Source organism: Arthrobacter sp. OAP107 (genome assembly GCF_040546765.1).
In the GTDB taxonomy this organism is placed as follows: domain Bacteria; phylum Actinomycetota; class Actinomycetes; order Actinomycetales; family Micrococcaceae; genus Arthrobacter.
This window is the reverse complement of record NZ_JBEPOK010000001.1, coordinates 2,560,800-2,614,368: the sequence shown is the minus strand read 5'-3', so window position 1 is coordinate 2,614,368 and position 53,569 is coordinate 2,560,800. Positions and strand designations below refer to the sequence as shown.

The 53,569-nt window shown below is 62.8% G+C and carries 67 protein-coding genes and 3 pseudogenes (1 of these 70 running past the window's edge); 37 read left to right on the top strand and 33 right to left on the bottom strand.

Annotated elements, in window-relative coordinates; genetic code table 11:
• Window positions 1-97: 97 nt before the first annotated feature.
• The gene (locus tag ABIE00_RS12290) at window positions 98-736 is read right to left on the bottom strand and encodes a TetR/AcrR family transcriptional regulator (protein ID WP_354260582.1); all 639 of its coding nucleotides are present in this window, start codon (window positions 734-736) and stop codon (window positions 98-100) included.
• A gap of 112 nt (window positions 737-848) precedes the next feature.
• Here ABIE00_RS12290 and ABIE00_RS12285 point away from each other — a divergent pair, with 112 nt between their 5' ends.
• The 5 genes from ABIE00_RS12285 (at window position 849) to ABIE00_RS12265 (ending at window position 4,320) form a co-directional block, all read left to right on the top strand.
• Entirely contained in the window at window positions 849-1,382 is a 534-nt protein-coding gene (locus tag ABIE00_RS12285; protein WP_354260580.1) for a carboxymuconolactone decarboxylase family protein, read from the top strand.
• A 1-nt stretch (window position 1,383) separates the two neighbouring features.
• The gene (locus tag ABIE00_RS12280) at window positions 1,384-2,208 is read left to right on the top strand and encodes an isocitrate lyase/PEP mutase family protein (RefSeq protein WP_354260578.1); all 825 of its coding nucleotides are present in this window, start codon (window positions 1,384-1,386) and stop codon (window positions 2,206-2,208) included.
• Window positions 2,209-2,287: 79 nt separating this feature from the next.
• Window positions 2,288-2,935 carry a nitroreductase family protein gene (locus ABIE00_RS12275; protein ID WP_354260576.1) on the top strand — a complete coding sequence of 216 codons (648 nt, stop codon included), beginning with the start codon at window positions 2,288-2,290 and terminating at the stop codon, window positions 2,933-2,935.
• 61 nt (window positions 2,936-2,996) lie between these two features.
• Entirely contained in the window at window positions 2,997-3,377 is a 381-nt protein-coding gene (locus ABIE00_RS12270) for an MmcQ/YjbR family DNA-binding protein (RefSeq protein WP_354260574.1), read from the top strand.
• Between the two features lie 31 nt (window positions 3,378-3,408).
• The gene (locus ABIE00_RS12265) at window positions 3,409-4,320 is read left to right on the top strand and encodes a zinc-binding dehydrogenase (RefSeq protein ID WP_354260572.1); all 912 of its coding nucleotides are present in this window, start codon (window positions 3,409-3,411) and stop codon (window positions 4,318-4,320) included.
• Window positions 4,321-4,832: 512 nt separating this feature from the next.
• Here ABIE00_RS12265 and ABIE00_RS25960 read toward each other — a convergent pair.
• Both ABIE00_RS25960 and ABIE00_RS12260 read right to left on the bottom strand, forming a co-directional pair.
• Window positions 4,833-5,066 (bottom strand): DUF7793 family protein, encoded by a 234-nt coding sequence (locus ABIE00_RS25960; RefSeq protein WP_502914214.1) that lies wholly within the window; start codon window positions 5,064-5,066, stop codon window positions 4,833-4,835.
• Window positions 5,067-5,575: 509 nt separating this feature from the next.
• On the bottom strand, window positions 5,576-6,037 hold the full coding sequence (locus ABIE00_RS12260) for a DUF5709 domain-containing protein (RefSeq protein WP_354260570.1): 462 nt from the start codon (window positions 6,035-6,037) through the stop codon (window positions 5,576-5,578).
• A gap of 153 nt (window positions 6,038-6,190) precedes the next feature.
• On the opposite strand from ABIE00_RS12260, the gene ABIE00_RS12255 reads away from it, so the two are divergent.
• The 3 genes from ABIE00_RS12255 to ABIE00_RS12245 all read left to right on the top strand — a co-directional run bounded on the left by ABIE00_RS12255 (window position 6,191) and on the right by ABIE00_RS12245 (window position 7,665).
• Window positions 6,191-6,715, top strand: a complete 525-nt coding sequence (locus ABIE00_RS12255) for an SDR family NAD(P)-dependent oxidoreductase (protein ID WP_354260568.1) — start codon at window positions 6,191-6,193, stop codon at window positions 6,713-6,715.
• Window positions 6,712-6,840 carry a hypothetical protein gene (locus tag ABIE00_RS12250; protein ID WP_354260566.1) on the top strand — a complete coding sequence of 43 codons (129 nt, stop codon included), beginning with the start codon at window positions 6,712-6,714 and terminating at the stop codon, window positions 6,838-6,840. Before ABIE00_RS12255 ends, ABIE00_RS12250 begins: the two co-directional genes overlap by 4 nt.
• Window positions 6,841-7,272: 432 nt before the next feature.
• A complete protein-coding gene (locus tag ABIE00_RS12245; protein ID WP_354260564.1) occupies window positions 7,273-7,665 on the top strand; it encodes a GNAT family N-acetyltransferase in 393 nt (130 codons plus the stop codon).
• Between the two features lie 250 nt (window positions 7,666-7,915).
• On the opposite strand, the gene ABIE00_RS12240 is transcribed toward ABIE00_RS12245, so the two are convergent.
• From ABIE00_RS12240 to ABIE00_RS12205, 8 genes are all read right to left on the bottom strand, one after another.
• On the bottom strand, window positions 7,916-8,650 hold the full coding sequence (locus ABIE00_RS12240; protein ID WP_354260562.1) for an RraA family protein: 735 nt from the start codon (window positions 8,648-8,650) through the stop codon (window positions 7,916-7,918).
• Window positions 8,651-8,663: 13 nt separating this feature from the next.
• Window positions 8,664-8,951, bottom strand: a complete 288-nt coding sequence (locus tag ABIE00_RS12235) for a DUF6510 family protein (protein ID WP_354260560.1) — start codon at window positions 8,949-8,951, stop codon at window positions 8,664-8,666.
• Window positions 8,951-9,676 (bottom strand): ferredoxin reductase, encoded by a 726-nt coding sequence (locus ABIE00_RS12230; RefSeq protein WP_354260558.1) that lies wholly within the window; start codon window positions 9,674-9,676, stop codon window positions 8,951-8,953. The genes ABIE00_RS12235 and ABIE00_RS12230 overlap by 1 nt, the downstream gene beginning before the upstream one ends.
• Entirely contained in the window at window positions 9,673-10,257 is a 585-nt protein-coding gene (locus ABIE00_RS12225) for a sulfite oxidase-like oxidoreductase (protein ID WP_354260557.1), read from the bottom strand. Before ABIE00_RS12225 ends, ABIE00_RS12230 begins: the two co-directional genes overlap by 4 nt.
• A gap of 56 nt (window positions 10,258-10,313) precedes the next feature.
• Window positions 10,314-10,826: a peptide-methionine (S)-S-oxide reductase MsrA gene (gene msrA / locus ABIE00_RS12220; RefSeq protein WP_354260555.1), complete on the bottom strand. Its 513-nt coding sequence runs from the start codon at window positions 10,824-10,826 to the stop codon at window positions 10,314-10,316.
• Entirely contained in the window at window positions 10,823-11,248 is a 426-nt protein-coding gene (gene msrB / locus ABIE00_RS12215; RefSeq protein WP_354260553.1) for a peptide-methionine (R)-S-oxide reductase MsrB, read from the bottom strand. Before msrB ends, msrA begins: the two co-directional genes overlap by 4 nt.
• A gap of 123 nt (window positions 11,249-11,371) precedes the next feature.
• Complete coding sequence (locus ABIE00_RS12210; protein ID WP_354260551.1) at window positions 11,372-11,725, bottom strand: hypothetical protein; 354 nt, start codon at window positions 11,723-11,725, stop codon at window positions 11,372-11,374.
• Window positions 11,726-11,838: 113 nt separating this feature from the next.
• Window positions 11,839-12,759 carry a ferritin-like domain-containing protein gene (locus ABIE00_RS12205; protein ID WP_354260549.1) on the bottom strand — a complete coding sequence of 307 codons (921 nt, stop codon included), beginning with the start codon at window positions 12,757-12,759 and terminating at the stop codon, window positions 11,839-11,841.
• A 453-nt stretch (window positions 12,760-13,212) separates the two neighbouring features.
• Here ABIE00_RS12205 and ABIE00_RS12200 point away from each other — a divergent pair, with 453 nt between their 5' ends.
• Entirely contained in the window at window positions 13,213-13,875 is a 663-nt protein-coding gene (locus ABIE00_RS12200; RefSeq protein ID WP_354260547.1) for an RNA polymerase sigma factor, read from the top strand.
• 287 nt (window positions 13,876-14,162) lie between these two features.
• Here the strand turns inward: ABIE00_RS12200 and ABIE00_RS12195 are convergent, their stop codons facing one another.
• The 3 genes from ABIE00_RS12195 to ABIE00_RS12185 all read right to left on the bottom strand — a co-directional run bounded on the left by ABIE00_RS12195 (window position 14,163) and on the right by ABIE00_RS12185 (window position 16,370).
• Complete coding sequence (locus tag ABIE00_RS12195) at window positions 14,163-14,789, bottom strand: TetR/AcrR family transcriptional regulator (RefSeq protein WP_354260545.1); 627 nt, start codon at window positions 14,787-14,789, stop codon at window positions 14,163-14,165.
• 719 nt (window positions 14,790-15,508) lie between these two features.
• Window positions 15,509-15,889 carry a thioredoxin gene (gene trxA / locus ABIE00_RS12190; protein ID WP_354260543.1) on the bottom strand — a complete coding sequence of 127 codons (381 nt, stop codon included), beginning with the start codon at window positions 15,887-15,889 and terminating at the stop codon, window positions 15,509-15,511.
• Window positions 15,890-15,959: 70 nt separating this feature from the next.
• Window positions 15,960-16,370, bottom strand: coding sequence for a GNAT family N-acetyltransferase (locus ABIE00_RS12185; RefSeq protein ID WP_354260541.1), 411 nt, complete (start codon window positions 16,368-16,370; stop codon window positions 15,960-15,962).
• A 592-nt stretch (window positions 16,371-16,962) separates the two neighbouring features.
• On the opposite strand from ABIE00_RS12185, the gene ABIE00_RS12180 reads away from it, so the two are divergent.
• The 14 genes and pseudogenes from ABIE00_RS12180 (at window position 16,963) to ABIE00_RS12115 (ending at window position 26,282) form a co-directional block, all read left to right on the top strand.
• Window positions 16,963-17,421 carry a GNAT family N-acetyltransferase gene (locus ABIE00_RS12180; RefSeq protein WP_354260539.1) on the top strand — a complete coding sequence of 153 codons (459 nt, stop codon included), beginning with the start codon at window positions 16,963-16,965 and terminating at the stop codon, window positions 17,419-17,421.
• Between the two features lie 37 nt (window positions 17,422-17,458).
• Window positions 17,459-17,935 (top strand): GNAT family N-acetyltransferase, encoded by a 477-nt coding sequence (locus tag ABIE00_RS12175; protein ID WP_354260537.1) that lies wholly within the window; start codon window positions 17,459-17,461, stop codon window positions 17,933-17,935.
• Window positions 17,936-18,221: 286 nt separating this feature from the next.
• Window positions 18,222-18,407 (top strand): hypothetical protein, encoded by a 186-nt coding sequence (locus ABIE00_RS12170; RefSeq protein WP_354260535.1) that lies wholly within the window; start codon window positions 18,222-18,224, stop codon window positions 18,405-18,407.
• Between the two features lie 187 nt (window positions 18,408-18,594).
• A complete protein-coding gene (locus tag ABIE00_RS12165) occupies window positions 18,595-18,813 on the top strand; it encodes a hypothetical protein (protein WP_354260533.1) in 219 nt (72 codons plus the stop codon).
• A 120-nt stretch (window positions 18,814-18,933) separates the two neighbouring features.
• Window positions 18,934-19,851, top strand: coding sequence for an NADP-dependent oxidoreductase (locus tag ABIE00_RS12160; RefSeq protein WP_354260531.1), 918 nt, complete (start codon window positions 18,934-18,936; stop codon window positions 19,849-19,851).
• Window positions 19,852-20,163: 312 nt separating this feature from the next.
• Window positions 20,164-20,535, top strand: a complete 372-nt coding sequence (locus ABIE00_RS12155; protein ID WP_354263349.1) for a nuclear transport factor 2 family protein — start codon at window positions 20,164-20,166, stop codon at window positions 20,533-20,535.
• A pseudogene (locus ABIE00_RS12150) lies at window positions 20,523-21,377 on the top strand (MFS transporter); the annotation flags it as partial. The gene ABIE00_RS12155 and the pseudogene ABIE00_RS12150, both read left to right, overlap by 13 nt.
• Before the next feature lie 28 nt (window positions 21,378-21,405).
• A complete protein-coding gene (locus ABIE00_RS12145) occupies window positions 21,406-21,891 on the top strand; it encodes an MFS transporter (protein ID WP_354263524.1) in 486 nt (161 codons plus the stop codon).
• A gap of 341 nt (window positions 21,892-22,232) precedes the next feature.
• Window positions 22,233-23,036 (top strand): purine-cytosine permease family protein, encoded by an 804-nt coding sequence (locus ABIE00_RS12140; RefSeq protein ID WP_354260529.1) that lies wholly within the window; start codon window positions 22,233-22,235, stop codon window positions 23,034-23,036.
• A 33-nt stretch (window positions 23,037-23,069) separates the two neighbouring features.
• A complete protein-coding gene (locus ABIE00_RS12135) occupies window positions 23,070-23,504 on the top strand; it encodes a purine-cytosine permease family protein (protein WP_354260527.1) in 435 nt (144 codons plus the stop codon).
• Between the two features lie 8 nt (window positions 23,505-23,512).
• The gene (locus ABIE00_RS12130) at window positions 23,513-24,292 is read left to right on the top strand and encodes a C69 family dipeptidase (protein ID WP_354260525.1); all 780 of its coding nucleotides are present in this window, start codon (window positions 23,513-23,515) and stop codon (window positions 24,290-24,292) included.
• Window positions 24,293-24,801: 509 nt separating this feature from the next.
• Complete coding sequence (locus tag ABIE00_RS12125) at window positions 24,802-24,987, top strand: hypothetical protein (RefSeq protein WP_354260523.1); 186 nt, start codon at window positions 24,802-24,804, stop codon at window positions 24,985-24,987.
• Between the two features lie 94 nt (window positions 24,988-25,081).
• Window positions 25,082-25,279, top strand: coding sequence for a hypothetical protein (locus ABIE00_RS12120; RefSeq protein WP_354260521.1), 198 nt, complete (start codon window positions 25,082-25,084; stop codon window positions 25,277-25,279).
• Between the two features lie 451 nt (window positions 25,280-25,730).
• Complete coding sequence (locus tag ABIE00_RS12115; RefSeq protein ID WP_354260520.1) at window positions 25,731-26,282, top strand: TetR/AcrR family transcriptional regulator; 552 nt, start codon at window positions 25,731-25,733, stop codon at window positions 26,280-26,282.
• A gap of 226 nt (window positions 26,283-26,508) precedes the next feature.
• Here the strand turns inward: ABIE00_RS12115 and ABIE00_RS12110 are convergent, their stop codons facing one another.
• Window positions 26,509-26,685 (bottom strand): hypothetical protein, encoded by a 177-nt coding sequence (locus ABIE00_RS12110; protein ID WP_354260518.1) that lies wholly within the window; start codon window positions 26,683-26,685, stop codon window positions 26,509-26,511.
• Between the two features lie 1,226 nt (window positions 26,686-27,911).
• Here ABIE00_RS12110 and ABIE00_RS12105 point away from each other — a divergent pair.
• Complete coding sequence (locus ABIE00_RS12105) at window positions 27,912-28,307, top strand: DUF6221 family protein (RefSeq protein WP_354260516.1); 396 nt, start codon at window positions 27,912-27,914, stop codon at window positions 28,305-28,307.
• Between the two features lie 736 nt (window positions 28,308-29,043).
• On the opposite strand, the gene ABIE00_RS12100 is transcribed toward ABIE00_RS12105, so the two are convergent.
• From ABIE00_RS12100 to ABIE00_RS12090, 3 genes are all read right to left on the bottom strand, one after another.
• Window positions 29,044-29,463: an Hsp20/alpha crystallin family protein gene (locus ABIE00_RS12100; RefSeq protein ID WP_354260514.1), complete on the bottom strand. Its 420-nt coding sequence runs from the start codon at window positions 29,461-29,463 to the stop codon at window positions 29,044-29,046.
• A 367-nt stretch (window positions 29,464-29,830) separates the two neighbouring features.
• Window positions 29,831-30,490 (bottom strand): alpha/beta hydrolase, encoded by a 660-nt coding sequence (locus ABIE00_RS12095; protein ID WP_354263347.1) that lies wholly within the window; start codon window positions 30,488-30,490, stop codon window positions 29,831-29,833.
• A gap of 145 nt (window positions 30,491-30,635) precedes the next feature.
• On the bottom strand, window positions 30,636-31,052 hold the full coding sequence (locus ABIE00_RS12090) for a CBS domain-containing protein (RefSeq protein ID WP_306922528.1): 417 nt from the start codon (window positions 31,050-31,052) through the stop codon (window positions 30,636-30,638).
• 195 nt (window positions 31,053-31,247) lie between these two features.
• Here ABIE00_RS12090 and ABIE00_RS12085 point away from each other — a divergent pair, with 195 nt between their 5' ends.
• Window positions 31,248-31,526, top strand: coding sequence for a hypothetical protein (locus tag ABIE00_RS12085; protein WP_354260512.1), 279 nt, complete (start codon window positions 31,248-31,250; stop codon window positions 31,524-31,526).
• 63 nt (window positions 31,527-31,589) lie between these two features.
• Here ABIE00_RS12085 and ABIE00_RS12080 read toward each other — a convergent pair whose 3' ends face one another.
• Window positions 31,590-31,880: a DUF4235 domain-containing protein gene (locus ABIE00_RS12080; RefSeq protein WP_354260510.1), complete on the bottom strand. Its 291-nt coding sequence runs from the start codon at window positions 31,878-31,880 to the stop codon at window positions 31,590-31,592.
• Window positions 31,881-32,095: 215 nt separating this feature from the next.
• Between ABIE00_RS12080 and ABIE00_RS12075 the strand changes: the two genes are divergently transcribed.
• The 5 genes and pseudogenes from ABIE00_RS12075 (at window position 32,096) to ABIE00_RS25955 (ending at window position 34,623) form a co-directional block, all read left to right on the top strand.
• Complete coding sequence (locus ABIE00_RS12075) at window positions 32,096-32,380, top strand: hypothetical protein (protein WP_354260508.1); 285 nt, start codon at window positions 32,096-32,098, stop codon at window positions 32,378-32,380.
• Window positions 32,381-32,419: 39 nt separating this feature from the next.
• Window positions 32,420-32,530: pseudogene (locus ABIE00_RS12070) on the top strand (DNA/RNA non-specific endonuclease); the annotation flags it as partial.
• 68 nt (window positions 32,531-32,598) lie between these two features.
• Complete coding sequence (locus ABIE00_RS12065; protein ID WP_354260506.1) at window positions 32,599-32,934, top strand: DNA/RNA non-specific endonuclease; 336 nt, start codon at window positions 32,599-32,601, stop codon at window positions 32,932-32,934.
• Between the two features lie 238 nt (window positions 32,935-33,172).
• Entirely contained in the window at window positions 33,173-34,054 is an 882-nt protein-coding gene (locus ABIE00_RS12060) for an NmrA/HSCARG family protein (RefSeq protein WP_354260504.1), read from the top strand.
• A 311-nt stretch (window positions 34,055-34,365) separates the two neighbouring features.
• On the top strand, window positions 34,366-34,623 hold the full coding sequence (locus tag ABIE00_RS25955) for a DUF7793 family protein (RefSeq protein WP_502914284.1): 258 nt from the start codon (window positions 34,366-34,368) through the stop codon (window positions 34,621-34,623).
• Window positions 34,624-34,931: 308 nt separating this feature from the next.
• Here ABIE00_RS25955 and ABIE00_RS12055 read toward each other — a convergent pair whose 3' ends face one another.
• Both ABIE00_RS12055 and ABIE00_RS12050 read right to left on the bottom strand, forming a co-directional pair.
• Window positions 34,932-35,204: a hypothetical protein gene (locus tag ABIE00_RS12055; protein WP_354260502.1), complete on the bottom strand. Its 273-nt coding sequence runs from the start codon at window positions 35,202-35,204 to the stop codon at window positions 34,932-34,934.
• Window positions 35,205-35,246: 42 nt separating this feature from the next.
• Entirely contained in the window at window positions 35,247-35,717 is a 471-nt protein-coding gene (locus ABIE00_RS12050; protein ID WP_354260500.1) for a hypothetical protein, read from the bottom strand.
• Window positions 35,718-35,979: 262 nt separating this feature from the next.
• On the opposite strand from ABIE00_RS12050, the gene ABIE00_RS12045 reads away from it, so the two are divergent.
• From ABIE00_RS12045 to ABIE00_RS12035, 3 genes are all read left to right on the top strand, one after another.
• Window positions 35,980-36,417 (top strand): DUF5956 family protein, encoded by a 438-nt coding sequence (locus ABIE00_RS12045; RefSeq protein WP_354260498.1) that lies wholly within the window; start codon window positions 35,980-35,982, stop codon window positions 36,415-36,417.
• 378 nt (window positions 36,418-36,795) lie between these two features.
• Entirely contained in the window at window positions 36,796-36,945 is a 150-nt protein-coding gene (locus tag ABIE00_RS12040; RefSeq protein WP_354260496.1) for a hypothetical protein, read from the top strand.
• A 386-nt stretch (window positions 36,946-37,331) separates the two neighbouring features.
• On the top strand, window positions 37,332-37,733 hold the full coding sequence (locus tag ABIE00_RS12035; RefSeq protein WP_354260495.1) for a hypothetical protein: 402 nt from the start codon (window positions 37,332-37,334) through the stop codon (window positions 37,731-37,733).
• Between the two features lie 314 nt (window positions 37,734-38,047).
• Here the strand turns inward: ABIE00_RS12035 and ABIE00_RS12030 are convergent, their stop codons facing one another.
• Window positions 38,048-38,659, bottom strand: coding sequence for a TetR/AcrR family transcriptional regulator (locus ABIE00_RS12030; protein WP_354260493.1), 612 nt, complete (start codon window positions 38,657-38,659; stop codon window positions 38,048-38,050).
• A gap of 105 nt (window positions 38,660-38,764) precedes the next feature.
• Here ABIE00_RS12030 and ABIE00_RS12025 point away from each other — a divergent pair, with 105 nt between their 5' ends.
• Entirely contained in the window at window positions 38,765-40,009 is a 1,245-nt protein-coding gene (locus ABIE00_RS12025) for an MFS transporter (RefSeq protein WP_354260491.1), read from the top strand.
• 435 nt (window positions 40,010-40,444) lie between these two features.
• Here ABIE00_RS12025 and ABIE00_RS12020 read toward each other — a convergent pair whose 3' ends face one another.
• Window positions 40,445-40,939 carry an FBP domain-containing protein gene (locus ABIE00_RS12020; RefSeq protein WP_354260489.1) on the bottom strand — a complete coding sequence of 165 codons (495 nt, stop codon included), beginning with the start codon at window positions 40,937-40,939 and terminating at the stop codon, window positions 40,445-40,447.
• Between the two features lie 552 nt (window positions 40,940-41,491).
• On the opposite strand from ABIE00_RS12020, the gene ABIE00_RS12015 reads away from it, so the two are divergent.
• Window positions 41,492-41,812: an IS1096 element passenger TnpR family protein gene (locus ABIE00_RS12015; protein WP_354260487.1), complete on the top strand. Its 321-nt coding sequence runs from the start codon at window positions 41,492-41,494 to the stop codon at window positions 41,810-41,812.
• Window positions 41,813-41,930: 118 nt separating this feature from the next.
• On the opposite strand, the gene istB is transcribed toward ABIE00_RS12015, so the two are convergent.
• The 3 genes from istB to ABIE00_RS12000 all read right to left on the bottom strand — a co-directional run bounded on the left by istB (window position 41,931) and on the right by ABIE00_RS12000 (window position 45,236).
• Window positions 41,931-42,716, bottom strand: coding sequence for an IS21-like element helper ATPase IstB (istB, locus tag ABIE00_RS12010; RefSeq protein ID WP_354255748.1), 786 nt, complete (start codon window positions 42,714-42,716; stop codon window positions 41,931-41,933).
• On the bottom strand, window positions 42,713-44,233 hold the full coding sequence (gene istA / locus ABIE00_RS12005) for an IS21 family transposase (RefSeq protein ID WP_354255751.1): 1,521 nt from the start codon (window positions 44,231-44,233) through the stop codon (window positions 42,713-42,715). The genes istB and istA overlap by 4 nt, the downstream gene beginning before the upstream one ends.
• A 634-nt stretch (window positions 44,234-44,867) precedes the next feature.
• Window positions 44,868-45,236: a winged helix-turn-helix transcriptional regulator gene (locus ABIE00_RS12000; RefSeq protein WP_354260485.1), complete on the bottom strand. Its 369-nt coding sequence runs from the start codon at window positions 45,234-45,236 to the stop codon at window positions 44,868-44,870.
• 107 nt (window positions 45,237-45,343) lie between these two features.
• Between ABIE00_RS12000 and ABIE00_RS11995 the strand changes: the two genes are divergently transcribed.
• Window positions 45,344-45,754: a RidA family protein gene (locus tag ABIE00_RS11995; protein ID WP_354260483.1), complete on the top strand. Its 411-nt coding sequence runs from the start codon at window positions 45,344-45,346 to the stop codon at window positions 45,752-45,754.
• Between the two features lie 47 nt (window positions 45,755-45,801).
• Window positions 45,802-46,146 (top strand): hypothetical protein, encoded by a 345-nt coding sequence (locus ABIE00_RS11990; protein WP_354263523.1) that lies wholly within the window; start codon window positions 45,802-45,804, stop codon window positions 46,144-46,146.
• Here ABIE00_RS11990 and ABIE00_RS11985 read toward each other — a convergent pair.
• The 7 genes and pseudogenes from ABIE00_RS11985 to ABIE00_RS11955 form a co-directional block, all read right to left on the bottom strand.
• Window positions 46,097-46,217, bottom strand: a pseudogene (locus tag ABIE00_RS11985) (recombinase family protein); the annotation flags it as partial. The gene ABIE00_RS11990 and the pseudogene ABIE00_RS11985 sit on opposite strands and share 50 nt — an antisense overlap.
• Before the next feature lie 164 nt (window positions 46,218-46,381).
• Complete coding sequence (locus ABIE00_RS11980) at window positions 46,382-47,806, bottom strand: glycoside hydrolase family 32 protein (protein WP_354260481.1); 1,425 nt, start codon at window positions 47,804-47,806, stop codon at window positions 46,382-46,384.
• A 215-nt stretch (window positions 47,807-48,021) separates the two neighbouring features.
• A complete protein-coding gene (locus tag ABIE00_RS11975) occupies window positions 48,022-49,131 on the bottom strand; it encodes an ABC transporter ATP-binding protein (protein WP_354260479.1) in 1,110 nt (369 codons plus the stop codon).
• The gene (locus ABIE00_RS11970) at window positions 49,128-50,081 is read right to left on the bottom strand and encodes an ABC transporter ATP-binding protein (RefSeq protein WP_354260477.1); all 954 of its coding nucleotides are present in this window, start codon (window positions 50,079-50,081) and stop codon (window positions 49,128-49,130) included. Before ABIE00_RS11970 ends, ABIE00_RS11975 begins: the two co-directional genes overlap by 4 nt.
• Entirely contained in the window at window positions 50,078-51,004 is a 927-nt protein-coding gene (locus ABIE00_RS11965) for an ABC transporter permease (RefSeq protein WP_354260475.1), read from the bottom strand. The genes ABIE00_RS11970 and ABIE00_RS11965 overlap by 4 nt, the downstream gene beginning before the upstream one ends.
• A gap of 32 nt (window positions 51,005-51,036) precedes the next feature.
• Window positions 51,037-52,014, bottom strand: a complete 978-nt coding sequence (locus tag ABIE00_RS11960) for an ABC transporter permease (RefSeq protein ID WP_354260473.1) — start codon at window positions 52,012-52,014, stop codon at window positions 51,037-51,039.
• Window positions 52,015-52,138: 124 nt separating this feature from the next.
• Window positions 52,139-53,569: the 3' portion of an ABC transporter substrate-binding protein gene (locus ABIE00_RS11955; RefSeq protein ID WP_354260471.1), read on the bottom strand. The gene runs 246 nt beyond the window's last position; 1,431 of the gene's 1,677 nt are visible here — the last part of the coding sequence; the start codon falls outside the window, past its right edge; it ends in the stop codon at window positions 52,139-52,141.

The window sequence follows — 53,569 nt, the reverse complement described above, 5'->3', positions numbered from 1 at the left end:
GGGGTGTAGTCATGCCTTTCGGGGAGTGGGATAGGAGTAGGAGACCTGTTTGTCGATCCCTCCGGTTGCCCCGTGCAAAAGCCGTCCGCCAGCCGCGTCAGGTGCCGTCCCGCGGCGTCGCAAACGTCCGAAGGTGGTCAACGGCGGCGTACAGCGAGTCTCGCATCGGTGCGATGTCACCCGCGATCTGAGCGAGGAGCGCGCCTCCCTGGTAGGCGGACATGAACATGTGGGCCAGCCGGGCGGGGTCGGCCGACGCGTGGATGCGGCCGAGCCGCTGCATCCGCTCGAGTCCTTCTCGAAAGATGTCTCGCCACTCCTCGAAAACGCGTGCGAGCTCGCCATGGACGTCGAGATCGGTTTTGACGATCTCGCTCGCGAGGGCACCGAGGCTGCAGCCGTCCTCGAACGGGCGCCCGGAGAGGATATAGAAATCCGCCCAGTCCTGAAAAGCGTCGATGGTGTCGAAACCCGCGAAGCGTTCGCTGCGGTGGAATTCGAGGACTTTGCTGGCCTGCCAGTCGATTACGCCGAGGACGAGGCTCTCCTTGTTCGGGAAGTAATGGGTGAGCTGTGAACCGCTGACGCCGGCGGCGCTGCGGAGCAGCTTGTTGTTCGTCGTATGGACGCCGTTCGTGTAGATCAGGTCGGCGGCGTGGAGCAAGATGCGTGTACGCGTGGACTGGCCCTTCTTGGTGAGTTTCTGCGGCCCCTCAGAGTTCATGCTGATCTCCATGCCGTAACCGTAGCAAATAATGGGCTTGACAACCCACTTTAGGTGGTATTCACTCCATTATGGACGAAATAGTCCAAAACCGATACCTGGAGGTTCCCACACAATGTCCCGATTGACCGTTCCTGCCCTCGAAGACGTGCCCGCCAGGGCGAGGAGCATCCTCGACGGAGTCCGTAAGCACTTCGGGTTTGCGCCGGGCATGTTCAACATGCTGGCGGCCAACCCCGCCGTGCTCGAGATCGTGATGTCCCTGCAAAGCAACGTCAGCCGCCTCCTCGACGCGAAGACCCGGCACACGATTGCGCTGGCCGTCTCACGGTCCAATGACTGCGACTACTGCCAGGCTCTGCACGCTTATACATCGTCGGAGCTCGGGGGCATGGCGGGTGATGACATCGAGCTCGCGCTCACTGGTAGCTCCACCGATCCCCGCCGCGCCGCCGTGGCTCGTTTCGTGCAGCAGGTGATCGAGAAGCGCGGACAAGTCGCTGATGCCGACCTCGCAGCCATACGTGGCGCCGCATACAGCGACGCGGAGATCCTCGCGATCGTCACCACCGCGGTAGTGTCACTTCTCACCAACTACCTCAACAACGTCAACCAGACAGTCATAGACATCCCCGCCATCACGACGAAGACCGCCTGACATGTCCGGTTCTGAGATTTACGAGAGGTTCATGGCCCTGCACGCCCGAGAGGCTGGCCTCGTGATGCCGAACGCGTGGGATGGCCTCTCGGCGCAGCTCTTCGCCGATTCGGGCTTCGAGGCGATCGCCACGTCCTCCTTTGCCCTCGCAGCGTCGCTCGGCCGGTTGGACGGGCGACACCAGGTCAGCCGCGCCGAGCATCTCGAGCATGCAGGCTTGCTCGCTCGCCTGACGGGCCTGCCTGTCAACGGCGACTTCGAGGACGGCTATGGGGATACTCCCGAGGACGTTGCGGCCACGGTGAACGCTGCGGTCGAGAACGGGCTGGCAGGCATCGGGATCGAGGACACATCCGGCGATCCCGACCGGCCCATGCGCGACTTCGACGAGGCAGTCGCCCGGGTGCGCGCGGCGGCCACGGCGGCGAAGGGCCGCATCGTGGTCACCGGGCGCACGGACAATTTCCTGCAGGGGCTACCCGATCTGGACGACACGATCCGCCGCCTCACCGCCTTCGCCGAGGTCGGGGCCGACGTGGTCCACGCGCCATTTCCGCCCGACCTGGATTCGCTGGTCGCGATCGTTGCGGCGGTCGCACCAACTCCAGTCAACGTTCTTATCTCGCCGGCGGATGCGGTGCGGTCCGTCGCCGAGTTGCGCACGGCGGGTGTCAGCCGGATCAGCCTTGGCCCGGCTCTGTACGCTCACGCGATGGGCGCGCTTGACGATGCGGTCGGTGCGCTCCTGCGCGGCGACCTCGCGACCGCGGCGACAGGTATGGACTTCGAGCGGATGGGCACCCTGCTCAGCCGCCGCGTGACCTGATCCTAACCGGGTTGGCCTGACTCCGAATACCGATTCTGCATTCCGCCTCGATCACTCTCATCACGAAAGAAGACTACTCATGGATCTCGACAAGATCATGAACAAGCACCTGAGCCGCTACTTCGACGGCAGCAAGACCATCACGGAGGAGACGATTCAGAAGCTCCTGAAATTCCTGCGCTCGGCGCCCACGTCGACGAACATCCAGCCCAACCACTTCTATGTTCTGTCCACACGAGAGGGCAAGGAGAAGCTGGCCGCCAACCTCGGCGAACGTTTCGCCGACAACGCGGAGAAGATCCTCAACGCCTCGCACACGATCATCATGACCACGCGGGCGGACGTGCCCGAGCATCACCTCGAATCGGTGTTCGCGAAGGAGCGGGTTGACGGCCGGTTCCCGGACCTCGCCAAGCAGGAGCGATGGGAATACATGACCCGCGACTTCGTGAATCTGCGCAACTACACCTACAAGGACACGCACCACTGGATGGAGAAGCAGACCTATATGGTGATGGGTCTGACGATGATGGCAGCCGCTGAACTCGGCGTCGAAGCCATGCCACTTGAAGGCTTCGACCCGGTCACCGTCGACAAAGCCTTCAACATCCGTGAGACCGGACGCACCACGACCGTGCTACTGGCGCTTGGCTACCCCGACGAGGCGAAGCAGTACAAAACCCCGGTCTCCCGTTTCGAGCCCGAGCGTCTGTTCACCTTCGCCTGAACTGCCCCGCCCAGCCCATGACGAACCTATCGACGACACGGCAGCAGAGGAGCTAGGCATCATGGAGGGACAGGAGCTGCAGCGTATAGCGAACGAGTATGCGAGCGGGCTGCCGGAGGTGACGGTGGAGCACCGTGTCAGCCCGGAGTGGGAAACGTACAAGGTGGGCGGCAAGGTCTTCATGCTCATGACCGACATGCCGGGTCACCCGGTCCTGGTCGTCAAGGCCGACCCGGAAGAGGCTCTGTTGCTACGTGAGCAATACGCGGAGATCACGGCCGGCTACCACATGGACAAGAAGCACTGGATCACGGCAGCAGGCGGACCGGGCCTCGATAGTGACCTGGTGATGGAGCTCGTCACCCACTCGTACCAGCTCGTGGTCGACAAACTGCCGAGATCCGCGCGCCCCGTGAACCGGGCGCATAAAACGACAACATGAACTGACGTTCGTCAATGCAGAAGGAGAAAACATGAATGGACTTGGTGTTCGAGCCGCGAATAACGGACTCGAGATCCTCGATCTCCCTCACCCCCGTCAGCCGGAGGCGGGCGAGCTCATCCTGGACGTGGTCGCCGCAGGCATCGGCCCGTGGGATGCTCTACTCCATACAGGCGGATGGGACGTGAATCTCGTACCGCCGGCAGCGCTGGCCGTCGAAGCCGTGGGCCGTGTCGCCGAGACCGGCCCAGACGAGATAGAGTTCCGCACGGGCGACCTTGTGGTCGTACACGAGGCACCTCTTCCGGGCGGCAGCGGCACTTGGGCGGAACAGGTCCTTGTCAGGTCCGCGCACATCGGACTGCTGCCTGAGAACCTGGCTCCGGCGTTAGCGGCAGCATTGCCGGTTGCCGGGCTCACCGCCCAGCAGACTCTCGACGAGCTCCAGGTCGACGCCTCCACCCGCCTGCTCGTCGTCGGAGCTTCCGGCCCAACCGCTTCACTCGCGGTTCAACTGGCACATCTGCGGGGCGCTGAGGTCGTCGCCGGCGCGGGACCCGCTCACGCCGATCAGCTTCGCGCACTCGGCGCCGATGATGTCATCGATACCCACGTCGAAGGGTGGGCGGACAAGACCGCTCGCCGATTCGACTCCGTCCTTATCGCCGCAACGGGCACCGCTGAAGACGCGATGAGGCTTCTTGTCGACGGCGGCAGGCTCTGTTGCATCACGTCGGACGCCCCCCACTCAGTTCCCGGAATCACCACCTCGAACCTGTACGTGCAGCCTGACGGGCAGGCACTCGACGAGCTCGCTGCACTCGCTGCCGCGGGCGAGCTGAGACTCGAGGTCCAGGCGACGCCCGTCAAGGACGGCATCCCGATCGCGAATCGGGTCGCGGAAGGCCGCTCAGGCGGGATAAAGCACGTCCTCGAATTCTGAGGTTCATCCCCACCGCGAGCCCCCCATTCCCACTGATCGCACTGGTGTGCGTTGTCGAGGACGATCTGCTCAACCTCACTGGCCCTTCACCTCCATAGAACCATTTGCAATTACCCGGCGGAAGTGGGGCGGTCTGCCACCGGTCGCACGGGTCATGAGCATGCCGAGCATTTGACTTTGAAGTACGGACGTTGGCGCCGGATTAGTGGCGAGATAATCGTCGAAATAGTCCAAGAGCCTGATGAAATCCGCTTGGGGCCGGGGCGGCGATGTCACATGTTGTGATTGGCGGGCGCCCTAGAACAAGCCGGAGCTCCGCCCACAGGCTAAATCCTCCCGTATCAGGCGCCCTGACAACAGCTGGCGATGTAACTCAGCCTCAAAGCCTGATTCATCCACCGCGTATCCAACATCCGTGCCTCACCCATACCGATAGTTGCTTCTGTGACAGGTGCTAATGTCAGCGATCGGGGAAGCACGAACTCGTTCCACAGGTTCCTCCCACAGCCTAGTCATCGCAGGGGCAGTGGTCGTTCGGGAGGCTTGCGAAGCCATGTTATTGCTTCCTGGGAGGAAGTGAAGTACCTGCTGGGGAATGGCAACGGGACCACATGCAATACGAAAAGGGCAATAACGTAATCCACCGCGGATGACCCCACGAGGGCAGTCCGGGAAATCTGCGAGGCTGAAGGAAGGATTCGCCTCGCAGCTCGTGAGAAATTGACTCCTTGAATATGGATGAGCATCGAAGGCTCGCGCCCTGGCCCAGCGCCTCGATGGCAGCCAGTGCTGCTTGAGCTTCGTCCCCTCCTACTGTCGCGCCTTCTCTCCACCGCAGCCGCAGGAATCCGTCAGCTAGTTCCATAGTGCCCTTAGAGGCGATATCGAGACTGCGCATCTGGCCCTTCGTCCGCCCGCGCAACGGCGGGGTCAGCTGCCTTGTTACTGCCTCCCGAGGCGGGCTGCAAGGTGACACGCCCTCCGATGATCGTTATGGCAAAACCAGGGACCCCGACACGGATTCTGAACTGCTGTTCGAACTGCTCGAGTACGACCTTCTCGTGTTCTCATAGCGCCATTATTGGCGCCCCCGGCTTGGCGCGCATCTGGGGCGTATTCATAGGCCGGTATCCCGGACGGCGGGGCCGACCCGGTGTCTGCATCAACGGTCTTCCCGGTCCCACGCGCCGCCGTTGAATGGCTGCGGGCGGCGCCATGCATGCCGGGGGACAATTTCTCCTATTCGGCCCATTGTTCACGGCCAGCGCCGATCCTCTTGATCCAGGACGATGTGGACTGCTGCTTCCTCCGCTGATGCACCGGCACCGTCAATGCCGTTGTCGTCCGCCCAGTAATCCGTTGCCGGGTCGAAGCTCTCTGAGAAGGCCCACGTCAGTCGGCCAGCTCGGACTGAACCGACCTGATCGTCGATAACCTCGCCGTCTGTGTCCGTGGTGTCTCCAATACCGTCTCCGAGAACTTCTTCTGTCTCGTCGGGAATCTCTCGGGCAAGCCGGGCGGATAGAGGCTCTCGGGACCGCGCCTCGCGCAGTGTGAAGCCCCAGGAGAGGTCGGCAGGCCGCCAATCCAACGGGGAGTACCCGGTTTCGTCTATATCGTCGCCCAGTTCATCGGTGTCGAGGCTCTCGTCGGGCGGAAGCAAGCCGAAATTCTCGGCCTGATTCTCGAAATTGTCGCCACCATCGGTGTTGGTCATATTCGCTCGCCTCTCATCAAGTTCTTGACGAGTTAGCGGCGCCAAACCACTTCGTCTTACAAGGCTGGCGGCAGTTTCGCACACCTGGTCGGCGGGCACACTCATTTGAGGTTGTTGGTAAGACGGCGCGACAGATTGACACAGATGATGTAGGTGCAGGGTGAGGGGGTGCACACATTGCGTGAAAGGAACCGTCAAGTGACAGCTGGATTTGTTAGCAGGAACGCACCGATCACCGGCGCTGGCCGGGGCACCGGCGCAGCGATCGTACCGTCGTCACCTAAGGTCGGAGCCAGTGTGATTATTCTCGCCCGTACTGCCGACCGGCTCGACGAGATCGGCAACCCCATCAGGGCCTGTGCGCCGCGTGTTGAGGTTCGTGTGATGACTGCCGATCTGACCGATGACACAGAACACACCATCGCTGTCGGCGACATGCTGTCAGGCGGTCCGGCCGATGTTCTGATCAATAACGGTCCGCCGGTGCGTGGAACGATCTGGAAGAGGCCGTCAATGCGGTCCACAAGCCCGAAGACTCTGACCTCATATTTTGGTACGAGGTTCCCAACACCATCGCCAACGGCGGACCGCATGCGGGGGCGCGCCACGGCCGCCATTGGCGCCTGGGTTGAGAACTGCTCGCGCATGCGCTGCGAGCAGGTGGGCGGGACGGAATGAGCCACGAGGAGCGGCAGCAGGCCCGGTACTGCGACTACTACTGCTTTATGTCGCTGGCCGATTTTACCGCCTGGCAGCAAGGCAAAGGCACCGAGACGATCTCACAGAACGAACGCGGGCTGTGAGCAAGGCGGCCACTGTCGAATTCCTAGGTGCCAGCGCCACAGTCAACCCCAAACTGCTGCGGCAAGCATTTGGTATCAAGGTCATTGCTCCGTTTCGTCGAGCGTCGTGGGCCAACCCCGCTCGATGGTCGGCGGTAATGCCTACGCAGCCACGAAAAGCTGCTCTCGAAGTCCAAAGTCGCGATCTCGCGGCCGAACAGGATTGCAGGGTGGGCGTCCACAAGACCGCGCGGGATGAACCATCGTCGGGATCCGCAAGGCATAGATGCTGGGCCTGCGGCGGCTTCATCAGCAGGTACGGCTCTGGGGTCCGGTCACTCAGCAGGATCTGCCAACGCTCTGCTCGAGATCGTCGTCGAGTAGGTGAAGAAACGCTTGATCCGGCGTTCGGGCGCTCCTGAGGGCCGATAGGAGAAATGATTAGGAGGCAGCATGGCAGGAAAGGCTGAGGGCATGGTCAGATTGACCGGCATCGAACGGTGTGACGCTGAGGTGAACCGGCCCGCAATGATAACGCCCCATGCAGTAGACCTCATCATCACCGAAAACAGCGAGGGCTGTATATACGAGGCCGTGTCTGGGGGTGAGGCCGTCGCTGGAGTCGTTTACAGCAAAGCGGGTAACCATCTGACACTGCGGGCGACATCCGTTTTCCCCGGCAAGGGGATCGCCGCCTGGCTCCTCGGCAGCGTCCTTGACAGGCTGCGGATGCAGGGCGAGACCGTCGCTGCATCTTGTCCATTAGCGGCAGCATTCGTCAGCGCACATCCCGAGTATGCCGATGTTGTTGGTTCGACTGTCCCGGGTCATATCACCAAAGGGTAGGCGTGGGCGCGTCAGTGCACCCGACATCATGTCCGGGTAAGCGACCGTCGGAGGTGATGGACGCTTAGATGACCGTGCCATTGAGGTTCATGAGGACGGTTGACCTTCATGGACGAAATTTCGCGAGCACCATCAAGGACAACGGCATTGTCCTCGTCGATTTTGGCGCCCGTGTCAGGTGCCGGAGCGGCATCTGCTGCGCCCGAGCGTGAGCGCTAATGTTCTGATCTCCACGGGAACGGGGCACAGCTCAGGGTTCCTGCGCACCACTAATACGAATCTCACGGGGGTCTTCGCAGCGGATACTCGTCAAAGAGGCAGCGTCCTCCAGTTCAATCCTTGCGGCGAGCCGAAATGTTTCGTCAACTAGCGTGGATGGGATGATCACCGCGGCTGCTGCGTCCGCGTACACGAAGTCGCCGGGAAGTACAGTTACACCTCCAATAACAACGGGTACATTGGCAGCAACGGGCATCAGATCAGCCGTTCCTGCCTTCACGGTCTCGCCGCTGCAGTAGAAGACGGGATCGTATTGTTCAAGCTCCCCGAAATCCCGAAGCCGGCCGTCTGTGAGGAGCCCGGCAAGTTTCTGATTCTGCAATCGGAAAAACTTCGTCCCGCCACCCACCGAAGTACCGGGATGACCACCGCTGTCCATTACCAGCACAGTATCTTCAGGATGAGCAGGAACCGCCTCATAGAAGAACCGGGCGAAATTGTTCACCTGTGCGGTGAAAACATCCTGCCGAAAGGGGATAAACCGGATGGTCACAGCTGTTCCCTGCAATACGCGCCCTGGCGTGGGCGACACTAGGTCCAGGACATGTGCCCGATGGGCAGAAAGGCGGCCGAGCGCATCCGTCAGCGCTGCCGAGGATACTGCGACCTTTCGGCTATTGCTAAAGTTCCTCAATGCTGCCCCGACTTGACGTTGAGGTTGAGGCGAAGGGTTCCTCCTGCGAACCCGGTAAAGTTCTCGGCGCACATTGGATCTCCTCTTAATCTCCGGCTGAAATTCGGTCGTTTCTTGCCTCGTCGCCGACCCGTAGCCAGCGGAGTCCGCGCATGTTGAGGGATTTCTGCCCGGCGTGTTCGACGATGACGACGAGTACGTTGTCGCAGTAGCGGCAGCGGGCCACGAATCCCATTGGTTGGCCGTACACCATGGCTTGGCCCAGCGTAGCGATATCGGCACACGACTGACATTGACACTGTGTCGTGGTCGGGTCGAAAGCGAAAAGACCCATGCCCGGGCCCGCGAGAACGTTGCCGTCGAGGTGGTTCATCAGATTCCTCCGAATCGTTCCGTGCGGATGTTGTCGGCTGCGTGCCCAAGGCTAATGAGGGCGCGAGAGACTGTTTCGACGAATCCGGTGGGGCCACAAATGTAGGTGAGTGGTACTTGTTCCGGCGGCAGAGTCTCGCTCTTCAGGTCCTTAACGGTGAGCCGTCCGGCTGAGCGGGACCATCCCGGCGGTACCGTACGGGTGTAGTGCCAGGTTGTCGGAGCGGTCGCTGAGGGCTGGGACAGTTCGTCACGGAAAAACGCGTCACAGGGTGCGCGGAGGGAATAGAGCAGCTGCATGGGGATGGAGTTGCCGGCACTGGCGTGAGCGCGGGTCATCGCGATGAATGGCACGACACCGGAGCCGCCGGCGATCAGTTGGACTGGTTGGGTCTGTTCCGGCCGCCACACGAACCATCCGCCGAGGGGACCGCGGAGTTCGACGGTGTCACCGAGTTCGAGGTCGTCGACGAGGAAGGGGGAGACTTCACCGTCCGGCAGCCGGTCGATGGCTAGCTCAATCTCCTCACCGGTACCAGTGCTGGCGATAGAGTAAGAGCGGACAACCTGATACCCGTCCGGCGCCGTGAGCCGGACATCGACGTGATGCCCTGGATCATTTCCCGGCCAGCCGGGGACCGCGAAGGTGATGCTGCGCGCGGAAGCGGTCAGCGGGTGTGCACGCGCGAGGCTACCGGTGAGCCAAGCGTTGGTCCGCCGGCTCACGCGTAGCGCTCTTCCCGCCAAGGATCGCCGTGCAGGTTGTAGCCGTTCTCCTCCCAGAAGCCGGGCTTGTCCCCGCTTTGCATGACTAGTCCCCGTATCCATTTGGCGCTCTTCCAGAAATAGAGGTGGGGCACCAGGAGGCGTGCCGGGCCGCCATGTTCGGGGTCGATTTCGCCGCCGTCGTACTCATAGGCGATCCAGGCCCGACCGTTGAGGAGATCCTCCAGTGGAAGGTTGGTAGTGTAACCGCCGTAGGAGTGGGCCATCACGAAATCGAAACCCGTCTCGACCCCAGCGAACAGGGTGTCCAGTGCCACGCCTCTCCATCCCGCGCCCAACTTGGACCAGCTGGTCACGCAATGGATATCTGCTGTGATGTCCTCGGACGGGAGGGCAATGAACTGATCCCAGGTCCACTGGTGGGTGTGCGCGGCCTCGGTGTGGATGAAGAACTCCCAGTCCTGTGTATCGATCGACGGGGTCGGGCCTGCCGACAGCACAGGGAACGACTCCGTCAGGTACTGCCCGGGCGGGAGCGCGGGGTTGTCGTCGCGGCGGCGACCTCCGAAAACTGCCATCATTTCTCCTTCAACGGATCGGCACGTGGATCTCACGGCCTGCTGGCCGGGGACCGGGTTTACGCGGTCTGGCTCTCACGCTGGGGGAGCTTCCATCCTGGGCGGGCGTAGTGGCACGTGTAGCCGTCGGGGTACTTCTGGAGGTAGTCCTGGTGTACGTCCTCGGCTTCCCAGAAATCTCCGGCCGGTTCGACCTCGGTGACGACCTTTCCGGGCCAAAGTCCGGACGCATCGACATCTGTGATGGTCTCCAGGGCGACCTGTCTCTGCTCGTCACTGGTGTAGAAGATCGCGGAGCGGTAGCTGCGGCCGATGTCGTTGCCCTGCCTGTCCAGGGTGGAAGGGTCGTGGATCTGGAAGAAGAACTCGAGCACGTCCCGGAAGGAGATGATGTCTGGATCGAAGACGATCTCGACGCTTTCGGCGTGGTCACCGTGGTTACGGTAGGTGGCGTTTGGCGTGTTGCCGCCTGAGTATCCGGCGCGGGTGGAGATCACGCCCGGCTTCTTCCGGAGCAACTCCTGGGCGCCCCAGAAGCAGCCGCTGGCCAGTATCGCGTGCTCGCGGCTCATGATTCTGCCCCCGTGGCGAAGAGTACGCGGAACTGCCCGTATCCGGCGGACTCGAGCTGGTCCAAAGGGATGAAGCGCAACGCGGCCGAGTTGATGCAGTAACGCCAACCGCCGTCGACGGCGGGGCCGTCGTTGAACAGGTGACCGAGGTGGCTGTCACCATGCTTGGAACGCACCTCGGTTCGGATTATGCCGTAGCTGCGGTCCTCGTTGAGGACGATATTGCTGCGGTCGATCGGCATCGTGAAGCTGGGCCAACCGGTGCGGCTGTCGAATTTGTGGAGGGACGTGAACAGCGGCTCTCCGGAGACGATGTCGACGTACAGGCCGGCATCGTGGTTGTCCCAGTACTCGTTCCGGAACGCCGGCTCGGTCGCCGCTTTCTGGGTGACGTTGTACTGCTCGGGGGGTAAGTTTCGCAACTTTGCCGGGATCTCTGCGGTAATCGGGGGTGGACATGGCTTCCTTCTTTTCTCTGCGGGTGGTCTTCAGATCGGACTAAGCCCAAGAGCGGGCATGATCGATGGAGCGGAGTGTTAGGGGGATCAACCCGGAGAGGACAGGGGCTTGGAGATGTATCGTCCTTCAGAGCTCACTCCGCGATTGAGGTCGGTGAATCGGATGCCGACAGCATCAGCATTTGCATCTGTAATCCAGAAGACGTCATAGGTTGCGCGATAGGTCGGTGGCCAGAAGGACCAGAAGTGCCCCTGATCATCGACTCCCCATTTTCCGGAGGTGGTGTGCCCGTCCTCGGTGTAGGTGGTGTGGCCGCCGCGGGCGAACACTTGGGTTGCCCCGTCCGTGTAGGTGAATGGTGCTCTTGTCAGCGCTTCCGCTATGTCGCCTGCGTCAATGCGGTCTCCGCTTTTGACTCCAGGCCTCGCAGTGTTTGACATGTCATGTTCCCTTCGAATGGTGTGTCGCTCTGGGGCATCCAGGCCGGCCGGCCGTTGCACCGGTCACTCGATTAGGTAGCTCGCCGGCACCGCTGCTTGGCGACGGCAGCCGTTTAGTCCGCGGTCGGCCCGGTGCCGTGAACGATGTTTCCGTTGAGCCCATCGGGGTAGAAGCCGCCGGAGGTACCTGATTGGGGGTCGAGGTAGACGATGTTGAGGATCTGCGCGGCGCTTCGGCCAAAGGTCCGGCCGTATTCGTCGGTGGGAACGAGGTTGGCCACGTCTCTGGTGCCGAGGTCCTGGTCATCGTCTGCGGGGCCGCTGACTGCGTTGCGGACCGCGGAGATCTTGTGCACGACGTCGAACACGGAGTCGTCCGCGAGCCCTTCACTGAACAGCGTGGCCCGCACGATCCCGGCGTGGTAGGCCTCTGTGGCCAGCAGGCCTGCTGCTGCGTCCAGGTATGTCTTGTTGGAGATGAACGGCGCCGCGCCTTTGAAAGCGGTGACTCCCACGTCTTCGAAGAGGAAGGCGGCGAAGAGGAAGTTGCGGTCGTTGGCGTAGGCGTCGAAGGTCTGCCCGGGCTTGATCAACCCGGCAGCGATGGCTGCGGCAGTGAAACTGTGGTCGAGAGAGATACGTGGGCGTGCAACGGCCGCATCTCCGAGTGCGCCCCGGAGGAACGCGACGTGGGCCCGCTCGTCCATGGCGATTTCCCGGGCGATGTTCTTGATCAAGGGACTGCGGAAATCAACCTGCCGGCCACCGTACACCTGGCCGGGTGTCCCGATCCCTCCGATCATGTCCTCGGGAAGTCCCTGCCCCGTTGCGCCACGAAGGTAGAACTCGGCTTCAAGGTATTCAAGGTTGAGCGCGAAGTTCAGGATCGAGGCATCGCTGGGCCCGTCCTCGGCTGTCGTAGCCGGCGGCGCACTGGTCGCGGTTTGGCCGATTATTTCGGTCAGCCTCACACGGTCCTCGGCGGTCTCCGCACTGGCGTTGATGGCGTCGCTGATAAAGCGGTTCTCAGACATGCTGACTCCCTTGTCAAATGACACGGCCGTGCCGGAGGCAAAGCCCTGCGTGCTCGAATCGGTTGCCGAAACACTCTTACAGTTTTACCCCTTATAGGACTATTTAGTCCAGAATATGTTTTCCGGAGGCGCTATGGAAGGCCTGCGGCGAGAGTCCATGCCCGCACGGGCAAGCCGGTCAACTCCCTGATAGCGCTTCGCGTTACGCGCTTATGAGTGCGCCCAAGTCCAGCCAGCAAGAGTGAACGGGGGGCTTGCCGTGGGGTCGGCGGCAGACTATTCTGGACTAAATAGTTCTTTTCTGCGTGATCGACAAATGGGCCCACCCTCAGCGGCCAAACCACGAGCGCAGCTCGACGACGAGCCGCAGGAGCCGCCCGCAGCAGAGCCGACTGTGCCGGTGCTGAACCACCAACGACAGACGGCGCCCTCACCGAATTTGGATTTAACGACATGGACATGGACTCCTCATTGTGGCTGACCGCACTTGGCGATGCCGGAACGAAACGGGACGCGGCATTGGCACGCCTGCACAAGATGTTGCTGAGGGTCGCCTTCCATGAGACGTATCGACGTGGACCCGGCTTCCGCATCGACGGGCCGGAGCTCGACGACCTCGCACATCAGGCCGCCAATGATGCGATGGTTTCCCTCCTGGAGAAACTCGATACCTTTCGCGGGGACAGCAGATTCACGACCTGGGCGTACCGCTTTGTCGCGCTGGAGGTCTCCAATAAATTCGGCCGCCACTTATGGCGCCGGCCATCCGTGTCTCTTGATGCAGAAGACTGGGAACAACTCCCTGCGTTGACAGCTACCGACCCACTCGCCCAGACACAGCAGCGGGAACTGATCACGGCCGTGCAGCGCGCAATGAACGAGACATTGACCGCTCACCAGCGCCACGTCTTCGTCGCCATCGTGATCAACGGCGTGTCCATGGACGCCATGGTGTCCCGGTCCGGCTCGAATCGGGGCGCGATATACAAAACCGTTTTCGATGCACGGCGCAAAATCCGCGCCTACCTGATCGCTAACGGATACCTGGAAGGGGAGCAGACCACTGCCCAACCTATTGAACAGGCGAAGTCGGAAGCTCATGTCCAGGTGGCATGAGTGGCTCGAGCAGGTCGCGGACACCCATCTGCATGACCTCGGGTGGTGTGATGAGGTGATGGCTGTTCTTCAGGTCTATGTCCACCCACTGCAGGCCGGAGCCGATGGTGCCGGGGTACCGCCCCGGACCGACACCGCGCTTCCAGCAGCGGATGCCGCTGCATCACGATTACGTGCGGCTACTGCGCGATAGCCCAGGACCGAGACAAGGTAGAGCAGGCGTGAGCTCGAACTGAATCTCGGGCGAGAATTTCAGCCTTACCTGTTTGCCTGGCTGGAAGTGAAACTCATTCAGTGGACAGGCTCTCGATATGCGCAAGCGCCATGTCAATTGATGTTGCCATGGGTGTGACATCGCGCGCGGTCTGTGCCAGCATGTATCCTCCCTGGACGGCGCCCATAAGTCCGGTCGCGAGCTGGTCGATCGATGCCTCCGGCGGAAGCGCCCCACCGTCCTGAAGCCTGCGCAACACGTCTGCCAGCAGCCCCTGCCATTCACTAAAGAGCTGAGACACGGCCCTGCGGGCGGCATCGTCTTGATCGGAGACCTCGGAGGCCAGCGAACCGAGCGCACAGCCGTAGGCGCCATGCCGTAAGGCGTTGTTCTGTACCAACGCATCGCGCCAGCGTCGCAGGCCCGGGATCGTCGCGACATGACCGAGGGCATCGCGCTCACGCTCGATGATGCGTTCGCCTACATGATCGATGACGGCCCGCACGAGCTCGTCTTTGCCTGCGAAGTGGTGGTACAACTGCGACTTGCTCACTCCACTGGCCATTAGAACGTCGTCGAGCGTGGTAGCCCCCACGCCCTGGACATACATCAGGTCGGCCGCTGCGGCGATGATCTTTGCCCGCGTCTTTTCACCGCGCGCCGTCAGGCGCCGGCCACTGCGCGAGTCAACGGTTGTCATCACAAGTCCATGTTACTTATCGAACTGCTCGTTCCCGTCCTTGCGGGGCTGATGTCCTCGGCTGCCTCAAAAGACACGAGTGCGAGGTCGAGTGCGGCGTTGAGGGGCCGAGGGTCTTGTGCAAGCTGACTCAGAGTGCTGCCTCCATGAAGCGCCGCAAGAATCAGCACAGCAGTCTTCTGAGCGTCGACATCGGCCCTCGGGCTCTCCGGGAAAGCACAGGGGGTGTCCCTCGTGACGCTTGTGCACAGTAAACGACCCACCGTCTCGGCGAGGAGCTCGCGCCACTGATCGAGGAAGTCGGCGCGGTCACGCACATCCCCGGTCTGCCGCAACGCCAACGCGTACGGCGACTGCGGGGTCATGATCTCCTCGACGACGCGACAGCGCCAACGTGCCAGCATAGCCCGGTCAGTGATTCCGGCCAGACAAGCCCGTTCCCGGGCTAAGACCTCCGCAAAGTATGTCATCATCCATCCTCTTTCCGCATCGGCCCGGATGGCCTTGCCTCCCGCATCCGGCAATTCCTCACACCATGGCGTCAAGCTCTTGATCCTGAATCCGTTGTGGCCACGCGCAGTTTGATGATTCGCTTTCGGTCCAAGCCGGCCCCTGCCGTAGGCCTTCCTCCGACAAGGCGGGCGCATGCGCCCTTCGCTGCCTTCCCCGGCTCCGAAAGGGGCTTGTCGATGTAGGGACGCGTTCCCCTTCCGGATACATCAATTCTCCGACGCGGACTTATTATTTTGGGCGGCAATGTCTGCGCGGACCCCGCGCATGTCGAGGTTCTTGACGGACTCTACGACCTGCGTGAGAGCCGTGGCCTGAAGGGCGCCGGCCTGATTGAAGACCAGGATACCCTCACGAAACGCCATCAGAGTCGGGATGGACGTGATCCCTGCGGCCGCCGCTACGCGCTGCTCGGCCTCGGTATCGAGCTTGCCGTGAACTATGTCCGGATTATCCTGTGCAGATCGCTCAAAGATTGGGCCGAACTGCCGGCAAGGCCCACACCACGGGGCCCAAAAATCAACCAGGACGATGTGGTTGTCCTTGATGGTGGTCTCGAAATTGTCGTCGGTGAGCTCGATGGTTGTCATGATGTTCCTCTCCTCGATACGGGTGCCAAACAAAGGGGTCTTCACGTGCCCTGGACGTTCGGGCGTAGGCTCAATGCCCGGGCCCTATACTGTTGTTGCCCGGGACAGCCAAGCCGAGAACATCGGCATATTCGGGATGGGCGCCAACGATTTCTGCCGCGAATGGACAGGAGATAGTGACGGTCGCTCCCTCCGCCCGCAGCCTGTCAAGGACGCCGCTGAGGAGCTTTGCAGGGATCCCTTTGCCTCGGAACGCTGGGAACACGGAGGTCGCCAGCAGTGCGACCCGGTTGAGCGCTTTACTGTAAATGACCCCGGCGACGATCTCGCCTCCCAACACGGCTTCATAGATGCCGATAGCGCTGTTTTCGGTGATGACGAGCTCTTCCGCATCGGGCGGGGTTGTTGCCGACAGATCCGCGTCTGCACCGTCCTGCTCTCTGCCGGCAGGGAAGACCATGCTCTCAGCCGTACCCGCCATGCCGGCTCCTTATCGTTCCGATTGTGGGCTGCACCTACTTATATGCGTCCGTTCTTCGCGCCGTCTTACCAGCAATCTCCATCGCGATTCGCTTTGCAGATTGGATGTGCCACGACTCGCATCGGTCGTTTACCCGGCTCCCGGAACTGACCGTCCAGGGTCGCGGGCAGGAGACTGCCTTTCCGACTCTGATTGCCTCCCGTCCGACCGTTTCTCTCCCGAAGATGCTTCAGATCCCAACCATGGGGTCGAAGATGGCAGCCACTTCCAGGGGCCAGACTTTTATCGACGTGCGTGGTAAGACATCTCGATTTGGTGCCACTAACCTTGCGGACCCAGAAATGCCGGTGGAAAAGGCCGCTTAGGCAAGGGCTGGATACAAGGAGTGCATGGTGACGGCAGTTGCAGTGACCGGTCAAGGCTGCCGCAGCGGCCGTAGCGGGATGCGGGCCGGGAAGGATGTCCTACCCAGGTTCATTGCGTAGGATTCACCCCCGTTTCAGCTCGCTCGAGCAGGTCAAGGGGAAGACGTTCATCCTCATCCGTCCGTAGGGATACCTCCCGTACAGTCAATCAGCGAAAGGACACCTGCATGACCGACCCATCCGAGCCAACCCGTTATGCCTTTGAGTACCCGGACGCCGCCGGATATCCCGACGGAATGGGCACCCTCAGCCAGGACCAGACCGGCCTCATCGATGAGGTAATCGATGATCCCCATGCCCCTGCGTTCGATTTCTACCTCGTCAACAACGAGAAAACCCGCATCTACGAGGCCATCGTCGGGGACAACGAAATCGCCGGCCTGCCGTACAACGTCGTCGACGACGACCGACTCGTGCTGCTGGCCACGTCAGTGTTCCCCGAGTTCCGTAAACAGGGAATCGCCACCGAGCTGATCCGACGCGTCCTCGATGATGTGCGCGCACAAGGAAAAACGGTCACCATCATGTGCCCGATCGTGCGCACCTTCATCGAGCACAACCCCCAGTACGCCGACCTCATCGACCCCAAGCACCCGGGAGTGCTCAGAGGGTCACACCGATCCTAAACCCAGCCCTCTGGGCTTCCCGACAGAAAGTGTGACAGTGACGACCAACATCGAGGCGGAGGAGACCAACCGTGAAGAGAGGAACGCCGCACTCATCGATACCCTGAAAACCGAGGCTCCCGGTGAGGTGGAGTCCAGCTGGGAGCTCGATGTAATCAACGATCCGGGGCGGGGCCGGTGGATCGCCGCCCTCGGCGCTGAGGCGATCGGGGAGCTCACATATCGTTTCGTGGGCGGCCGGGTCGTATTGCTTTCAACATGGGTCAGCCATGCCTACCGCAACCATCGGGTGGCGACAGAACTCGTCGCTCGGGTGCTGGACGAGATCCGCGAGAGCGGGAAGAAGATCACCATCATCTGCCCGCTCGTGGGCGAGTTCATTGCCCGCAACCCGGAATACCTGGGTCTCATCGACAAGGTCCATCCCGGCTCCGGTGCCTACCCCCAGCACGAACCCGCGGCCGGCCAGGACGACGACGAGCACGTCACCGCGTTTGAGCATGACATGACTTAGCCGTCCGACGCTGAGACCTGGGCCAAGTTGTCCAACGCGTCCGGAATTGTCAGCGGCGGACGAACACCGGCACCAGAGCGGTCTCGGCGAATTCGCTGCCGCCTTCAACCCGATTGAGCCAACGGCAAGACGGCAAACCGGGTCGGCCAGGGTCATGAAGACCACGAAGATTCCGTTTAAGTCGAAGCGGAGTGAACGAGAACTGTTAGAGAAGTGCCGAATTTTCCAGTTGAGAGGTCGAATGGTGGCAATCGCACTTGGTTTTTTAAAGCGACATTTTCGTCCGGTGTGGTGGGCTTACGTCCTTCTGGGCCCCGCCTCCCGGGGCGATTACTTCGCACCGATCGTGCATTCGCACGACGACTTCGAGCAGGCCTCTGAAACGGACCTTGCCGGATTCGAAGTCGAGACCGATGCGCGCGCGTACCGCTACGCGGTACGGCGGGACGACCTACCGAACGAACACTTCTAAGACCGCCCCGGCAAGGAGCGTCGGGTGAGGCTCTTTTTGTCGTTTGTCGTGTGTCGGCTCGTCGAACGGCGGTCTTGGCCGCTCCGCAGATGGGAATGCAGCGATGCCGCACCAAGCCGTGGCCCGGGCGACGGCCATCGTCCAACCATTGATGATGCATCAGTACCCTCAACGCCAAGGAGTAACCATGGGCCATACCACCCGCTTCCAGCTGACGGTCTCCGCAGCTGATCGACCAAGCATGGAAAGAAGGCTCGATGAAGCACACGCGGAAGCCGAGAAGCAGGCAGTGGAAACAGGCAAATACGGAATACTGGTCACCCGTCACTCCTGCGAACGGTTCACGGTAGCGCTCAGCGATTCCGTCCCGTTTGGGATGACACTGGAACGGCAACTGTGGCGATAAGTGCGGGCAGCTCACGTTCGCCAGACTCTCCCTACCGAGAAACCTGCTGCCGCACATAAAGCATTTCCAGGCCTGTCATTAAGAGCAAATCATTAAACAAAACAACAGAGAGGCAATCGAATGAAAGCGATAGTGGTAACGGATCAGGCCGCAGGCGCGGCCGGAATGAGGCTGCTGGAACGTCCAGAGCCAGCTGCGGCGATCAACGACGTCATCGTTGAGATCCACGCGGCCGGATACGTGCCGACGGAGGTGGAATGGCCGTCTACCTGGACGGATCGGGCCGGACGCGACCGCACTCCGTCGATCCTCGGACACGAACTGGCCGGAGTGGTCACGGCCCTTGGCTACGGCACGACAGGGCTTTCGGTGGGACAACGGGTGTTCGGTATCTCGGACTGGCATCGTGACGGCACCCTTGCAGAGTATGTCGCGGTCGAGGCGCGCAACCTGGCGCCGCTGCCGGGCGATGTCGACTTCACGGTCGGCGCGAGCCTGCCGATCTCGGGCCTCACAGCGTGGCAGGGACTGTTCGTGCACGGTCGCCTCCAAGCCGGGCAGAGCGTCCTCGCGCACGGTGCGGCCGGCGCCGTCGGGACCATGGTCACACAACTCGCGCGCGAGGCAGGTGCCCACGTCATCGGCACCGGACGCGCCGCCGACCGGCAGAAGGCTCTCGACTTCGGTTCTCACGAATTCGTCGATCTCGAAAATGACACCCTCGAAGACATCGGCGCAGTCGACCTGGTGTTCGACGTCATCGGCGGGGACATCCAGAAGCGGTCCGCAAGCCTGATCCGGGCCGGCGGAACGCTGGTGACGGTCACCGGGCTGACCGACGCGCGGCCCGCAGACGGGCTGGCGATCGACTTCGTGGTCGAGTCCATTCCCGCTCAACTGACGGAGATCGCCCGGCGCGTGCGGGACGGCCGGCTGGGAACGAACATCGGCAACGTCGCGACTCTCGACGACGCCATCGCCGCCCTCAACCCGACCGAGCGACGCCAGGGCAAGACGATCATCACCGTTCGTTCATAAGCTCCCGGTACGCCGGCCGGCCATCGACCCTGGCGTCGTGTCCGTTCCCCCTCAACGGACGGAGGTCGGCCCGCCGGCGCGGGATAAACAGGCTGAGTACGAACCTCGCTGCCGTGCGACTCGCGACGATGCCGGGTCGTCTACACCCAGACCAGCCGGCACCCGCGGAAGACGGTCATCCGGGTCCCTCCGAGGGCCATGAAGGGGCCGCACGGACCCTTTCGGCCTCGCAACAGCAATACGGACTGACAACCGCGCGCAGAGAAGGACCACGAAACGAGCAATACTAAGCAGTCGGTCGAAGATCTTGCGATCCTCGAACAGCTCAACCTCGACTACAACCGGGCGGACCAGGCCAGCGATGCTGAGCGCTTCCGCGAGCTGCTCGCCGAGGATTTCATCGTGCAGACTCCAGGAGTCACCCGCGACTGCAACGAGTACCTCGAGTACATAGCGAAGCCGCGCCCCTTCAAGGATCTCGCTCTCGTGGACGCCAAGATCCGCGCCCTCGGCGAGGTCGCCCTGATCCACGGGCGCGCCCGCTACACCATGATCGCCGACGGATCTGTGCAGGAAGCCCTGTACACGGACGCGTACCAAAAGCGTGAGGGCCTCGGCCTGCGCAATCGCTCCGGGGGCCTGACCTGCTGCGGCGCGGCTCGACGTACGACATGGCGTCGGTGATTGACGAGACTGGCCGGGGCTCCAGGCTGCGGCTGGCCTTCATCTCCGCGGTGTTCTCCCTAGTCGCCGCGTTCGCCGCGGTGGGCTCGACGATCCCGCTGTTCAACGTCTACCGGGCCGAGGACGGGTTCAACAACGCTGGCATCTCGATGACTGTCGTCGCCTACTCCGCCGCTACCCTCGCCACCCTGCTGGTGCTCGGACGACTGTCCAATCATCTGGGCCGGCGACCTACCTCGATGGCAAGCCTGGGTCTGCTGCTTTTTGGGTGTCTGCTGTTGTTGAACGTGCGGGAGATCGGCACCCTCATCACCGGTCGGCTTCTATTGGGCCTCGGCGCCGGGCTGGCCAGCAGCAGCCTCACCTCCTATATCGTCGACACCGCACCCTCCAGGCCGGCATGGTTGGCCTCTGTCGCCTCCAGCCAGACAGTCATGCTCGGCCTCGCCGTCGGCGCAGTCGCCTCCGGCGCCCTGGTCCAGTTCGGCCCCTGGCCACGCGAACTCATCTACCTCGTCGTCATCGTCCTCCTCCTCCTGTCAGCCGTACTCATCGCGATCAGCCCCGAGACGGTGACTCGAACGCCGGGTGCGTGGCTATCGCTGAGGCCCAGCGTCCGCGTACCGGTCAGAGTCAGGTATCTATTGCCCGTCACGGCTGCGGTTCTCCTGCCTACGTGGGCGGTCGGCGCCTTCTACCAGGCGTTCGTGCCCGCGCTGGTCGAAAATCAACTCCACACCACCAGTCCTCTCGTCCTCGCACTCGTGTTTGCCGCATACATGGGTTCCAGCGCTCTCGGCGCTCCGCTCGGCAGCCGGTTCACCCCCGCGGCAGCCCGACGCTTCGGCCTGGTCGCCTTCTTGGCGGGGGATGACCGGGATCATCACAGCGATCGCCACCGGCACACTGGTGCTGTTCGTCGCCGCGACCATCATCGCCGGCGCCGCTCAAGGCATCGCCATCAGTGCCGCCACCCGCGGTCTGCTACACGGCAGCACCTCCACGGACCGGGCACCAACCTTCAGCGTTATCTACCTCATCAGCTACAGCGGCGCCACGATCCCCGCCCTCATCGCCGGGCAACTCACCAACACCTTCTCACTACCGCAGATCGCGCTCGGATACGGCGCACTTGCCCTTGTCGCCACCGTGTACACCGTTGCCTGGCCGCAACCAATTCAAAGAGGCCCCGATCGCTTTCCCACCGCAAAGCCCGCACCCAACACGTCCAACCCCGCGGCGGAACTTTCAGACCGTCCTAATCATGCTCATCTGCGAAGGGCCCCTGAAGCCCGAGCGACATCCCCTAAGAGCGGCAGATCTTTGCTCGGCCAGACCGGGCGGCACATGAAATGAGATCAGTGACAACGCCAGCAATGAGACCACCCCGTGCCCCCCAAATCCCGAGAGGTACACAGCTTCGGCGGCGAACACAGCGCCGAATCGCTGCTTCACGAGCCCCACGAAGGCTGAAATCGAAATGTAGAAACACGTGGGCGGCCAAAGTCGGCAGCGCACAAATTATTTTCATCCAAGCAGACCTGAGGAACTTTCCCATGTCCATTCTAAAAATCTTTAAGGGGCCCGAGGCCTCAATTGATGACCAAATCGAGAGCTACGCCATCGAAAGGGTGCCAGCCGAGAAGCGATGGTCCATCCCCGCGATTAGCCTGGTTCTGCTGGGCAACGCCACAGCGATGTTCTTCTTCTCCTTCGGTGCCCAGCAAACATTCCTTGTGGGCTGGCCGATGATGCTGATCCCCATCGGCTATTTCTTCTTCGGTGCCATACTGATCGGTGCGCTGACCATGCGGATGGCGAGCCGGGAAGGTCTGTCACAAAGCCTGATCTCCCGCGGGCTAGGCTTCGGCAGCCGCGGCGCAGCGCTCACGTCATTTATCTACGCCGTCAACTTCATTTACTACTTTCTGTTCGAAGGGACGATCGTTTCACACGCGGTTGCCTACTACTTCAACATCGAGATCAATTCCTTCGGCGGCATTTTGATCTTCGCGGGTATCGGGCTGGCCACCATTGCCTTTGTCTGGCGCGGCATGTACGCCATGTCAGTACTTCAGACCTGGGGCTTCCCCATCTTTGTTGGCCTGCTGATTTGGGCGCTTCTTGAGCTTCAGGGGCAAGGCGGCGGTGTCGGACCTGAGGGCTGGGCAGCCACCGGGGTCTCCGGGGGAGCCGCGATGTGGACGGCGATGAGCTTCGCCAACGGCCAAATGATTTTCCAGGGTCTGATGGCCACCGACTACGGACGGTTCGCTGCCAAGAACATCCGGTACCGCGGCACAGCCATGATCATGATCCTGGAACTCATACCGATGTTCGTGGTGATCTTCCTCGGGGCCTTCCTGGGAGCCTCCCTCGTTGGACAGTTTGGCGCCGAAAAGGCCCAGGACCCAGGGTTTGTATTCGTGCATCTGCTCGGACTGGCCGGCGTCATTTTTGTCGTCGTAACTCAGATCCGCATCAACGTAATGAACCTGTAAGGCGGATCGATCACGCTCTCGAGCGGGTTCGATGTGGCCGCGCACTTCCGTCCCGGCCGGCCCTGGTGGATGTTCGCTGTCTGGCTCTTCGGTGTGATCTTCTACGCGACCAATGTCATCAATCATCTGGGCACCTTCCTCGCCATCACCGGCGTTCTCACGAACACCTGGGTCCTGATTATTCTTGCGGACTATTTCATCTGCCGCCGGTGGCTCAGACTCGGCCGCGGAGAGGACATCGAATACCGGGAGGAAGACGTCCGGGCATGGAATCCCTGCGGCCTCTTTGCCCTGGGGCTGGCCGTAGCGGTGGGTGCTCTTGGCATCATCGAGGTGTACCCAATCGCCTACGCGTCGTTCATCTCGATGATTCTCGGACCCATCGTGCATGTGGTTCTTACGGTCGCCACCAAGGGCAAGTACTACCTGCCCAAGAAAGTCACAGAACTCGATGAGGCGCTGGTTTGAACGGGGACATGTTGAAGCCATGGAGCTGTGACGCATTTGTTGCTCAGACAGATGCGACAGCGGATGGCCGGCTCATATTCGGCAAGAACAGCGACCGTCCTGCCGGCGAAGCGCAGCCTCTGCGCTACGTGCCACGACGCCCAAAGGCAGGTCGGCTCGAATTGGCATATGTCTCCATCGACGACGAGCCCGCGTATGCCCATCTAGGTGGAGCGCCCTTCTGGTGCTGGGGATACGAGTTCGGCGTCAACGAGCACAATGTCACCATCGGAAATGAAGCCCAGTTCACTCGGTCATGGGCAAGCAGCGTTGAAGCAGCGCGGGCGGGGAGCCCGCCGTCGGCCGGCATTATCGGAATGGAACTTATCAAGCTCGGACTGGAACGAGGACGAACAGCTTCACATGCCCTGGAAGTCATGACGGGACTCCTTGAGCGTTACGGGCAATGGGGCTCAGACCTGCACGGCAAACAGCCGGTGGATGGCTCCTACGACAACTCGTACCTGATTGCGGATGGGAAGGACGCCTGGGTTCTCGAAACCAGCGGTCGCGAGTGGATCAGTCGCCGAGTGGAGTCCGGCATTTACTCGATCAGCAACGAGCGCCTGCTGCAAGAATATCTCCGGCCAGCCGCAGGGCCTGATGATGCTCAGCAAGGCCTCAACCACGCTGCAGACGGGTGGTGGGTGTTCCAAGACCTACATGAGAGCCGAGATCCCGGCGGGCACCGCACGGCCCTGAGGCGGAGCCAAGGAATCCGGGGTGGGACGCGAAGGGGCCCTCGATGACCCTTGACTACCGCAGGGGAGGGGACACGATGTCCCACACGGAAGCGAGCCCCAAATAAAAGACTGCATGGGCCGATCTTGATCCCAGCAGCATTAAAAATGTGCATGCGAATCCTCCTACCTGTTGGGCGCAAGGTTTGCTCAAGAAGTATCGAAATCGGCTGCGCCAGCGGCTACGGTGCCGGGGCTCCGCATAGGTTATCTGCAGGCACCCAGCTTTCCCCAAGAGCTGGAGCGGCCTAGGAGCCCCTGCGTCACGCCCTGTACGGCGCAGGGGCCCCATTCAACCGCCAGTCAGGTTGGGGTGTAATCCAAACGAATGAAACGATGAGGCATGGGACAACGGCCTCTCCGAGGTGCTGAAAAGTACGTGCGCGAAGTGAACGTGGATGCTCTGACCGGCCAGCCCGCAGACGACGTAGGCCGCCCACACCGGGCAGCTGCAAGCCTCGCCGAAAGGATCCTCCTGACGGCATGACCACCGGAACCTCCAGTGCAACATCGCCGGCGTGGGCGGCAGCATCTTCAACTTCGCCACTGCCACCAAAGCCGCCGACATTACCGGGCGCATCGCCGCGCCCGCGCCGGGCCCGGCCCAACGAATCGCCACGCGGGAGCCGATCGTGCCCTTTAGTTATTCCGGGCAGCGTCACCATGCTGAAGAGCGGCATCATCGCAGAGTGGTGTCCGTTTGAAGGACGTGCCGGCGCTTGCCATCAGGGGTGTCGCACACATTGGGAAACAGGGCACACTGGTGTCCGTATCACCGACTAGGAAAGGAAAGACGCCATGGCCTCGCGAAAGAAGCCCCGAAAGCCTGGCTTCGCTCTGCCGGCTGAGTTGGTCCGCCAGCGGGTCCAGTTCGCCTCTTCCGGGGCTGCCGGCACCCATCAGGACCAGAAGGCCCGCAAGCAGCGTACAGGGCAAACAAACCGGATCGGGTCCCGCTCCGTCCGGCTCCGCGCCGTCCTCCGGCACGAGGGCTGACGAGCCGTATCCCTGTGAAGGTCAGTCCGGCCGTCCACAAGCGACTTACTGCTGTCTTGCCTCTCGACCGAGAGACCGATAGGAGCCTGCAAGTGGGACTGCCAGGATGGCGAGGAGCCCCGCAATGTGTCAACGCGGTCTCTACGGAAAAACCTTTTCATTTGGGGGGAGTGGAGGTGTGCCCGCACTTAAGTTACTGGCTCTAACTTCTATAGCGACTTTAGGAACCCGCCTTTCCCGATCCCAGTTGTCGCGAACGTTGATCGGAGCCTGAGAGGGGGACCTCCGGCTTGCACGGAGGCTGGGAATAGCAAGTAGAGTGATTCAAGAATTGGGGTAGCTTTATGGCTGATTTGACCTGCGATCCTGGGACGCTCGGATCGTGACCGCTGCGGACCGTCGTCCTGGCGACTCACTTCCGGGGCAGCCCACGTCAGCCTCGACCGACACGATGGAACGCATCCTCAGTACTGCCTACGGCCTGTTCTCGAGGCGCGGCATTCGGGATGTCGGCGTGAACGAACTGATCGAGTCGTCCAGGGTGGCCAAGTCGACGTTCTACCGGCATTTTCCCTCCAAGGATGACCTGGTTCTGGCAGTTCTGGCCCGACGGGATCAGGTTTGGTTTGGGGATGTCGTGGCGGAGGCGAAGCGCCGCAGCGCCACACCGGAAGAGGAGTTGCTGGTCATCTTCGAGGTTGTCGCTGAGTGGCTCAGTGGTGGCGGCTACAAATCCAACATGCTTATCAGGGTCCTCATGGAGATGGGTCCGGAACATCCCTTGGGCCGCGCGAGCGTCGAATACCTGGCTAGGATCCGTGGACATGTCCAAGCCTTGGCCGAAGACGCCGGGCTGGAGCGCTGGGACATGTTTGCCCGTGCGTGGCACCTCCTGCTGAAGGGTTCCATCATCTCCGCCATGGAAGGTGATCAGGAGGCCGCCGGGCTCGCCAAGCAGATGGCCATATCCCTCGTAGAGCGCCACCGACGCTCTGTGCCCTGACTCGACACAGGCGGCAGGTGCCGGAGCACACTCAAAAGACACCTCCGTTTGCGCGTTCGGGTAGCGGCAACGGGCCAGATTCAGGTAGGGGCTACTCGGGCCAGCGGCCCGTTTCCGGGGGAAACTTGGTGCAGGCCGGCGGCGACGAGTGCCTTGAGACCGGGCACCTCCCCCCAAGTTGCCGCCGGCCCCCACACTGGAGCCATCCCTTTGGGCAATATGGGCTTCAGATGAAGGGGTACACCGGGAAGAAATCGGGGAACTGCAGCTCGCGCTTGCTGGCAGACGGCGGCTCCTCCGGCCCGGCAGCCGGGGTCCGGTCACGCTGGGGCAATCCGAAGAGCTGAACGGACGAGTGTTCTTCGATAAGGCTTCCGGTGATGACCGCTGGCTGGATCTGCATTGCTGTTCCCCTTTGCCCTGCCCGGACTCATCCCGGGTTCCTGACCGAGTAACCCTCTTGCAAGGCACACTCTTCTCCTGATGGCTCAAGGGCTCATCGGGGAATGGTCAATACTGGATCAAGAAATCCGTTCCAAGAGTCACAGCCTGTGCATGGCTGACCGGTAGCCCGATTGTGATGAGGTGTGATGCGGGCACCCACAATACGGCCATCATCCCAGATGGCGGGGCCATGGAAATGGTGCGACTTGGACTTGGGCAGTGAATTACAGGCTCGACCGGAACGCGGATGAGCTTGCTCATGTCGTCTGCTGCCGCGACCTGGAGGCGGAAAGCCAAGGACACCCCCGACCCCAGCCGGTCGCAGATCCTCTCGCGCCGGCCTGCGGAGCGTTGGCCTCAGCGTCTCGGCTGCCATCAATGCGTCCCTGTCCTGGCCATTACCTGGAGGAGATTGTCCGCCGGGTCCGGATGCAAGGGGGAATGCGTTGCGGGCCCGGCGATCTGAAGCGGCGGTTCGCGAGCACATCGCCGCCCGCGAACTCAATGACGACGGGGAGCCTGACACGGAGCAGACATGATGCACCTCCCTGGTCACATGTACGCCGCCGACCGCCCCTGTCCACGGCGTACCGCCCGGGCTGGGCAGCAAAAGATGAGTGAGAAGGTCCGGAACGAGGCCCGCTGACCGCCGCGCTCACGAACCTGGAAGATCCCCGGTTCGCTGGAAGATCCCCGGTTCAGGGGCACATTGACCATAAGCACGGACAGCAATCAGTTCTATCGACTTGGGCCAGGTGCTGCAGATGCTCTCCATCGAACGCACAGATCCAGATGCTGGCTGCCAGGCTGTTCTCGGCTACATCAGGGCCAGTGTCCCGCGGGCCGCTGCCAGACGAGGCTCGACGTGGCATGTCAGAACGACTGGATCGGCCAGCCCGGACGCCATAGGGCTATTGTTCCTTGGCCTCTGCAGTGTATGCAGCCACTCCCGACGTCGGTACGTGTGACCCATCGGGGTGAATAGTCAACCATATAGTGCACCAAGTGAGGGGTGACTTTCCCGCACTCGTCGCAGTGGCGGGCTTCGATGTTCGTTCGGCTCTCCATGTGGGCGATCTTAGGAGGCGGGTGCAAGTCATGTAGGCGCATGGTTAGCTGCCTCCGGGATCGGGAAGAACGTCGGCCTCCCAGGGGCCGACGCTTCGATTGGTGGCACGATGGAGCATGGATATTATCGAGTTCCTGCAAGACCGGATCAGTGAAGACGAAACTGTCGCCCAGGCAGCTTCCCCTGCGCCTTGGGAATGGTTCAGGAAAGACGGAACGCGGAGTCCGGCGCTCTACGCCGCGGACGAACAAACGGTCCTCGACGCCTACGCTGACGACGTCCCCGGCTACCTCTCTTCCAAGGACGAAGACAGGATATATATCGCGCAGTTCAATCCGGGTCGCATCCTCGCGGAGTGCGCGGCGAAGCGACAGATACTGGCAAACGTACCTCTCGTCGTCACCGACATGGCCAGCGAGGTTGGCGGGACCAGTGAGTACGTCCTCATGTGTATGGCGTCGCCATACAGGGACCACCCCGACTACCAGGAAGGCTGGGCAATCGAGTTGTGAGGGTTCGGGAACATGACGAGGAAATTTCGGTGGCGGGTCGTGGTTACAAATGGCCACGATCGCACCGAAGTCTGGTTCGGAATCGCAGCCAGCAAGACGGAAGCTGAAACCAAGGCTTTGTCCGGTCATCCAGGATGGTCCGTCCAGGAATCCGGCAGTGTTGTCACCCCCTACGGTTAGCGTTGGAGGCTCCGGCCAAGGGTAGAAATCATTCTGCTAACCGACGTGCAGAAGAACACGTGAGCTCAGCCCTATTGCCCCCCGCCTGGGCACATGGCTGTGCTGCTGGTATCGCTTTCCCCTGCCCGTCGAGGCTAAAAGGGGAGGGCTGCGGTGGCGACTCCGATGAGAGTCGCATGCTCCCCGTCCTGCGGTTCGAGTTCCAGCTGGACAGTGCGGCGTTGGTGGACGGTGGCGGTGACCCTGAACTCCGCCCGCCGGCCCGGACAGTGTCGCCCACCTGCAGATGCTGCAGTTGCGGTTGGGTGTCTTGCTGATTCTCGGCGAACATGGTGTGCAGTCGTGGTCGTGATGCCGGGCACCGTGCAAGTGGCCGCCACGGTTTCGGTGCCGGCGAAAACGGCGCCCCGGCCACTTGCGTGGCCGGGGGCCGCCGGGCGGGATGTTCCGTGCGCTGCTGCTGCATGTGCGCTATCAAGGCGCGGTGGCGCGTGTAGTAATACCAACCGCCCAAATAGGCAGCGTTAGCGTGTAACGGCCATCCCGTCCCGGTCTGTTAGGCGCCGATCTGGTGCTGGCCGCCCTTGGTCTCGATTTCGATCTTGCGCGGAGCTGCCTGGCCTGCCATCGGGATGCGGAGCGTCAGGACGCCCGCGTCATAGTTGGCTTTGACCTTCTCCGTCTCCAGGGCGTCACCAAGGATCAGCTGCCGGCTGAAGACGCCACGGGGCCGCTCGGCCGCAAGCAGCTCAGTGCCTTCACTCACGGGTGCCTTCCGTTCAGCGCGAACGGTCAGCACATTCCGTTCCACGCCCAGATCGATCGAATCGACCTCCACACCTGGCAGATCGAATGCGACGACATATTCATCACCTTCCCGCCAGGCGTCCATCGGCATTGCTGCCGGACGGGCCACCGTGCCCAGAACCTGCTCGGCAAGACGGTCCAGCTGGCGGAACGGATCTAGCATCAACATGACATACCTCCTTGGCCAACGATGACCGGATCTATATCCGCTGACATAGATTTATATAGCACCCGTCACCTGGTGTGACAAGAGGTTTCCCCTGCCCGGAATCGGATTTTCCCGGGAAAATTTGAGGCTGCGCCGAAGGTGACGCGGTCCCCTCTTTCAGGCCGCTGTAGGCAACGGCGCGTCTCTTCGTCGGTCACTTCATGCCCCTCCTGACGCACCCCGCAGTCCCGCCTAAAGAGATCAGCAGGCACAGGCAAGTCCTATGCGTGGCCGAATCGTTCACTGGGCGAAGTGTGAAAGGCGATCCTGGCCGAAGCCCTGTTCCTCGCTCTGCCAGAACCCCGCCCTGGGGTTGTCCTAACAGCGCTTAGCGCTCCTCCCATTTCTCTGAGCCCAGCCATTCAATCGCTTCCTGAGAAATTTCGGGGGGAACCGCATGGCCGCCCCGGAACTCCCGGTAGGTGACGTTGTAGCCCTCCCTGCTGAGGAGGGGCACCAGCCGGCGGCTGGTCCGGTCAATTGGCAGGACGTTGTCCCGGTCTCCGTGGGAAACGAAAATGCGGGGTTTGCCGGTCCGAGGCGCGGGAGGGACAAACCCGGGGGAGAAGGCAATGATCCTGGAAAAGAGTCCGCCGTTTGCCAGGCCCAGCCCCAACGCGTAGGAAGCTCCATCGGAGAACCCGCCGATGGCGATACGGTTCTGGTCAACGAAGACCATTTGAAAGATCCGTTCAAGCGCCCGGTCAATCGCCTTGACGTCGGTGCCGAAAACGCCGCGGACACCGTCCCAGGTTGACGTCCTCGACGACGGTGCGGCAAGGACAAGTCTGTGTTTTTCGGCATAGCCGGACAGCAGCCCCAGGCCTCCTGCCGCCTCACCTCCCGCTCCGTGAAGCAAGAGGACCAGCGGAGCCGGCTGTCCTCGGCGCAACGCTGCAGGCACGTAGAGCAGGGTGTCCCGTTCCGGTTCAACAGCGAGGGCATACTGTCCCGGAGCGGGTGCTGGGCCGGGTTCCTTGCCTGGCACCGCGGTCAAGGAAGCGAGATTCCATGTGGCTTGCAACGGACGATCCATGGTTTCTTCGGACAGCGGAGAGGGCAGCCGCCGTTGGTGCAGCTACCCTCCCCAGAAGGCTGGCAGGGCGACAGGCCTCTAATAGGGCGACAGGCCTCTAATAGAAGGAGATGAGCTCGACGAGTTCGCCGACACGGTCCTCCGGGTAGTTCCGGGCAATGTCTGCCTGGCTGATGATGCCAATCAGGTCGTGGCCGTCGATGACGGGCAGCCGGCGGACCTGGTGCTCTCCCATGGTCCTGATTGCTTCCTCGATGGAGTCATCGGCCCCGATGGTGACCGGCTTGCCCTGACCGAAATCCCCCGCCTTGGCCGTACGTGGGTCGCCGCCTTCGGCGAAGCACTTGATGACGATGTCGCGGTCGGTGATCATGCCTTTGAGCCGGTTGTCCTCCCCGCAGATCGGCAGGGCGCCGACGTCCAGCTCTTTCATCTTTCGGGCCGCCGCTTCCAGAGTTTCGTTTTCACCGACGCATTCAACGCCGCCGGTCATGATTTCACGTGCTGTCGTCATGGCGATCTCCTCAAACTGAGTGGCTGGTTCTGGACCGCGCCCCTGCCGCCGTCCTCCGTTGGCTCGGGCACGCCTTAACGCTAGGAATGCTGAGCGTTGCTGTCCAGAGCCCGAAAAGTCCCCACCCGGGGCAGACTACCGGCACGCGGTATCGCCGTCCGCAAGACTGTCACTGCCCGGGAGGACGATGGTCCTATGACGGCTCCAACGGTTGAGGCGGCGATCCACGAACGAATGGATCTCGCTTGGAATCTTGTCTACGACCTTCTTCAAGAGCGGGGCCTGCTGGGTGACGGGCTGGACGTCGAGGAATACACCGGGATCCACTCCTGGGTGGACGGGCCGACTCGGTACACGGTGGTCCATTCAAGACAGGTGGCGGTCCTGTTCTTGGACACCCGGCCGGTGGACGCCATCCCGTTTCATCACGATCTCCTCGACGCCGACGACCCGAAGACCTTCTTCAGTCTGTAGGTCGACGTGCCTCACTGGGAGCGTCCTGCGATATGTTGGCGCATAAGATGCAGGGGTGGCCGGTCAGTTCCCGGGCCATTCTCCGGTCCAACGTTCGAAGAGCCGCGCTCCGCCGCGGTCGATGACCGTCTTTATCACAGCGTAAATAGCGCCCTGTATGGCGGCGGCGATGAGGATCTCTTTCAGCGCATAGTCGGTGGACAGCGGGTTGGGTGCCTCGCCCCGGTCGCCTGGGGCGGCGTGCTTCCATACCTGTTTGAAGATTTGGCCAGCGATGATGCCGCCGAGCATTCCTGAAGCCAGCCCGATCGGCCGATACAGTTTCGCTGGCTTGCTGGTGGGTTTCTTGACCATGACATCCCTCGGGTACAACAGGGGCTGGCCGCTCGAACGCGGCGCCGGGTGGCTACCCAAATTACTCCAAACACCGCCACGGCATAACCCGTTCTGTGGTCGTGGTCCATTCCAGCGAAATTCGACATCATTCTTCACCGTTCCGGGGTGAAGCCGGAATCTCGTTTTAGTCCGTCGTTCACGTCCCCGTTGCTGCCCCCTGGTAGTGTCCGGTCATGGACGAACTGCCGATAACTCCGACCGCGACCGTCGAATCCCTTGCCGGCCGCAAGGGAGTCGACGAGAACTTCCTGGGCCAGCCCGTCCCGCTGCCTGCTCTGGCCGGAACGGAGACAATCCTGCTTCCCTACACGCACTTCTCGGTGCTGATGCGCTCTGACAAGCGCCTGGCGGCAGTCACGGGCGTGGGAATCGACGGGGAGACGCTGACGGACCTGGACCGGGCAGGAATCCCCTGGAAGCTGGATCCGAGGATCCCGGCGGACCAGCAGACGGGGTAGCGGGTTTACGCCCGGAACGACATCGACCGCGGCCATCTCGTGTGCAGGTCCTCGGCCGTGTGGGGTGACACCATCGCCGAATCCCAGCTCGTCAACGAGGACACCTTCCACTACACGAACGCGGCCCCGCAGGCGGCCAAGTCCAACCAGGGCATCGAACTGTGGCTGGGCATCGAGGACTACCTCCAGGAACACGCCGCCCAATACCGCAGCGGATCGTGGTCTTCACCGGCCCGATCTTCAGCGCCCTTGATCCGGTCTACTGGGGCGTGGACATTCCGCTGCGCTTCTTCAAGGTCGCCGCCTTCATCCACCAGGGGCAGCTGGCGGCCACCGGCTACGTTGTGGACCAGACCCCGCAGCTGGCCGAGCTGCCGGACGTGCCGCGGCCCGGGGTCACCGAGGACGTCCCGCCGCTGGGACCGTTCCGGACTTTCCGGGCACCCATCCGGGACATCGCCGAGCTGACCGGCCTGAACCTGGACCAACTGGTTACCGTCGACAGGATGCCCATCGCCGCTACCATCGGCGCAGCGCCCGTTGGCTCCACCTGACGGAAGCTGACCGCGCCGGAAGACCTCGACCTGGACTTCGAGTTGGAGGACTAGGGCCGCCAAAACCGGTACATGTTCGGGCTCTCAGCAGGGTCGCCGGACCATTTGTGCCAGACTGCGGCCACAACCTCCGAGGTGACGGATTCACCCCGGGCTGTCAGGCGGACATAGCCAGTCACCATATCCGTCTGCTGGCTAATGTTCTTGTATGGTGCTAGTTCCCGATCAGGAGAATGCCATGAACAGCAATACAACACCCCGCAGGTCGCCACTCATCGCCGTAGTTGGGGCAAGCGGCAACCAGGGCGGCTCCGTCGTTCAGGCGCTACTGGAAGGGGACGTGCGGGTGCGAGCCCTGGTCCGTGACCCGGGCAAGCCTGCAGCACAAGCGCTGGCCGCCCGCGGCGTCGAACTCACTGTCGGCGATCTGACCGACCCGGCATCTCTCGACGCCTTCTTAGACGGGGTGGAGGCCGCATTCGCGATGACCACGCCGTTCACGGAAGGCACCGAACGGGAGACCGCCACGGGCATCGCGATCGCCGACGCCGCGGCCCGCGCTGGCGTACGGCACCTCGTTTACAGCTCCGTCGGCGGCGCCGAACGGGAGTCGGGCATCCCGCACTTCGAGAGCAAGCGCCGCGTCGAGGAGCACATCGAATCGCTCGGCATCCACCACACGTTCCTTCGCCCGGTCTTCTTCATGGACAATTTCAGCCGCTACTCGACGAGCGTTGAGGAGGGCCAGATTGTGGTTCGAATGGCCATGCCCGGCGACATTCCGCTGCAGATGATCGCCGTGCGCGACCTCGGGAAAGCGGCTGCGGCAATACTGCTGGGCGGAAGCGCCGTCGAGGGTGCCAGCGTGGAGATTGCCGGTGATTCGCTCACGGGCTCGCAGATCGCCCGGGCCATGGGGGAGTATGCCGGTCTTCCCGCAAAGTACGAGGCGGTGCCATTGGAGGCGATCGCCTCGCTCGGGGACCAGGCCGCGATGTTCCGCTGGTTTTCCGAGACCCCCGCCTACCGGGCCGACTTCGCTGCAACCCGCTCCCTTGTGCCCGACGTTCTCGATTTCGCCGGGTGGCTTGCCGCCTCGGGCTGGACGCCTCCCGCCTGACAAATTTGGCGGAGGTGTCTCCCGGCCGGTTCCACAGGTTTGACCAAGCTTTTCCGCGGGAAGGTTCCGCCGCACCATGACCGCTGTGGACATTGACGGGTAACCCTGTGAGGGGCCAACAACCGTGTCAGCCCTAAACGGAGCGAGGTGTTGCAGTCAGCTGCTGAGTCAATGAGCCTTGGCCCCCTCGATAACCAGGGCCGCGGAGATCGTGGACCTCCGCAGCGCCAGCGTCATTCACTTGTTCTGGCAGCCGGACCGCACAGTTGACGCCACAGACGCGCTTGCAGCCGTAGCAAGCCGTGAACAGAATGTCGCCCGCGGGCGAGTACCCGCTACTGATCGACGTTTCCAGGACGGAGGTCGTGCGCCATGATGCCTGGTCAAGCTTCGCCGAGCCCTGGCCCGCCTCCCGCGTCGCGCTGCTGGGCTTGAAGCCGGCCGACAAGGTTGTGGCCACGATCTTCCTCCGTGCCGGCACGCTGTTGCACCCTACACGTTTTTTTACATCCAGGACTCAGGCCGTGAGCTGGCTGTCCACAGGACCAGACGAGCGGGCGGCGGGTTAGGGACCCTGATGCCTAACTGGTACCGCGGCTGGCAGCTCTACTCTTTCGCAGAAGGACGACGAAGAAGACTGAAACGATTGCTCCGAAAATTCCTGCATGCAGGCACGACCAATGGATCACCGGGAGTTTGGTGATCACGAAGACAAGGTTCGAGAGCGAAGAAATCGTGGCGATCGCCGCCACTGAAATGAAGACTCTGTCTTCTGTGTCATCCTCTACCCTCCAAAATGTTCCGGCCTACTTGCATCAACAACCACACCACACGTGGTGACACGAATGGCAGCCGGCCGCGAGCTGAGGGAAGTCTTCTAGGTAGTCTGCTGGCGGTCGGGGAATTCCCGGAGTGTCGCGGCCACGGCGCGGACAGAGACGGGATCCTGGGCCCATGGGATTCCGCTGCGGGGGCAGGCGTGGAAGCTCATCACCTTGGAGCCCTGGGCGGCTTCAGTCAGTTCGGCCCAGGCCTCCTGCAGGTCCTCAGTCTGCGCTGGCGGGGCTTTCGCCTCGCCGGTGCCGGCGAGTTCGGTTGCGAGTCTGCGTGGCCCTTTGGTTTTACGGTGAAAAAGATGTTTGAGGCGCACGCCTGTCTCCTTTCTGATAGTGCCTTGGCGGATTTGACTCGTCTAGGGTGCCGGGACCATCCAGAAGCCGGCGACGGCTGCGGTGCCCGGCTCGGTGGTCATGGGCACCAGATGGGCGAAGACCTGACCGACCTCGAGGTTCACGGTCATGCTACTGGCTGTTCCGCACTTGAGGGCGGGTTCGTGGCTTGATCCTCCTCTGCGGTCGGGCTGCGTGATGAGGAGGGCTGCATCCGAGACGCCGACGCATGCAGAGGTCACCTTGTAGCGTCCCTTTGGGATGCCGGGCAGCGAGGTGCGGTGGCCGTCGCCGACAAGTCCACCAGATCCGCCAAGAACGAGGTCGGAAGGTCTGGGGCCGAGGAGCCGGTCCAGCTGCGTCTGGTTGCTTGCCTGTTCCTGGGCAAGGGCGGGGTTGGCCGTGGGCGGTGGAGGTGGGGCCGGCCGGGATGTTGAGGCTGGCGGGGCGGTCGCAGGTCCCGCCTCGTCGTCCGTATATGCGCAGGCGCTCAAGGGCCCTGCCGAGCTGGAAGGACCAGCAACAGTGCCATGCCGCTGACTTGTTTCCCCCCAAGGAACCCCATGCCCGCAGCCTATCCGTACCCGCGTGCGCCTGCTACCCGCCGAACCGCGCATTGGGGGCTGAACCCGGCTGTTTGTGCCGGCCAAACCCACTTCACCGCCCACACAAAGGGTTTTGGATCCCTAGCGTGACAGTCCGCCGTCCTGCCATCGTTGTGCATGACACGCGCAACGCGGCCAGCGAGGAGTGACTATGTGGAGCGCCGTAAAGGAGGCCGTACCGTCAGCATCATGGGCGGAACTGACAGAGAACGGCTGGGGAGCCTTGATGGGATGGGCCACCGGCGCAGAGAACCTCCGCCGCCACGCGACCTCGGACGCCGGCAGGACGGTGACCGGGTACATCGAGAGAGCGGGGGAGCGGGAACCCTTTGTGGAATCTCTTTCAGCCGCTGACCGGGAAATGATCGATGACGACATCGATACCTATCTCCGGGACGCCGGCCTTCCGCCGCGGCCCAGAGGCTACGTTTGGATGATCCGCGTGCCGGACGGGTATCCATCGCCCCAGGCGTTCCTGGCAGACATTGACGCCGCCATCAACCGGGCTGCCGACGGTGCTGTCGACCCTAAACAGCTCCGACCCATATTTGCTCAAGTGCTCCGTGGCTACTACTCTAAGGGCAACTAAGCAACCGAGAGCAGAGATCTGGCATTTACAGTCCGAGCCACCGCTTCTGCGGGCCGCCAAGCATGCGAAGAGCCCCGCAGAGAGGGCTGGCTGTGCGGGGCTCCTCTATGCGCGCACCTGGCGCTTCGACTTTCAGGTGCACCGCCACTGAAGATGCTGGTGGCGCTCGGCGCCGCATCTTCAGGAACCGGCAGCATTCGCAGCTGCCCGGCAGCCGGCCCCGGTAGACGTGAAGGCGACCGTGCTGCCGGATACAAGGTTCTCGCGCCGACCTTGCGGACAGCCGATTAAACCTATGGGGCTTGAGGTGGGAAGCATATACTGGCACCGATACGTGCACACGTATCACATCAGCACCACAACGGGGGGAACATCGCGATGAAAAAGCTTGCCGCCACACTTCTAATGACCGGCATTCTCGCTGCAGCAGGATTTGCCGCCCCGGCTAACGCCGCACCCAAGGATCAGGACAGCACCACGTCCTCCGCCTCGACAAACCACGCAACCATCGGCTGGTGGCCGAACTAAGTTCGGCCGCATTTAGCGCCAGCCAAAAAGCCGCCCTCACCTCTCTCGGCTTGGGGCGGCTTTTTGACGCCGCGACAACGCTCGATGATTGCTGATGGTCAGGTTTTGCGGGACACGCAACGGATCCACACTCTTTCGTCGTGCCCACACACCCCGATAAGAATCGCTCAACGCGCTGCTAGCCGGTACACCGATACGTGACTGCGGGCTTCCGTGGAGAATTCGCTTCCGTCCCAGTCTGCCCATCTGGATTCGAGCTTAAATCCGGCCAGCCGAGCCATGAGATCCAGCTCGCTGGGCCAGATGTATCGGTGCGGTGTTCGTGCGATCCGGGCATCGCGTCCATCCGATAGTTCCGGGCCGAAGCGCACGTGGTGGGAGATGACGTGCTGGTGGAGCACGTCGTAGGTATCGACCAGGAGGTACCCGGGCTCACTCACCTCGACGGTTCCGCCATGTCCGGGTGGCAGCGAATGCAGTTGGGGCACCCAGAGTTCAACGACGAAGCACCCGCCAGGTGCAAGGTGGCGGGCAACATTTTGGAAGCAGCGGATTTGTTCTTCCTGGGTAAGGAGGTTGGAGATGGTGTTGAACACAAGGAATGCAAGGGAGAAATTGTCGCCCGCCCACAGAAGAATCCGGCCAGCCAACGTCCGTCAGGAGCAACGGCCCCGTCGGCAGCATCGGAACCCCGGACGACATCGCACGCGTTCCTTTTCTGCGCGAGCGACCTCTCCACCATCATGACCGGAAGCACCCTCCTCGCCGACGCCGGGCAGACTATCTGAGCGCAACCCGACAAGACCTCCCCGTTTTTGCCGCACTCGCCGCCTGTTGGAAACCGCGATACCGGGGCCATTGAGGTTCGAACGGACTGCCGTAGCGCAGTCGACAGCGGAACGATATGAGTTCCAGCAGAGGTCCCGGCCTCCACCGCGCTACTCCTCCGGTGGATTATGGTGGAGGACATCCTGATTCTCCACCATTCTGCGTTCTTCACGCGGCAGACGCATGGAGTCGACCCTCCTCGACCGTTCCTGCACCTGGCTGCCCTCGGAAGCGCGCTCCCACCGGGCTAAAGAGTCTCCGCTGGACGTGTCTGTCAGACAGAGGCAGGCTCAGGCGGGTTCTGGCCGGTTGCGTGTTCCCGCGGCGAGGTGTCGAGGATCATGAGGGCAAGTTCTTTGGCTAGTCGGACCGCGTCCGGATGCTTATCGAGCTGGGAGTTGGCGACTGCTCCGTCGTAGAGCAGGCGTAGGCGGTCCGCGACATCATGGGGGTCGGTAAACCCGGCCTCCGTGGTGAGTGCGAGGAACATGGTGGCCAGCCAGCCACGGAAGGTCCGCAGCGCTTCGGCTTCCACACTTCCCGGGAGCGCTTCGGCGTTCGCGTTCGCGAACGCGCACCCGTTGTAACCCGGCGTGAGAACCGCTTCCTGTAGCGAATCAAAGACGGCCAGCAGTTTCTCGACAGGATCGTCCAGGCCTTCCTGGTGCCGGGCGATCCGGTCACGTCGCCGCTGGTCCCAAACCGCGAGGTAGGCACCTATGAGCGCGTCCTTGCCGGAGAAGTTGTAGAAGAGTGAACGTTTGGCGACCCCGGCCTCGCCGATGACCCGGTCGATCCCCACGGTGTGCACACCCTCGGCATAGAAGAGGCGGTCGGCAGCATCCAGAAGGCGCTGCCGGGCGGGGGACCGGGGGGAGGAGGTCATACCCCAAAACGATATCAGACAGATTTGTCTAAAAATATCTTGACTTGTTGAGACAGGTCTGTCTAACTGGTTTCTGTTAGACCGTTCTGTCTAAAGGAGCCTTTCTTGTCCCGTACCGTCTCACCCGCCACGGCCTTCGCCGGCATCGCGGCAGTCTTCGCAGCGTTCTTCTTCGCCGCGGGCGCGCCCACGCCCTTGCTCTCGCTCCGCCAGCAGGAGTGGGGCTTCCCGGCCGGAACCCTCACCGTTGCCTTTTCCGTCTATGCCTTGGGCCTGTTGGTGGCTCTCCTGGTCGCAGGGTCACTCCCAGACCACATAGGCCGGCGCCCGGTCATGCTCGCCGCCCTCTACGGCGAACTCGTATCAATGCTCGCGTTCCTGGCGGCGCCGGACATCACCTGGGTCATCGTCGCCCGCACCATCCAGGGCCTCGCCACCGGTCTGGCGACCAGTGCGTTCAGCCCGGCCATCGCCGAGCATGCACCCGACCACCTGAAAAAGCTCGCCGGGGGGCTGGCCGGAGCCTCCGTGGCAGGCGGCCTGGGGATCGGCGCCCTGCTGACCGGGGCGGCAGTCCAATTCACCCCGGACGCGAACACCCTCATCTTCGGCATCCTGACAGCGGTCATGGTCCTGGGCATCGTTTTTGTGAGCTTCACTGCCGAGACGGCTGTGCAACGACCCGGGGCGCTACGCTCGCTCACTCCGCGCCTTGGCCTCCCGGCCCACATCCGGGCTGAATTTCTCGCGGGCCTCCCCATGCAGATCGCAGGGTGGATGTTCCCGGCCCTCTTCCTCGGGCTCTCACCGGCCGTGCTCCGGCTCCACTTTGGCCTGGACGGTGGCCTGGTTGCGGGCTTCACAGCCTTCCTGGGCCCGTTCGCCGCCGCAGTTGCGGGCTTCGTCTTCGCCCGGCACCCCGCACGGCGCAGCACCCTCATCGGGGCAAGCCTCATCCTCACGGGAATGATCCTGGTCCTTCTCGGTGTCACCGAAACCTGGCTGCCGGCAGTCTGGATTGGAGCGGTACTTGGCGGAATCGGCTTCGGCGGCACCTTCGGCGGACAGCTCCGACTGATCGCCCCGCACGTGCAGGCCCACCAGCGCGCCGGTGTCTTCTCCGGCATCTACACCGCCGCCTACCTGTCCTTCGGCGTCCCCGTCATCATCGCCGGCCAACTCGCGCCCCGGTGGGGACTCATCCCCACCCTGCAGTCCTACGCCGCCACCGTCATCATCCAGGCAGTCCTCCTACGGCGCGATGCGGCGGCACAGCCTGCCCCAACACGATCGGCTCCTCGACCCGCGGCCGTCCCGGGGCGGCTCTTGAGTGATCGCCAGCAGAGCTGACGTAAAAATAACTACCACCGCAGTGTCCTGGCCCCCCCGACTCCCGCTATGGAACCGCCGATAATGGTGATTCCGTCAATTGGGTGGAAGGGCAGTGACGGGGAATGCCGTTTTGCCATTGCGAGGTTAGCCGTAGTTTCGGGGGGACCCCGAAACTACGGCTCTTTCGTCTTGGAGTTGTTCAGGCTTGGCGCCACGAAACTTTGAGCTTCCCTGACAGTGCCTTCGGCCCAATGCTTGAAGCCGGAACGCCGGGTGTTCACGCCCAGAGGCGCGGAACGTGTCGGCAGACCAGCGCATAGAGGTGCAGGGATTCGTTCCTCGGAAGCCTGCCAGTGTTTGCCTGCACAGGCTTCCCAAGAAGCTCATAAGCATTCGGTATGCGTGTCACTTGCCACCGTCGGGCGTCGGCAACACTCCTTGACTGGTCTCCGCCTAGCCCTGCTGGACCCGATTGAGAAAGTGCCCGATGCGGTTTTTGAGGCCCTCGATCTGGCGGAGGACGACGGCTGCCGGGTCCGGGTTGATCTCATTGGCGGGAGGCTCCTTTCGCACGTTTCCGCAGCACAGGAAGTCTGCGCAGATCAACGTGCCGACGGTGTTCCCGTCGCGGCCGGACTGGCCGGCGCGTTTGGCCACCCAAAGGAGCACATCCTCCTTAGAGAACACATCTCGGCACAACTCACAGAGCACCGAGCGGTTCTTCTTGGCCCCACCCTCGGGTGCGCGGAGCATAATCCCGGTCACGCCTTTTGGTCCGGGCACTACCAAATACCCCCTAAGCGGCATCTTCTCGTCGCGCCAGCCCAGAAAGTCCAGGCTGTCCCATGGCTGGGAACCGAGGTTTTTGGGCAGGGTGAGCCTTGCGGCCTCCGAGCGGGTTGCGTTGATAAAGGATGAACGGATCTGTTGCGGCGTGATTGCCTGCATGACTGACTCTTTCGACGATGTGGCTTCCCCTTCCGGGGGCGGTCATGGAGCGTCAGCATCCGGGCGCGCGAAAAGGGATCACAATCTGCGTTTTTTGTCAGTTGGTGACCTGAAGAACTAGGGTCGGTTCCGCGTCGAGGGGAAGCTGGGCGCAGCAGCGGGCACAGTGCAGGCCGTAACGGCCACCTCGCTCACTATGGCCGCAGCGGCCATAAAGGTCCCCTGCGCACTCATTGCCCTCGTTCCCCCGCCCTTCTTCACCAGATGATCCCGGTTCCCATATCGTGCCAAACCATGACTAGATCTGTCTAAAGCACTGTTGCCACCTTCCTTGAAACGTAGCGCCAGTTGCGAGCAGCAGGACGCAGAAACGAGGACCGATGCAGGGTTCTCCGTTGAATGAGAGCTCTTGAAACACCGATAATGGCCTTTCGTCAAGCTGCCTCAAAGGCAGGGGAGAGGTCGCTGGCGGCGTCGAAGTATGGCCGGTAGGGGCTGGAAGAATGGTCGCTTGGGCAACTTTGTGCCGGACGCGGGGCTGGGCAGGATTCGATGCTGGAGGTTCGCGTGATGCTGGTCGGCAGCGTCCTTGAGATATGGCGTCTGCTCGGGATTCGAAGCCACATGGCACTTGATCAGGTACACGAAGTGCTGCAGCTAGTCTTTGGCTGGGAGGACGCACATCTGCACAGGTTCACGCCGGATGATCCGTTTGCGCCGCTGCGGCCGGTCGACGGCGAGACTCCGGAGGTCCAGCAATGGCTTCCCAGACGGGATTGTGAAGAACCGGAGACAGGCCTGAGGAGGATTGCTTGCTCGAAGGGTTGCTCGCGCTGGGTACCGGAACCCCGTACTATTGTCAACGGCCATTAGGAATTGCCCGTAGGCGGCCAGCATTTCTGCCCGCTGGTGGCCAGTAGAACTGCCCAGTGGTGGCCTGCTGGTTTGCCCGCTTTTGGGGTGGGGTTTGTGCTGGCCACCGGTTTGGGGGTTAGTTCAGTGGCATGACGCCCTTTCCGGCCAGGGCCTGGGTAAGGCGGATGGAATCGCCGGTTGTTTGGCAGACGTGGGCGTGGTGCAGGAGCCGGTCGACGGTCGCGGTGGCGAGGGTCTTGGGCATGAGCTCGTCAAAGCCTGCGGGGTGGAGATTCGAGGAGACCGCGACGGCCCGTTTTTCATAGGCTGCGTCGACGACCCGGTAGAGGCCTTCGGCGGCGTCGGTGGCCACGGCGAGGAGGCCGATGTCATCCACGACGACCAAATCTGCGCGGAGGATCCTGGCCACGGCCCGGGTGACGGTGTCGTCGGCCCGGTGTGAGCGGATGAGGGCGCCGAGGTCCTCGAGGGTGAACCACGCGACCCGCATCCCTTCTTCGACGGCCTGCTGGCCGAGGGCTTCGAGGAAGAAGGTCTTCCCGGTTCCGGAGGGCCCGCAGACGACGAGATTTTCTTTCCGGTGGATCCATTCCAGGGTGCGCAGGGCCTGCTGGGTCGGTGCCGGAATGGATGACGCGGCTTCGTCCCAGAGGGCGAAGGTCTTGCCGGTCGGGAACCCTGCGGCCTTACGCCGGGTGGCGAGCATCGACCGTGCCCGGCCCTTGGTTTCTTCGGCGAGCAGGGCTTTGATGACCTCGGCCGGTTCCCAGCGCTGGGCGCGGGCGGTGGCCAGGACGTCCGGGGCGATGGCGCGGGCGTGGGGCATTTTCAGTTGCCGCATGAGTGCTTCGAGGTCGGCGGGCAGGGCCGGGGCGGTGGTGTTCGCGGTCGTGATGCTCATCGGGTGCCCTCCCCGGCGCCGGTGGTGCCGAGGCCGGCCCAGCCGGCGGTGCCCTGGGTGAGGGACTTGTCCTCTGCGGCGGTGCGCAGCCCGGTGCGGGTTCCGCCGGCGTTCAGCAGGGACGCGAGGTCTCCGTGCGCGAAGCGGTGGTGGATCGCGGCGACGCCGAGGGCCTTATCGACCTCGTCGGTCCCGGCGATCTTCGCCAGCGCGACGGCCTCAGCCATCTTCACGTTGATCCGTTGCGCTCCGGCCGCGGCGGCCTCGAGCAGCCAGGTGCGCGCGCCGGCGCCGATGCCAAGGAATTCGGCTTCTGCCTTGGAGCGGGGCACGGGTTTGTAGTCGCCGGGCACCTTCTGTTGGTGGTCTGGGAAGTGGGCGTCCAGGATCGCGGGGGACCCCGGCCGGGCAAGTGCGTGGCGGGCGACTTCGACCGGCCCGCCGGTGCCGACGTGCACGATCACGACCTGCGCGTCCGGGCCGGTCCCGTGGAACCGGGCGAACACTTCGGCCCCGAGCAGATGGGCAGGCACGGAGTATTGGGCGTTTTCGAACGAGACCATGGGCGTGTTTTCCGGCACCCGGCGCCCAACCCCGTAGGCGAGGGTGTGGGCTGTGTCCGGGACGCGGTGCAGGGAGGAGGCTTCCTCGGCGAGCATGTCGACCGGGCGGCGGCGGGTGGTCCGGTGCTCGCGCATGTTGACCTGGTCCATGAACGCAGTGCAGGCTGCCTCGAGCTCAGTGAACGAGGCGTAGGCGTTTCGCAGGTTGGTGTCTTTGGGCACCAGGTCTGCCTTGGCGATCTTCACGGACGATTCGACGCCGCCTTTGGATGCCGGGTCCGCCGGTTGGCAGGTGAGCACCTCGACGGAGTAGTGCTTGGCGAACGCCAGGGTCTGCTGGTTCCTGACCGGCACGCCGGCCACATGCATGGTGGTGACGGTCTTCTCGTTGTCGGTCAGCACATACGTCGGCGCGCCGCCGAGCAGCCGGAATGACCGGTCCAGGGCGGTGAAAACGCTCGGCGCCGTCCGGTCACGCAGCGGGATCACGATGCGGAACCTGGACCAGGCCAGCCAGGCGACGAACAGGACAGTCTTGACTCCATCGATGACCGGTCCGTCGCCGAAATCGTACTGAAGCCAGGCGCCCGGCTCGGTGATCCAGGGACGGTGGACCCGCTTGTTCCCGCGCCGGTAAGCCTCTTTGACCTGGGAGACGGCGCGGCGGGTCGAGCGGTCCGAACCCTGGTAGCCCATGGCGGCGAGCTTGGCATGGACGACATCGGCGCGGATCCGTCCCTTGGACTTTTCGACCCATTCCTCGATCTTCGGCAGCCACGCATCGGTCACCCTGGGCCGGTCGGACACGGCCCCCGGTGCACGCCCGGCATCACGGGCCTGGACCAGTCGGTCGACAGTGTGGTGGGAACAACCTGACAGCTCGGCTGCACCGCGCAGCGACCTGGTCAGATCATAAGCAGCAAGAATTTTCACGGTTTCTAGGGCATCCTTCATTCAGGGCCTCTTCCTGTCAGCGGATTCGATTCGACACCGAAATCCAAACGGGAAGAGGCCCCCGCCGTCTCACGACACGGCGGGATAAGCGAACAATGCGGGCAAACCAAACGGCCATAACTGGGCAGAACTCATGGCCATATATGGGCAGCCCCGGTGGCCATCAGCGGGCAATTCCATGGCCATCTACGGGCAGTTTTTCATGGCCGCTAACATACTATGGAGGATTTGCCGGCTACGCCACATCCGGGCCACGCCGAACACACCGCACGGATAGCCGGCATGACAGGCTCCGCTGGGCCTTTTGACCCTGCCTTCCCGAACATCCCGGCCATGAACCCGATGCTGGCCGAGCAGTTCTCACTTCCAGAGTCTGGGGAGAAAACGCCCTGGGCTGGAGGCAGGAAACATCCCCTTGTGAAGGCAGTCTCCGGCCAGTTTTCAACTGGCATGCGGTATTCGTGGGACGGGGGTTGCCCGTCTCTGTCGGTCGGGAGGAGAGGAGCGGTGAAATGTTGATTCCGTGCGGGGCCGAGTGAACGGTTGACGGATAGCCACCTGAGAGCCGGCAGTTTCCGCGTCGGTGATCGTTGACTTGAGGGTGTGTTTCTAAGCGGAATCCCTCCGGGCAGGATCAGACGCGGTCTTGCTCCTCGTCGAAGCGGTCGCGTGCCGCCTCGATGTGCGGCATGTTCTGCTCCGCCCACTCCAGCAGCACGTCAACCGGGCGGCGGAGCGTCTTGCCGAGCGGGGTAATCCGGTATGTGACGGCGACCGGACGCGTCGAGGTCACCTCGCGTTCGATGATGCCGTTGCGTTCCAGCCGACGGAGCGTCCCGGTAAGCGATTTCTGCGTGACCTCCGGGATGGCGCGGCGAAGCTCGTTGAAGCGGGAAGGCCGTTCGCACAGCTCGTTCAGGACGCTGAGCGACCACTTGTCGAGCACCTGGTCGAGGAGGTCTTGGTGCGCGGTCGTGATGCGGGGCTCGGTGGGGGTATCCATGGTGAAACCTGGTCTCGTTGAAGTGCCCTCCGGCGTCTAAGTACCTTGATGATACCTAGGTATAGGTACCTTGACGATACACATAGGACGAGAAGAGGAGTTTCGAGATGACGGTCCAGCACTTTACCCCTGAGGGCATGCTTCAGCCGGTCCCGTACCATCACGTCACCGTCGGCACGGGTACACGGCACGTGCACGTCAGCGGGCAGGTCGCGCGCAAGGCCGACGGTGCTCCCGTCGCGCCGGGCGATCTGGCGGGGCAGGTCGCGGAGGCCCTGCGGAACACAGCCACAGGGCTGTCGGGTGCCGGCGCGACGTTCGCGGACGTGCTGCGGTTAACGTTCTACGTCACGCAGTGGCGGCCCGAGCGGATCGGTGACTTCATGGCCGGCGTGAAAGCCGTCGCCGACGAGATCGGCCTCGAGGTCCCGATGCCGCCCACCTCACTCATCGGCGTCGAGGCCTTGTTCGAGGAGGACGTGCTCGTGGAGGTCGAGGCCACCGCGCTCGTGGACTGAGGACGGACAGTCATCGGGCTCAGTTGGGCGGCCGGCGAAGGGGAGCATTGGAATCGTCCCTGTCAGTGCTCCGTCGGGAGTTCGGGTCAGGCATCACGGAGATCACCGCTGACCTCGGACGGGTCGTGATGGAGCCGAAGCTGGCCGACGTCGTCGCCATCCGCATTTCGCCCCGTCCCCCCGCGGACGACTTCCACACGACCGTCCTGCCACCCTTTGTTGAGCCGGCAGTGACCCGGACGGTGAATGTCCGCGGCGGTCACGACCTGCGGGGACGGCCCCTGTCCCGGTTGGACCTGGAGGCGTTCCTGGCCGATCTCCCCGGCATCCTTGCCAGCGACGTGCGCTGCGCTGCATCGCCAAGGCAATCCCGTCCCGCTGGCGTTCCCTGATCAGGGCACGTTCGATCTCGGCGAAGGCCCCTCATCACCGAGAGCATGAGATTGGACATGGGGGAGTCCTCGGGGTTGTGACCAAATCGATCAGAGCTCACCTACAACGAGGACGTCTAGGGGCTGTTGGGCCTCATGCCGCCCTGCTTTGAGGATTTCCATCTGTTTCTTTCGCGCAGGTGACAGGGGGGCAGCCCGGGCGGCAAGATGACCTGCCGGAACGCTGCGGGTTGGACTAGCGCGTCGGGTTGATTTCGTTGATTGTCAGATCGCGGAAAGTGGCAGTTCCTTCGTGCACGTAGAGGCGGATACCGTTGTCCCCCTCAAGAGGGAATACCCGGTGTGAGTGCACAAACCGTCCGTCTCCTACGAACATTTCGACGCTTGTGCGGTCCACGAGGATGCGGAGCGTGAGGCGCCCTGCCAAGGGGTCGATCGGAGTTTGGGTTTCACCGCCGGTTGGGTTGATGGTGGGTCGCCGGTTGAGGTACGCGAAGGGGCCTCGCAGGAACGCACCGGCGGCGACGTGCCTGCCTCCGCCGGCTGCCCGGCATATCTCGAGACCAATGTTGGCGGGCGGAGTGGCCGGGTTCCATTGCAGCTCGCAGGTCAGGTCATACGCGGGTGAGCGGACGTCGAGGTCACGGGTGCCCATTACGGCTAGGTCACCAAGGCGATGGGTGCGCTTGACATGGTTTGCCAGGGCGGACGTGGGGGTGGAGGCGAGGTGGTAGCTCCCGCTTCCCTGCTTCAGGCGGACGTCGCGCACGATCATGTCATCGCCGTTGTACGCGTCGGTCGCCAGGGTCGGTGTGTTGTGGGGGTAGTCCCAGAAGTTCGCCCATCCGAGAGCTCTGCGCAGGGTCTCATCCTCTGCGCCGGAGGGATCGTGATGGGGATAGGTCACTGCCCCGTAGAAGTCACAGCCGTAGTCCAGCCATTCCGGTTCGGCATGGTCAGGAGTAAAGGCGGTGCCGTTGAAGGTCCCTGTCCAATACGCATAGGTTGCCGGCAGTCCCCGGCCCTTGCCGTTGGCGCTGGTGCCAAGGATCCAGTGGGAAGTGCCGTCGTCGGCGGTCATGCGGAAAAGGTCGGGGCACTCAAGCAACCCAAGATCCGTGCGGACGAATTCGCCGACGCGCTGCCAGGAGTGCAGGTTGGGAGATGTGTAGAAGCCAAGCTTCTGCCCCTCGGCGTTCACCATGAACCACCGCCCCCGGTCGGCGTCCCAGATCACCTTTGGATCGCGAAAATCCTGCACACCTGGGTTCGGCAGTACCGGGGCTGTGTCACCAGGGTGGAATGAGCGCCCACGGTCCGTCGAGTACCAGAGGTATTGGGCCTGGCGGCCTTGGGGCGCTTGCGTTACGAGGGCTATAACAGCATTCTGGCCGTATCCGGCGGTGTTTCGTTCGTCGATGACAAGGCATCCTGACCAGCAGTCGCCGTTGCCGTTGCTGAACTTTGGGATGGCGACGCCGCGGTCGCGGAAGGAGACGTGGTCGGTGGTGGTCGCACGGCGCCACGATGTGCCTCCACCGCCCTGCAGGTAATCGCCCTTGTAGAGGTAGTAGTAGTGGTACTCGCCGTCGATGTAGATGGGCCGCTGAGGGTCGTTCTTCCAGTTGTCGGGGACGCTGAAGTGATAGGTCGGGCGCATACGGGTTGGTCCTTTTGAGAGCGGGTTGGCCGGCGCGGTGTCGGGACTGTTTGGAGGCGATGCTGCTGCCGGCTCGGCGAATGACGTTGCGAGTGCGAGCGATCCGGTGAGCGCAACAGCCCCGCTTCCGGTCAGGAGAGCACGCCGAGAGAAGGGCGGTGAATCCTCCGTCGGTTCCCTTTCTGTGGGCAGCTTCGATGCTTAGCGCAGTTCGATCACCGGCGGCTCCCCGGCGTGAGAGCTTCCCCGTCAGCAGGTGCCGGTAGGGGTTCTGTCGCCAGTGCGTGGCCGCCGGCGCCGGCGCGTGGCCGGTAGAGGTGGCAGCGGACCCAGTGGCGGTTGCCGCGGTCGCCCACCTGGTGCCGGACGGGTTCCTCGGACGAGCAGCGCTGTTCGGGGTCGTTTTCGAAGGCACAGGTGGTTGAAGCCATGACGGCCTGCCGGAGCGTGGCGCGGCGCACGGGGTCGTAGGAACCGGCCCTGGCGGGGTCCGGGACGGCTGAGACAAGCAATTGCGTGTAGGGGTGGGCCGGATTGGCCAGCAGGTCCAGTGATTCGCCCTCTTCAACGATCTCGCCGGCGAACATGACGGCCGTCCGGTCCGCGAGGTACCGGGCGGAGGCGAGATCGTGGGTGATGTAGAGCATGGAGATTCCCTGCTCATCGCGCAGTTTCCGCATCAGGTTCAGCACGCCGATGCGGACCGATACGTCCAGCATGGACGTCGGTTCGTCGGCGAGGATGACTTCTGGTTCGACGGCGAGGGCGCGGGCGATCGCGACTCGTTGACGTTGCCCGCCGGAGAGCTCGTGGGGGTAGGAGTTGAGCATGTCGGCCTGAAGCCCGACGGTGGTCATGAGCTCTTCGAGCCGGCGCCTGGTCTGCTCTTCGGAACCGTGTCGGCCGGTGCCGCCTTTGCCGTGAATTGCGAGCGACCGTAGCAGGAAGTGCCCGACCCGGTGTGCGGGGTTCAGGGAGCCGAAGGGGTCCTGGAAGACCATCTGCAGCCGGGATCGGAACGTCCGTGAGGCTTGGAAACGGTCGCGTTTGAGGACGTCGACGCCGTCTAGGAGGATGGCACCTTCGCTGGGTTTCTCGAGCCGGGCGACACAGCGGGCCAGGGTGCTCTTGCCCGAACCGGACTCCCCGACCAGTGCCACGATTTCCCCGCGGCCGATGGTCAGGTCGACGCGGTGCAGCGCCCGGACTGCCTGGTTGGAAAACAGGCCGCCAATGTTGAATGACTTACCCAGTCCACGGACCTCAAGGGGCGGGGTTCGGGTCGAAACCTCTGGCCGTGTCGGGGAGTGTAGGGCGTGGCTCATTGTGCTGCTCCTTCAAAAACGGCGACTTCGGCGTCGGCATTAAACGGGGCCACGAAATGGCCCGGCGCAATTTCGGCGAGGTCCGGGATGTTCTGGAACTTCACGCCTTCGGGCAGGCCTTTGAGTGGAACCCGCGGGCCCGTAAGCGGCGGGAAGGCGCCCATGAGAGCCTGGGTGTAGGGGTGCCCCGGGGTGGTGTAGATGTCGTGGGCTTTGGCGGTCTCCACGATCCGGCCGCCGTACATGACGGCCATGCGGTGGGAGAGTTCCACCATCAGGGACATGTCGTGGGTGATGAATAGGACGGAGAAGCCCAGTTCGCGCTGGAGGTCCTTGATCTGGGCCATAATCTCCTGCTGCACCACCACGTCCAGCGCTGTGGTGGGCTCGTCCAGAATCAGCAGTGATGGCTTCAGTGCTACGGCCATGGCGATGACGGCGCGTTGCCGCATTCCGCCGGAGAGTTGGTGCGGGTAGGACTTCAGGCGCGCAGGATCGATTCTTACGAGTTCCAGTAGCTGTGTTGCGCGTCGAAGGGATTCTTGGCGTGAGTAGCCGGCGTGTGTGGTGAAGATGTCTGCCATCTGTTCCCCGATGGTCAGGACAGGGTTCAGCGAGTTCATGGCGGATTGGAACACCATGGCAACGTCCTGCCAGCGGAAACGGCGCAGCTCATCCTGGCTCATGGCCAGAACGTCTTTGCCGCCGAAGGAGATGCTGCCGGCGGCGATCTTCGCGGGGTCCTTGAGCAGCCGCATGATTGAGTTGGCGATGGTTGATTTTCCGCAGCCGGATTCGCCGGCCAGCCCGAATACTTCACCGGCGCCGATGCTGAAGGAGACGTTGTTTACGGCAGTCGTTGAGCGGGTGTCGCCGATGTACTTGACGGTGAGGTTCTTGACGTCGAGGACCGCTTCGTGGGAGCCGAAGGAGACTTGGGAGACGGTCACTTTGCGGTGCTCCTTTCGGTGGTTGCGGGTTTGCGGATCTTCCGCAGCCGCGGGTTGGTTACCTCGTCGACTGCGTAGTTGATGAGTGCCAGGGCGAACGCCACCAGTGCAATGCAGAGGCCGGAGGGGATGAATACCCACCAGCTTCCGGTGAGCAGGGCACCTTCGTTCCCGGCCCAGAAGAGGTTGTTGCCCCAGGAGACTGTGCTGACGTCGCCCAGCCCCAGGAATTCGAGGCCGGCCTGGGCCCCGATACCGTAGATGACGCAGGCAAGCAATGTTCCCATCACGATTGAGGCCATGTTCGGGAGGATTTCGCGGAACATGATCCGGCCCGCCCGTTCACCGGACACCACGGCCGCGGCCACGAAATCTTTGGAACGGATGGACAGGGCCTGTGACCGGAGCACGCGCGCTGATCCGGCCCATCCCGTGACCGTGAGTACCAGGATCACGGTGCCCAGCCCCGGTGGAAGGAACGCAGCCAGGATGACGAGCAGCGGAAGTCCGGGAAGGAGGAGGAAGGCGTTGGTCAGCAAGGACAGTGCTTCGTCGGTGAATTTGCCGAAATAGGCCGATGCCAGGCCGACGAGGATGCCGATGAAGGTGGACGCCAGCCCGACGGTGAGGCCCACCAGCAGGGAACTCCGGACGCCGTGGATTGTCAGGGCGAGCACATCCTGGCCCTTGGCGGTGGTTCCGAGCCAGTGCTCCCCGTCCGGTTCCAGGGAGGCCATCCCGGTGATCCGGGAGGGATCGCCCGGGAACAGTACCGGCGCGGCCAGCGCCAGCACGATGAACACGAGCATGATGGCCATGCCTGTCATGGCCTTCTTGTTGGTGATAAGTCCGTGGACGAAGCCGCGGTTGGGTTTGCGGGCAGCTTTTGGTTCGGTCGGCTGCTGAAGGATAACGCTGGTCATGGTCGGTCCCTTGGTTACTGGGTACGCAATGCTCAGTTGCTGCGCACGCGGGGGTCGAGGCGGACATAGAGGATGTCCACCAGGAAGTTCGCCAGCAGCACGGCGGCGGTGATGGTCAGGAACAGTCCCTGCATGAGCGGATAGTCCAGGCCCTGGACGGCGTTGAGGAGCTGGTAGCCGACGCCGGGGTAGGCGAAGACGACCTCGGTGAGAAGGGCGCCGCCCACCACGAAGCCCAGGCCCATTCCGAAGCTGGTCACCGAGGGCAGCATCGCGTTCCGGGCGGCGTAGCGGAGCATGATCCGTCCGGGGCGCAGGCCCTTGGCTTCGGCCATGGTGATGTAGTCCTCAGAGTTCGTGGCGATCATGGTGTTCCGCATGCCCAGCATCCAGCCGCCGATCGAGACCAGGACGATCGTCAGCGCCGGGAGCACGAGGTGGGCGGCGGCGTCGCCGATGAACTCCCACGTGAAGCCGGGCTGCAGCCCGTCCGTGAACGCGTGGCGGATAGGGAACCAGCCCAGCACGACGCCGAACAGGTACAGCGCGCCCATCGCGAGCCAGAAGTACGGGAACGATCCGATGAACACAAGCAACGGCGGCAGCGCCGAATCGATCGCGCCGCCGCGGCGCCAGGCGGCCAGGATGCCCAGCAGGTTACCGACGACGGCGGCTATGACCAGTGCGGTTCCGCCGAGCAGCAGGGTCCATCCGACCTGGGACGAGATAACCTCGGTGACCGGTGTGGGGAAGCGTGAAATGGATACCCCCATCTGGCCGGTGAGGATGTTCTGGAGGTAGCCGGCGTATTGTTCCCAGAGAGGCCGGTCATCCACGCCAAGCAGCTTGCGCAGGGCCTCGATCTGTTCGGGCTGCATTCTGTCCTGGGAGCGGGCGAACATGCGTGAGACGGGGTCCCCGGGCATGAAGCGGGGGAGCAGGAAATTCAGGGTGATGGATGCCCAGAAGGCGAGCAGGTAGAAACCCAGTCGGCGCAGGATGAAGCGCACGGTTTCCCTCCAATTCGGGATTGGTCAAAATTGTGGGGTACGCCCGACGGCTGGCGTTTCGAATCGGCCAGGCCGTCGGGCGTGCGTGGCATGAGGGCGGTCTGGCCTCATGCTCCGTTGGACGCTACTTGCGTGGTTCCAGACTGGTCAGCACCAGAACCGTGGTGGGTGCCCGGACCGAGAGGGTGGCGTAAGGGTTGTCCTGGGTGGGCCAGCCGGTGAAGCGGGTGTCGTTGTACGCCCCCCATTCCGGGCCGGAGAAGAGCGGCACCAGCGGTGCGACGTTGTTGTATTCTTCCTGCAGCTGGTTGGCGATGTCCTTCTGCTTGGGCTGGTCCGATGCTGTAGCGAACTCGGCCAGCAGGGCATCAGCCTTGGGGTCGCCGAGGCGGTGGTAGTTGTCGAAGGTCTTGGTGCCCACCGGCTTCACGGTTGCCGTGCCCATGGAAGTGTTGAAGTACTTGTACGGGCTCGGATCGTTGGCGCTCCATACAATGCCCGAATCGAACTTGCCTGTTTCGTACCCGGCGACCACAGCGGCCCAGTCCGGGGAGTCGACCTTCGCGGTCACGCCAACCTCTGCCATGTTCTGGGCGATCACGTTTGCCACGGACAGCCAGTCGGACGAGGTGGCACCCACGGAGATCTTGAACTGGAAGGGTGAACCGTCCTTGAGCGTGCGTTTGCCGTCGGGGCCCTTGGGGTAGCCGGCCTTATCCAACAGTTCGTTGGCTTTCTGGACATCATGGTTGGTCCAGGTGCAGTTGTCCTTGACCTGGCTGTTCTTCCACGTCTCGTAATTGCCTGACAGGCCGGTGCAGTCGGCTGGTTGGGCGTAACCGCTCATGCCGATCTTGGTGACCTGGTCGCGGTCAACGGCCATGCTCAACGCCTTCCGGACATCCACATCGTTGAAGGGTGCCTTGGTGGTGTTGAGCTGCCAGTTGATCATGGCACCGGTCGGGGGGAACCAGTAGTGCCGGTGTTCCTTGTCCTTGGAGACGAATGTCTTTTCGATGTTCGGGATGTACTGCGGGGCCCAGTCCACGTCACCGTTGGCGGCAGCGAGGTTGGCGCCGTCGTTCCCTGCAAAGGCGAGCATCTTGATGCCGGCGATCTTTTGCTTGTCCGGCTGCCAGTAGTTGGGGTTCTTCTTCAGCACGAAGGACTGGGCCTGGAAGTTGTCCACCTCTGTGTACGGCCCTGTGCCCACCGGCTTGGCGTTGGCGTCCTTTTCGGGATCGGACAGCGCGGACCAGATGTGCTTGGGCAGGATGCTGAGCTGACCGACGTCGTACAGTGCGGGGGACCACGGCTTGTTGAAGTTGAACGTGACCCTGTTGCTGCCCTGGGCGGTCACGTTCTTCAGATATTCGTAGCCGCCCTTGAGCTTCTTTTGAAGCTCGAAGGTGTAAGCCACGTCGTCGGCAACGAACGGCTGGCCATCGGACCACTTCACGGCGTCACGCAAGGTGAAGGTGATGGACTTGCCATCCTTGGCCGCCTTCCAGTCGGTGGCGAGCCACGGCACGGTGTCTCCCTTGGCCGGGTTGAA

Coding starts and splice junctions, on each gene's coding strand:
- ABIE00_RS12290 (WP_354260582.1), bottom strand. CDS start 736: ATGGAGATCAGCATGAACTCTGAGGGGCCGCAGAAACTCACCAAGAAG.
- ABIE00_RS12280 (WP_354260578.1), top strand. CDS start 1,384: ATGTCCGGTTCTGAGATTTACGAGAGGTTCATGGCCCTGCACGCCCGA.
- ABIE00_RS12275 (WP_354260576.1), top strand. CDS start 2,288: ATGGATCTCGACAAGATCATGAACAAGCACCTGAGCCGCTACTTCGAC.
- ABIE00_RS12270 (WP_354260574.1), top strand. CDS start 2,997: ATGGAGGGACAGGAGCTGCAGCGTATAGCGAACGAGTATGCGAGCGGG.
- ABIE00_RS12265 (WP_354260572.1), top strand. CDS start 3,409: ATGAATGGACTTGGTGTTCGAGCCGCGAATAACGGACTCGAGATCCTC.
- ABIE00_RS25960 (WP_502914214.1), bottom strand. CDS start 5,066: ATGCTCATCCATATTCAAGGAGTCAATTTCTCACGAGCTGCGAGGCGA.
- ABIE00_RS12260 (WP_354260570.1), bottom strand. CDS start 6,037: ATGACCAACACCGATGGTGGCGACAATTTCGAGAATCAGGCCGAGAAT.
- ABIE00_RS12250 (WP_354260566.1), top strand. CDS start 6,712: ATGAGCCACGAGGAGCGGCAGCAGGCCCGGTACTGCGACTACTACTGC.
- ABIE00_RS12245 (WP_354260564.1), top strand. CDS start 7,273: ATGGCAGGAAAGGCTGAGGGCATGGTCAGATTGACCGGCATCGAACGG.
- ABIE00_RS12235 (WP_354260560.1), bottom strand. CDS start 8,951: ATGAACCACCTCGACGGCAACGTTCTCGCGGGCCCGGGCATGGGTCTT.
- ABIE00_RS12225 (WP_354260557.1), bottom strand. CDS start 10,257: ATGATGGCAGTTTTCGGAGGTCGCCGCCGCGACGACAACCCCGCGCTC.
- msrA (WP_354260555.1), bottom strand. CDS start 10,826: ATGAGCCGCGAGCACGCGATACTGGCCAGCGGCTGCTTCTGGGGCGCC.
- ABIE00_RS12210 (WP_354260551.1), bottom strand. CDS start 11,725: ATGTCAAACACTGCGAGGCCTGGAGTCAAAAGCGGAGACCGCATTGAC.
- ABIE00_RS12205 (WP_354260549.1), bottom strand. CDS start 12,759: ATGTCTGAGAACCGCTTTATCAGCGACGCCATCAACGCCAGTGCGGAG.
- ABIE00_RS12200 (WP_354260547.1), top strand. CDS start 13,213: ATGGACATGGACTCCTCATTGTGGCTGACCGCACTTGGCGATGCCGGA.
- ABIE00_RS12195 (WP_354260545.1), bottom strand. CDS start 14,789: ATGACAACCGTTGACTCGCGCAGTGGCCGGCGCCTGACGGCGCGCGGT.
- trxA (WP_354260543.1), bottom strand. CDS start 15,889: ATGACAACCATCGAGCTCACCGACGACAATTTCGAGACCACCATCAAG.
- ABIE00_RS12185 (WP_354260541.1), bottom strand. CDS start 16,370: ATGGCGGGTACGGCTGAGAGCATGGTCTTCCCTGCCGGCAGAGAGCAG.
- ABIE00_RS12180 (WP_354260539.1), top strand. CDS start 16,963: ATGACCGACCCATCCGAGCCAACCCGTTATGCCTTTGAGTACCCGGAC.
- ABIE00_RS12165 (WP_354260533.1), top strand. CDS start 18,595: ATGGGCCATACCACCCGCTTCCAGCTGACGGTCTCCGCAGCTGATCGA.
- ABIE00_RS12160 (WP_354260531.1), top strand. CDS start 18,934: ATGAAAGCGATAGTGGTAACGGATCAGGCCGCAGGCGCGGCCGGAATG.
- ABIE00_RS12145 (WP_354263524.1), top strand. CDS start 21,406: ATGACCGGGATCATCACAGCGATCGCCACCGGCACACTGGTGCTGTTC.
- ABIE00_RS12140 (WP_354260529.1), top strand. CDS start 22,233: ATGTTCTTCTTCTCCTTCGGTGCCCAGCAAACATTCCTTGTGGGCTGG.
- ABIE00_RS12130 (WP_354260525.1), top strand. CDS start 23,513: ATGTTGAAGCCATGGAGCTGTGACGCATTTGTTGCTCAGACAGATGCG.
- ABIE00_RS12120 (WP_354260521.1), top strand. CDS start 25,082: ATGGCCTCGCGAAAGAAGCCCCGAAAGCCTGGCTTCGCTCTGCCGGCT.
- ABIE00_RS12115 (WP_354260520.1), top strand. CDS start 25,731: ATGGAACGCATCCTCAGTACTGCCTACGGCCTGTTCTCGAGGCGCGGC.
- ABIE00_RS12110 (WP_354260518.1), bottom strand. CDS start 26,685: ATGCAGATCCAGCCAGCGGTCATCACCGGAAGCCTTATCGAAGAACAC.
- ABIE00_RS12105 (WP_354260516.1), top strand. CDS start 27,912: ATGGATATTATCGAGTTCCTGCAAGACCGGATCAGTGAAGACGAAACT.
- ABIE00_RS12100 (WP_354260514.1), bottom strand. CDS start 29,463: ATGTTGATGCTAGATCCGTTCCGCCAGCTGGACCGTCTTGCCGAGCAG.
- ABIE00_RS12090 (WP_306922528.1), bottom strand. CDS start 31,052: ATGACGACAGCACGTGAAATCATGACCGGCGGCGTTGAATGCGTCGGT.
- ABIE00_RS12085 (WP_354260512.1), top strand. CDS start 31,248: ATGACGGCTCCAACGGTTGAGGCGGCGATCCACGAACGAATGGATCTC.
- ABIE00_RS12080 (WP_354260510.1), bottom strand. CDS start 31,880: ATGGTCAAGAAACCCACCAGCAAGCCAGCGAAACTGTATCGGCCGATC.
- ABIE00_RS12075 (WP_354260508.1), top strand. CDS start 32,096: ATGGACGAACTGCCGATAACTCCGACCGCGACCGTCGAATCCCTTGCC.
- ABIE00_RS12060 (WP_354260504.1), top strand. CDS start 33,173: ATGAACAGCAATACAACACCCCGCAGGTCGCCACTCATCGCCGTAGTT.
- ABIE00_RS25955 (WP_502914284.1), top strand. CDS start 34,366: ATGTCGCCCGCGGGCGAGTACCCGCTACTGATCGACGTTTCCAGGACG.
- ABIE00_RS12045 (WP_354260498.1), top strand. CDS start 35,980: ATGTGGAGCGCCGTAAAGGAGGCCGTACCGTCAGCATCATGGGCGGAA.
- ABIE00_RS12040 (WP_354260496.1), top strand. CDS start 36,796: ATGAAAAAGCTTGCCGCCACACTTCTAATGACCGGCATTCTCGCTGCA.
- ABIE00_RS12030 (WP_354260493.1), bottom strand. CDS start 38,659: ATGACCTCCTCCCCCCGGTCCCCCGCCCGGCAGCGCCTTCTGGATGCT.
- ABIE00_RS12020 (WP_354260489.1), bottom strand. CDS start 40,939: ATGCAGGCAATCACGCCGCAACAGATCCGTTCATCCTTTATCAACGCA.
- ABIE00_RS12015 (WP_354260487.1), top strand. CDS start 41,492: ATGCTGGAGGTTCGCGTGATGCTGGTCGGCAGCGTCCTTGAGATATGG.
- istB (WP_354255748.1), bottom strand. CDS start 42,716: ATGAGCATCACGACCGCGAACACCACCGCCCCGGCCCTGCCCGCCGAC.
- istA (WP_354255751.1), bottom strand. CDS start 44,233: ATGAAGGATGCCCTAGAAACCGTGAAAATTCTTGCTGCTTATGATCTG.
- ABIE00_RS12000 (WP_354260485.1), bottom strand. CDS start 45,236: ATGGATACCCCCACCGAGCCCCGCATCACGACCGCGCACCAAGACCTC.
- ABIE00_RS11995 (WP_354260483.1), top strand. CDS start 45,344: ATGACGGTCCAGCACTTTACCCCTGAGGGCATGCTTCAGCCGGTCCCG.
- ABIE00_RS11980 (WP_354260481.1), bottom strand. CDS start 47,806: ATGCGCCCGACCTATCACTTCAGCGTCCCCGACAACTGGAAGAACGAC.
- ABIE00_RS11975 (WP_354260479.1), bottom strand. CDS start 49,131: ATGAGCCACGCCCTACACTCCCCGACACGGCCAGAGGTTTCGACCCGA.
- ABIE00_RS11965 (WP_354260475.1), bottom strand. CDS start 51,004: ATGACCAGCGTTATCCTTCAGCAGCCGACCGAACCAAAAGCTGCCCGC.